Source organism: Xenorhabdus yunnanensis, from assembly GCF_028598805.1.
Classification (GTDB): domain Bacteria; phylum Pseudomonadota; class Gammaproteobacteria; order Enterobacterales; family Enterobacteriaceae; genus Xenorhabdus; species Xenorhabdus yunnanensis.
Genome location: NZ_JAQRFI010000009.1, coordinates 57,672 through 111,342, shown reverse-complemented (window position 1 = coordinate 111,342; position 53,671 = coordinate 57,672). Strand labels below are relative to the sequence as shown.

Genomic DNA, 53,671 nt, shown 5'->3' with positions numbered 1-53,671 from the left:
ACTTTATAAAGACCGTGCGGATTGGGCTGAAAAAGTAAGAATAGAAGCCATCGGCGGCGAAAATATGGATTCGGGGATAAACGATATTATTTCAGAAATAAAAACACTGGCGAATAAAATACCTGAGTCTATGCGATTAGACGAATTCCCAGTTCGTGAATACAGTTTTATAGAAATTAATTTAGCAGGTAGTCGTGTTGTTGCGTATTTCAACGGGGCACGCGAACGGTATTATGACAAACGGGAATACATATATAAAATAACACCCAGAATGACCACATTATTAGCCGATAACCCGCTGGTTAATGAATTCTATGAACTGGAAAAACGTCACGAAGAATTAAATAACCAGCGGGAAGATATCACCAATAATGTAGAATCTGCATTATTAAAAGTCCGCTCGGTGAAACGCCTATTAGCAGAATGGCCGGAAGCCGCTGAGTTATTGCCTAAAGACACGGTGAAAGCTGCTCCGGTTCCTGCCGTTCGCCGTGAAGCCTTAAACGCATTAATAGGGCTACCCACTGAGGCGGACAATGGATAAATTGTGGCTCGACCTCGAAACCTACAGTGACATACTGATTAAAAATGGTACTCACGCCTACGCTGAACACGCGGAAATTATGCTATTTGCATGGGCGGTCAACAATAATCCTGTTCAGGTATGGGATGTCACAAGCGGTGTTCCCATGCCAGTCGAATTACGTAAAACGTTACTCGATCCGACCGTTATTTTATTCGCCCATAACAGCCACTTTGACCGTACCATCCTGCGGCATGACATGCCGCATTTACATCTGGAAATTACCCGCTGGCAAGACACGATGGTGCAGGCATTGGCACACGGTTTACCCGGCGCATTAGGTGCACTGTGTGAGGTGCTGGGTATTCCGTCAGATAAAGCGAAAGACAAAAAGGGTAAAGCGTTAATCCAATTATTCTGCAAGCCTCGCCCGAAAAACGTCGCCATTCGCCGTGCGACCCGCAAGACCCACCCCGAAGAATGGCGACGGTTTGTGTCTTACGCGGGGCTGGATATTGAAGCCATGCGCGAGGTACATAAGCGCCTGCCCAAGTGGAACTATCAGGGTGTTGAGTTAGCCCTCTGGCACCGTGACCAACAAATTAATGATCGTGGTGTGCGCATGGACATTGAGTTAGCCAGATCCGCGATTGATGCGGTAGATCAAGAACAAAAGCGGCTGGCAAAACGCACACAGGAAATGACCGAGGGTGACGTACAGGCAGCGACTCAACGTGATGCCATGTTAAGACATATCACAACGGCGTTCGGGGTTGAATTGCCCGATATGCAAAAAAGCACATTGGAACGTCGGGTTGCCGATCCCGATATCCCATTAGCCTTGCGTGAACTGTTATCTATTCGTTTGCAAGCCAGTACCACCAGCACCAGTAAGTACAAGGCATTGATGAACGGGATTAGCGCCGATAACCGATTACGTGGCACTTTGCAATTTTGCGGTGCATCACGCACCGGACGTTGGGCAGGTCGCCTATTCCAGCCGCAAAATTTACCAAGACCTACACTGAAGCAGAACATTATTGATATTGGCATCGAGGCACTAAAATCTGACTGCGCCGATCTGCTGTTCGATAACGTCATGGAACTGACCAGCTCAGCAATACGTGGCGTTATCATTGCACCGAACGGTAAAAAACTAGTTATTAGCGACCTGTCCAATATCGAGGGGCGCATGCTCGCATGGCTGGCGGGTGAGGAATGGAAGTTACAGGCATTTCGGGATAATGACAATGGCACAGGCGCAGACCTCTACAAACTGGCTTATGCCCGTGCATTCAACATTGAACCGGATGATGTCACAAAAGACCAGCGCCAGATAGGTAAAGTGATGGAGTTGGGACTAGGGTATGCCGGCGGGACCGCGGCGTTTGTCACATTCGCCCTCACGTATGCTTTAGACCTAGAAGAACTGGCCACTGCCGCACTGCCGAATATCCCGGTAAAAATTCAGCGGGATGCAATGAGTTGGTACAAGAAATCAGTCGAACAGAACCAGACCTACGGCCTGAGCGAACGTGTCTTTATTACCTGCGACTCACTCAAGCGCATGTGGCGCAATGCCCACATCGCAACGGTGCCGTTCTGGTATGAACTGGAAGAAGCAGTAAAACGGGCGATCAGTTCACCCAGTGTCACTATCCCCTGCCGTAAGTTACGTGTCCGCCGTGATGGGGCGTGGCTTCGTGTGGTCTTACCGTCCGGCCGTGCGGTGTGCTATCCCTCACCCCGTCTCGACAACGGGCAAATCAGTTACATGGGCACCAACCCGTACAGCCGCAAATGGCAACGGCTCAAAACCTACGGTGGAAAGCTGGTCGAAAACGTCACTCAGGCCGCCGCGCGTGATGTGCTGGCGGGCAACATGCCACGCATAGAGGCCGCAGGCTATGACATTGTACTGACCGTGCACGACGAGGTTTTGACTGAGGCACCCGATACTCCCGATTACTCTCACGAACATCTTAGTTCATTGTTAGCGACAAATCCCGATTGGGCACCGGATTTACCTCTGAGTGCTGGCGGGTTTGAAGCATACCGATATAGAAAGGATTAAATAAGGCTCGCCCTATGGCATATAAATACCGAGACAGCCCGTTATATTTTCGGTCTGCGCGAGAGGCTGCGCAAATCGAACGCGAAGGCGATTATTTACGGGCATCGAAAGTGTGGAATAAAGCCGCCCGCCATTCCCGAAATACCTTAAATATTGCGTGGGCGGAAATTCGTTCTGATTTTTGTTTGAAACAATACCACAGGGATAAATTAAATGAAAACAAGAGAGGATGTAATAGAAAGACATTTAGTTAATGAAGTGAAAAAAGCCGGAGGTATTGCCTATAAATTCGTTTCGCCCGGTCGCCGTTCTATCCCTGACCGAATTTGTATTTTACCCGGTGGGCGAGTAATTTTTGTCGAATGCAAAGCACCCGGCGAAAAACCCCGCCCTGAGCAATTACGGGAACACGAACGGCTTAGGGCATTAGGCTGTTCAGTTGTGGTTTTGGATAGTAAAGATGTGGAGGGAATATTATGACTAGTGTTAAGCTCGACGGTAATAAGCCCCGATTCAGTTTACTACCACTAGACCCGTTGTTAGAAATAATTAATGTTCTCGAATTTGGTGCACAAAAATATGCACCCGATAATTGGAAAAATGTTCCTGACGCTGAAACACGATATTTTGATGCAGCCATGAGGCATTTATTGGCGTATCGATCAGGCGAGAAAGTAGATTCCGAGAGCGGATTATCACATTTGTCTCACGCAACGTGTTGTCTGTTATTTTTAACGTGGTTTGATAAAGAACCAAAATATAAATTAATTAATAAACGTGTATTTAAAATCCGTAGTTAAAATGTTAATTAGAGGAAATCAAAATGAACGAATTTAATGAAGAATCATCATTCGCTGCATACATTAATAAAATCTCACCACGACATATCGCTTATACCGCAGAAATAGAATTAACCGATTTCGCGCAGAGTGCGGATGGTAAAGCGGTCGCATTTGGAAAAATATTTAACGATAGTAAAAAACGTTTTAACGATGGCGATGAAATAATTACATCGCTAGTGATAAATACCGAAACCTATAAAGCCGATGGGTATATAAAAACCCAAAACTCCATTTATAAAATACGAGAACCGAAATGAAAATTCAAATTGAAGCGTCTAATGATGCCAATATTAGTGTTATTTTGGATGTAGTAAAAGGTTTTATAGAAAAGACTGATAAAACCAAAAACGATCTCTATTTCGTTCAGACAGACGGAATGGTAATAACACTCAAAGAAACGAGCGCCGGTAATATTAATGCACGTGCAAGTTAAGGGCAAAGTATGAAGCCATTCACACCCCGCCCCTATCAAAACCTCATTATCAACCACCAGCTCGATATCCCCCGCTCAAATATTTGGGCGGGTATGGGCATGGGTAAAACGGTAGCAACATTAACCACAATGGAAGATTTATACCTGGTGGGGATGGAAACCCAACCGACACTGGTATTAGCGCCATTACGCGTTGCTCGGTCAACGTGGCCGGATGAGGCGGAGAAGTGGAGTCACTTAAATAATATCGAAGTACAACCGATTGTCGGTTCAGCCAAAGAGCGCATGGAAGCGCTTAAAAATACTAACGCCAGTGTCTTTACCACCAACTACGATAACCTCGTCTGGCTGGTGGAAACGTTAGGGGATAAATGGCCGTTCGCCACCGTCATTGCCGATGAGAGCACACGGCTCAAATCGTTCAGGTTACGCAAGGGCGGTAAGCGCGCAGCGGCATTAGCCAAGGTTGCTCACAAGCACATACACCGCTGGGTCAACTTAACCGGCACGCCTGCCCCTAACGGATTACTGGATTTATGGGGGCAAGCGTGGTTCGTCGATCAGGGTGAACGTCTAGGCCGGACATACAGTGCCTTTACTTCGCGCTGGTTTAACAATTTCCAACGACCGGGGCAACACTGGCCCGATTTGAAACCGAAGGACTTCGCCCAAGAGCAAATACAAGCCGCACTTAACGATGTGACTATCTCACTCGATGCGGCGGACTGGTTCGATATTGAAGAACCCATTCACAACGTTATTCGTATCGATCTGCCGTCCAAAGTCCATCAGCAGTATAAGGCGATGGAAAAAGAAATGTTCTTGGAGCTGGAAGGCGTCGGCATTGAAGCCCCGAACGCAGCGGCCAAGACCGTTAAATGTCTGCAAATCGCCAGCGGTGCTATCTATACCGACGAGAACGGCACGTGGCAGGAACTGCACGACAGTAAGTTACAGGCATTGGACAGCATCATCTATGAATCTGCCGGAATGCCGGTACTCGTTGCCTATCATTGGAAACACGATTTAGCGCGGCTGTTAAAAGCATTTCCGAAAGGGAAGCACTTAGACGATAACCCACAAACTCTGCGCGACTGGAACAGCGGAAAGATCCCCGTCATGTTCGCCCATCCTGCCAGCGCCGGACACGGGTTAAACCTGCAAGACGGCGGCAACATTCTGGTATTTTTCTCTCACTGGTGGGACTTAGAGCAGTACCAGCAAATCATTGAACGTATCGGCCCTACCCGACAGATACAAGCCGGACACAACCGCCCTGTGTTTGTTCATCACATTATTGCTCACGGCACGATGGATGAATTGGTAATGGAACGGCGTAATTCTAAGCGGGAAGTACAGGATATTTTATTAGAGGCTATGAAGAAACAGTAATTATAGTAACATTCCGCAACAAAATTTCTGCAACACCGTTTATATAACGGTGATGTTCAATCCGAACGGTTAATAGATAATCGAGGTCAATATGGATGTGAAAACAGGCATCATTAGCGATGCAGATATGGCCGAAATCACTGGCTACCAAATCCCGTCTAAGCAGTGTGCAGCACTAAAAGAAGCCGGCATATTTTTTATTGTCCGCCGGGACGGGAAACCCCGAACCACATGGGAGCATTTTAATAACCCGATGTCACAACGGATTAGAAACTATGCTCCTGCCCCTCAAGAACCTAACTTCGGAGCGCTAGATGGGTAGAAAACGTAAAAATCCCGCAGATAACTGGATGCCGCCGCGCGTTCGACGGGGACGATCAGCGTTTGAGTTTCAGACCTATGACAGCCGGACAATCCGGCTATGTGATTTTTCCGCAACACAGGCAGAGGTGTGGGTAGCGTATGAAAAAATGCTCGCTGAACAGAAAAATGAAGAGACGCTGAACGGTCTGGTGAATGCGTTTCTGTTCTCTGCCGATTTTTCAGCCCTGGCGAAAGAAACCCAAAAAGATTACCGGAAGTATGCGGGCAAATTATTGCCTGTATTTGGGAATATGCTACCGGATAACATTCAACCGAAACATATTCGTAAATACATGGATAAGCGCGGATTGAAAGCCAAGACACAGGCCAACAGAGAGAAAAATTTCTTGTCCCGTGTATTTAGTTGGGGGTATGAACGCGGCATTGTGAGCAGCAACCCGTGCAAAGGGGTACGCCAGTTTAAAGAAATACCGCGGGATAGATATATCACCGATGAAGAGTACAATGCGCTCTACTCCATAGCACCGCCTATAGTTAAAGTGGCGATGGAGCTGGCGTATCTGTGTTGCACCCGACAGGCTGACGTACTGTCGCTGACCTATGCGCAGGTACAAGAAGAAGGCATCTTCATTCGCCAGGGTAAAACGGGTGTTGCCCAAATCAAAGCATGGACAGAACGGTTAGACAATGTCGTCGCGATGAGCAAAATGTTACCATTAGATAATGGGGTTAGCAGCATCTATGTACTCCACCAGCGCAAAGGCTCAAAATATACGCGTGATGGTTTTAACAGCCGCTGGAAGAAAGCAAGAAACATCGCGAAAGAAACGTTTTCAGAATTGGACTTTAACTTCACATTCCATGATCTGAAGGCAAAAGGGGTATCTGACCTCGAAGGCTCGTTGTCGGAAAAACAACAAATCACTGGACATAAAAACATCACTCAAACGGCAAGGTACGATCGAAAAGTGAATGTTGTGCCTGTCGTTGGGGGTCAAAAAAAGTAAATTGGAGGCCAAGAAATATAGTGAAAAGATATAGTGAACAAATAGTGAAAGGTGATTTGAGTCATAAAAAAGCCACCTTAAAGGTGGCTTTTTCTTAACGCTAACTCGCTGATACTTAAGCAAGTTTTTATATGGTGCCCAGGGCGGGACTTGAACCCGCACAGCCTTACAGCCGAGGGATTTTAAATCCCTTGTGTCTACCGATTTCACCACCTGGGCTGAATTTGGAGGCGCGTCCCGGAGTCGAACCGAGGTTAACGGATTTGCAATCCGCTGCATGGCCACTCTGCCAACGCGCCTTTTTTGGAGCGGGAAACGAGACTCGAACTCGCGACCCCGACCTTGGCAAGGTCGTGCTCTACCAACTGAGCTATTCCCGCTTTTCTTCGAACTGCTTGATTTACTTAATTAGTTTCGTAAACCTCATGTGCCATTCGATGCGTTGCATTCTACTTATTTCACGAAATGAGTCAACACAATTATTTATAAAACTCGTTCGTTAGATGATTTTTGCGCCACTTCGATCAACCTTCACGCAAATCATCCCATGCAGCGCTCAAATATTGAAACATTGACCAGAACGTCAGGACCGCAGCAGCATATAATAAGATGAATCCCCCCACTTCAAACTCAGTACAAGGACGCCATAATAAGGCAACCAATGCCGCCATTTGTGCTGTGGTTTTTATTTTCCCCATCCAAGAAACAGCTACATTACTGCGTTTTCCTAATTCTGCCATCCACTCACGCAGGGAGGATATGATGATCTCACGTGCAATCATCGTTGCCGCAGGCAATGTAATCCACCATGTGTGGTAATGTTCTGCAATTAGTACCAACGCAGTAGCAACCATAACTTTATCCGCCACCGGATCAAGAAATGCACCAAAACGCGTTGTCTGTTTCCACAAACGGGCAAGAAAACCATCAAACCAATCTGTTGCAGCGGCAATAATAAAGATAATGGCACACAACTCCGGTGCCCATTGAAATGGCAGGTAAAATGCCAAGACAAAGAATGGAATTAAGGCAATACGGAACAGAGTAAGCCATGTTGGAATATTTAATTGCATAATGCTTCGTAATTATCTGGCCATGTAAAGTTTGTTAATATGGTGCATCAATACTCTTACTGTTTCAACGCATTATAGATTTTTTCTGCCAACGCATAAGAAATAGAAGGCACTTTTGCGATCTCTTCTACACTTGCGTTGCGTAAAGGCTGCAATCCACCCATATATTTTAATAACATTTGTCTGCGTTTTGGCCCAATACCGTCTATCGACTCCAGTGTACTGGTCTTTTTCACTTTTTCTCGACGCTGACGATGTCCTGTAATGGCATGGTTGTGAGATTCGTCACGAATATGTTGAATAACATGTAACGCAGGTGAATCAGGAGGAAGTGCCATCCCCTCACCTTCCGCTTCAAAAAACAAAGTTTCCAATCCAGCCTTACGATCACTGCCCTTCGCAACTCCAACCAGCTTAGGATGCTTTTTATTCCATTCAACCTCCAGAGAATCGAAAACTTCAATCGCTTGTGCAAGCTGCCCTTTTCCACCATCAATAAAGATAATGTCCGGGATTTTTGTCTGATCAATAACTTTACTATATCGACGATGCAAGACTTGATTCATCGCAGCATAATCATCTCCCGGAGTGATACCTGTGATGTTATAGCGTCGGTATTCTGCACGAACCGGGCCATTACCATCAAAAACAACGCAAGATGCAACGGTTTGTTCACCCATCGTATGACTAATGTCAAAACACTCCATACGTTGGATTTTTTCCAGTCCTACAAACATGGTCAGTGATTCTAATCGCTGATGAATTGTCGATTGTTGAGAAAGTTTAGTAATCAAGGCTGTTGCAGCATTGGTACGAGCCAATTTTAGGTAACGCGCCCTAGCACCTCTTGGCCGGGCTTGGATATAGATTTTTCTGCCCGATAATTCAGAAAGTGAGGCTTCCAACAGTTCTTTTTCTGGTAATGCAAAATCCAATAAAATTTCTGTCGGCAACGTCCTATTTTGACTTCCCTGAAGATAGAATTGACCAAGGAAAGTTTGTACTACTTCATCTAACATCGTATCTACCGGAATTTTGGGATAGTAACTTCGGCTACCCAATATTTTTCCCTGACGAATAAATAAGACATGCACGCAAGCCATCCCCGCCTCAAAAGCGACACTGATAACATCAAGATCATCACCTTCTCCAAAAACAAATTGACGTTCAGTGACTTGCCGTACTGCTTGGATCTGATCGCGATAACGGGCAGCTTCTTCAAATTTTAGCTGTTGACTCGCTTTTTCCATTTTTCCAACCAGCTTACTTAATACTTGCTGATCTTTTCCCGCCAAAAACAAACGGACGTATTCAACTTGCTGCTGATATTCTTTATCCGTTACGAATCCTTTAACGCAAGGGGCAAGACAGCGCCCAATCTGATATTGCAAACAAGGCCTTGAACGATTGCGATACACACTGTCTTCACATTGTCGAATAGGAAATAGTTTCTGCAATAAAACCAAAGTATCACGTACTGCATGAGAGTTAGGGAATGGGCCGAAGTATTCGCCCTTCGCATGCTTGGCTCCACGGTATAAGGTTAGGCGGGGATGAATATCACTACTCAAGAAAATATAAGGATAAGATTTATCATCTCTCAATAATACATTGTAACGAGGCTGGTACAGCTTGATATAGTTGTGTTCGAGCAGGAGTGCTTCTGTCTCTGTGTGGGTAACAGTGACGTCTATCTGAACGATATTTTTTACCAATGATTCTGTCTTACGACTGCTGACTTGTACCCGAAAATAGCTAGATAGCCGTTTTTTTAGATCTTTGGCCTTACCAATATAGATCACTGCGCCAGTAGCATCATACATACGGTAGACACCCGGCTGACTGGTGACTGTTTTTAAAAATACCTTTGAATTAAATAGATCCGCCACGACTTATCACCCATCAAATCTTATTACTCACCGCGAGTGACCATATTTTGTGCATCAAGCAATCCACAACGTATCGCCATATGGGTTAATTCTACATCACCTTTGATGTTTAGCTTACCAAACATTCTATAACGGTAGCTATTCACTGTTTTTGGACTCAGGTTAAGTAACGTGGAAATTTCATTAACTTTGCGCCCTTGAGTTATCATTGTCATGATCTGTAATTCCCGCTCTGAAAGTTCATCCAGTGGGTTTTCTTTTTGGGGAGATAACTGATTAAGCGCCATCTGCTGGGCAATATCCGGGGAAATGTAGCGCTGTCCTGCATAAACAACCCGAATTGCATTGATCATATCCTGAGGAGTTGCAGCTTTGCTCAAATATCCCCTGATCCCTGCCTGCATCACTTTCGTAGGCAGAGAACTTTCAGTGTGGATAGTTAGCATAATCACCCGTGTGTTAGGTGAATAACGGATGATTTTCTTAGCTGCTTCCAGCCCCCCTATGCCGGGCATTCCCATATCCATAATGACAACATCTGGGCTGTTTGATCTACACCATCTGACCGCATCTTCCCCACTGCTGGCTTCTCCTACGACTTTAATACCCCTTACATCATCAAGGATACCTTTCACACCAATACGAACCAGCTCATGGTCATCAACTAATAAAACATTAATCAAACAACATCTCCACTAACGTAATACCCACTCAAATAATGATAAATTAATAATTCCAAAACCAAGCGGACACGCTGAATTTATCTTTATGATTTTAATAAAATAAACTGAAAGAAGACAACATCTTCTCTCGAGTGATATCAAAACCTTTTGGATGAGGTAACAGATTATACTAACATTAATGCAAAACAGAAAGAAAATTGTTACATATCAACAAAGTAAACACCCTTAATAATTTATTATTATTAAATAGATAACCAGAAAATTTTGTTTAATTTTTTTTAAAAAAAACATAGTTCTATGTTAGTCATAACAATATATTTTATATCCAGAACAATATGAGGGTGATATTTCCCTCATATTGCAGCAATTATTTAAATAAGTTAAGAATATCTTCTTTAGTCAGCATAGGCGTCTTTTCAACAAAGTTATAATATGCGGGTTTACTGTCCACATAAATTTGACGAGATAATTTACTTGAATGATTATTTCCAAACAAAGCAATCGGAACATAATAAGCACTTGGATGATGTAAATGGTAGAAAAGATGTGTGCCGCATTTTTTACAGAAAGCGCGCTCCGCCCATTCGGACGATGAAAATGTTGATATATTTTCAGCTCCTTCTATTTTTAAGCCACCTTTACAGTCTACGGATAAAAATGGACCACCATTCCATTTTTGGCACATCTCACAATGGCACACATTAATATCTTCAATACTTTGATTAGTTTTTACTTCCACAGCACCACATAAACAACGACCTTGATTCATCATCTCACTCTCTAGCTGTAATAAATTTATAGGGAAAATGTTATATCTGAGATTGAACAAATCGATCACCATGCTTCACCAAAAACGCCATATGAACCACAATGATTATCTTATTTCTAGTAGATCCATACAAATATGTCCTGTAGTTTTCAAGCTGCTGCTTGATAGGAAAAAATAAATTATTTATCTTTCACATCCTCATTACTCTCTTCTTCTTCATCATCAATATGCCAACTGTGTAGTATTCGGTGAACAAAAGGTGTTACTACCATCCCAATTGCGATAAAAAAGATAGCCTGAAGGAATAATCCATAAATCGCAGCAAAATATTTCCCCAGAGTACTGACTGGCTCAATATGCAAGTTTTGTGTTCCAATCATTGAGACAGAATTCAATATTGCATCAGAAATAGCGTGGCTTTCAATCAAGAAAAAACCCAATACACCAGGAATAATACCGATCAGGAAGATAATGAATGCATGTAAAAGAAAGCGCAGCATCCGTAAGAGAAATCGGTCAAGGCTAATTAATTTATCAGTAAATTTTTCCATACCAGTTCTCCACTAATAAATTAGTTACCATGATGATTGTATGTCAGTTTTTATTTTTATCAATAATCATTAACTGGATATCGCCAATAAATTTAGCAATAACACATTTTTCTCTTTAAATAGGAAAAAAGACAACCGGAAAGTGGTCAGAATAAAATGACTATTTTTCTTGGTGAATTTGCATTATAAGTTAATTTTATATAAACCTGACATTACAGGGAAGTCAACATCTCCCTGTAATGTCATTAACTAATTACACAGTTATCTATTGCAGCTATTAATTTCTTAAAATACCTTTAAATAGCTTGCCCACTGTAATACTCCCCAGCCCTAAGAGTACTCCCACAATAGTCATAACAATACCAATCAATTGTGACCAAATAGGTACGTCTCCCATCATTATCTGTATAATAAGTGCAAAAATAGGAACAAAGTTAAAAAATATCGCCGTCTTTCCAGCTCCACGAATAGCAACACCCATATTCCAAAAAAGATAGGCAATAGTTGAACCACCAATACCTATATAGATACAAGCCAGATGGCTTTCAAATGTTCCGGAAGATAATGCAATGATCGGTGATTCAACAAAAAGCGCAATAAACACCAATATAATCGCACCGAAAAGCATTGTCCAACTAGTAACCTCCAGAGGCGTCGCATCTTTGACAAATACCCGTATTCCTACTGTATAAATTGACCAACCAAGACTTCCCATAAAAATCATTATGTCTCCAGTTGCCACCTGAACTTCACCACCCAAAACCAATTGACCATTGGTAATGACTAAAGCAACACCCAGCAAGCTAATAACCATACCTGTTATACGCATAAATTCAGGCAACCGACGATATATAATAGCTTCCATAATATTGGCAGAAATAGGAGTCGTTGCCACAATCAGAGCAGCCGTGACTGGATTTGAACTTTGCAGGCCGACAAAAAACGCACCATTAAACCCCGCTACACCAATCGCACCAAGAACAATAAATGCACACCAGTTTTTTTTCAAAACCTTGCTGTGAATCCCCTCTTTCCATGCCAAAAAAATAAAAATACAGATAACCGCATAGAAAAAACGTTCAACAGAAGCCGTCCATGGTGGCAAGCTCGCAAGCGCAAATTTTGTTACCTGAAAATTTGATCCCCAAAAGAATGTTGCAATTAACGTAAGCACAATTGCTAACTGTGGTGTTGTCTTCATACTCATTACCTTAATTTTTTGATTTATTTCAAGCAGAGTGATCTTTGGCAAAATCATTGTGGCATCTTTCAAAATTGAAATATTTAGGCAATATTGGTAATCAATTTTTCATAAATGGAAACTATACTATGCAATCACTTATTTGGGATGACATCCGAATATTCTTAGTTGTTGCGCGGACGGGTACTATAAGTAAAGCAGCCGAGCTTCTTGGCATTGGTGTGGCAACAGTCTCAAGAAAAATCGAACGCTTGGAAAATACCTTCGGAATGCCGTTATTTCTGCGGCATCAGGCAGGTTATCGGCTAACGGAAGATGGCGCAGAACTATTGGAAAAAGCCAAGAACATGGAGATAGCAGCAAGTTCATTTCTGTTTGAAGCCGATATACGAGCAACTATTGCAGGAAGTGTACGTTTTGCAACACTCGAAACATTAGCCAATCATTTAATCATGCCAAACTTGCCAGCCTTACAGAAAAATTATCCAAATCTGACGCTAGAAATCACAACTGATATCTACTCTGTAAATCTTCATCGCCGTGACGCTGATTTAGCACTTCGAATCATTAGGCCAGAGCAAGGTCATGTTAATGTCCGACAAGTAGGAATCTTGGGGTTTGGCCTTTATGGAAGTGAAACCTATCTGGCTACTTGCCCCGCCAGTATATTTAGAGGTGAATACAATAACGCTCATTTTATTGGCTGGACAAATGAGTATTCACAACTGCCTTCGGTTAATTGGCTTAAGCAAACCCTACAAGGGCGTCCACTTTCAGTTGCAACAACATCCATATGTACTCAAATTGCAGCAGCAAATGCAGGTCTGGGGTTGGCTGTGCTACCTCATATTGCAGCCAATGACTCCGGGCTTATTTGTATTTCATCTGACCTAGGCATAGATAAACCTATCTGGCTTGTGATTCAATCTGATTTGGCCCATTCCCCCAGAATCCGCAAAGTGGCTGATTTTTTGGCAGAGGTGGTTTTTCAAAATCAGGATAAACTTTCTGGGTAGGCTGGTGTTAATTTTATTATTATAATTCTAGAATAAATAATTCAATAACAGATTTAATTTAATTACTATTTTATAAGAAATTATTTCAAGTGAAACGTTATGGTTATTTGACCCCATTAAGAAAAATTACTTATTGAAAGTTAGAACTAGTTAATATACATTATAAAAAACGACACAAATGTCGCTTTTCGGATAAAAAATGAAATCACTTAAAACACAACGCGATATAATAAAATCATCACTAAATGTTTTTATTAGAAAAGGTTATAGTCAGGTTACAATGACCGATATTATTAATGAGTGTGGTATCAGCCGAGGTGGAGTGTATCGCTATTTCCAATCAACTAAAGAAATTTTCATTGCCTTGATACGTCAAATTAACTCACAACAGCTAGATAATAAATTTAAAACTTTTTCAGAATATTTAGAAAAAGAAAAAAACGAATTATTGAATATTCGCGATACCATCCGAGTCGCTGGATATGAGTTTATGATCCAAGAATCACAAAAAGATGATAGTCATTTAGCATGTGAAATATATCAGTCTCACATCCAAATGATTACACAATTGACCGGTTTTGACCAAAAACAAGCAGAACAAGTTTTTCTGGTTCTAGAAGGGCTCACTGTAATGGCTCTAACTGGTATTTTAACCAATGAATTAATAGAAAATCATTTTAATTATCTTATCGAATTGGCTAACAAAAGAGATAATCATGGATAATACTCTGCATTATATAAAAAACAACATGATATTAACTCATCCTATTGAAGCATTAGAGAAATTATTAATACACCTATATTTAGGTGATCATATATCAAGCAAAGCATTATCATTAAAAAGTGGATTACCTATTCCTATTATATCCGCCTTTAAAAAAGAATTAATAAAGTTCAACTTTGCTGATAACAAAGGAATTTTTAAACTAAACCCGATAGGAATAAAATACATAAAAAATCATCTTGGATATGAAACTGTTAATACACATCAATATATATCATTATCAGAAAGTGAGAACCAGAAGAAATTTGAAGTTGAACTAACAACATTATTGAAACCCATATACGAATGTCGCCCACAAGTGAATGTCATGTTAGATCAAGCTCACGCAACACTAGAAACATCGATACGTCGGGTAATGTTATTGCTTAATAACCCCTGCATATTTAAGCAAAAGATTTTATTTCTAGGTGATGATGATTTAACCTCCTTAGCTCTAATGATGGCATTCAAAAAACTTGGTCACTATAATCCACAAAATATTTTTGTGAAGGATATAGATAAAGAACTATTGAATTTTATAAAATCAGCATCAGAACAAAATGATTTTATTATTAATACTGAATACATAGATTTAAAACACTCTCACGAATATACAAAAAAATTTGACATCATTTTGACCGACCCTCCCTATACTTTAAGTGGACTCAAACTATTTTTATCACGGGCAATCAGTTTTTCTAAAAATGAAAATAGTGAAATATTGCTATCATTTGGACAAAAAAGACCAGAACAGCACCGGGAAATACAAAGATTATTCTATGAACAAAACCTACTCATCAAAAATATTCATCCACAATTCAACCAATATCATGGTGGAAGTATTATCGGTAATGTAAGCGATCTCTATGTACTTTCTGTAACAGAAAATACATACTCAACAATTCCAAAAAACAGTTTTTATTCCAACAAAATATATACTGGCGAACTTAATCCTCGCGTTAAGTTTTATCAATATAAATCATGCCATAATATGATAACAATTGGATATGAAAGAAGTATATTAACAATAGAAAAATTGATAGAAATGAGTTGTAATCAATGCGGTGGAATAAAATTTCAATATCGTGGTCAAGAAAAAATTAATTTACCTACTAATAAAAAATTTGAGACCAAACAACTCGGCACTCATATTTTAATAGAAATGAAAAATTGTGATAGCAATAAATTAAAGTCTATCTCTACAATTGAATCAATCATTCTTGATGTTGCTAAAGAATGTAACCTTAATATTGTTACTTATCATTTTCATGAATTTGAACCGTGGGGAGTCAGTGGTGTGATAATATTAGCAGAATCACATTTTACGATACATACATGGCCTGAATACCACTATGCTGCGATCGACTTATTTATCTGCAATGAATTTAATCAGAAAACTACCCTTATAACACAACTACAAACTCAACTAAGCTCAAAAGAATATGAGTATAAGGTGCTGCAACGAGGTTTCTAATTTTTAAATTAAAAAATATATCCTTTACCTGAATCTAAAATAAAAAGGAAGCAATCAAAGCGATGCTTCCCTTATCCAATTTGTTTCTATAATATTTAGAAATATCATGCAAAACGACTATTGATTAAGGCCATTCCCATCACATCACAATATTGATCATTTCTTAATGACTGCATACACCGAATACCTTCAACTTCAAATCCAAATTTTTTATACAGAGCAATCGCTTTTTCATTATCAGCAAACACTTCCAGTTCAATTCTGATACAACCTAACCAATTGAATGCATAATCAATTACAAAAGCCATCAATTTTGAACCAACACCCTTGCCAGAATAATCGGCATCAACACCAATACCAATCCCCACCGCGTGTCTGCGTCTCGGATTAGCATGGGTAAATAATTCTATTGTACCTACGACTTTGCCATTCACTTCAGCTACAAAAGCAATATGCCCTTGTTCTCTATTTAGTTTCAAACGCTCCCGCCACATTTCGCGCGAAGGACATGGGCGTTGCAAAGTATTAGAGTAAACCTCAGGATGGCTAAAAATGTGCTGATAATGCTCAGCATCTTCTGGCTCAGTTGCCCTAATTATAATTTCCATACATACCTCTTTTTCAGCTTGACTCTGTTATAATTACCTGATAAAAAATAAATGTAAATAATAGTGTATTAAATATTAATCGAAAATAAAAAATCAACCTATTGATAATGTTTTTTTATTTCTTTAGAGTTCATATGGTTCAGGAAAATACAGCTATTTTTGAATCACTCAAAAATCTTGAAATGAGTCTTCACGGTGAAAAAAGAAATAATTCCGAGTGGTTAAACACGGTATTACATGATGATTTTCTGGAAATCAGTAAATCAGGTTATGTTTATACTAAAAAAATTGTGTTCGATGAATTAACTACAGAAATAAAAACTACTTCTCAGATTTTCTCAAAAGATTTTTCTATGAACTGTCTTGGTGAAAATATTGTATTACTCACTTATCAATCTCATGAGATAGATCGGACTGGAAAGCTATTCAATCAAGCGCTTCGCTCATCAATTTGGCAATTATCTTCAATCGATAAATGGCAACTGAGATTCCATCAAGGTACGATCATGCTTATTTAAGATAAAAAATGGCTCAGTATTTGAGCCATTGAAAGTTAATTTACGGAGTTTTCCACTTAGTGAGTCAGATGTTTTTTGCGCTTTTTCACAATCTGAAATCCGATCATGAGAATAATAAACCAAATTGGTGTGGCTATTAATGCTTGGCGAGTATCCGGCTGTAAAGAAAGTAGTACCAAGACAAAAGCAAAGAAAGCCAAGCATACCCAGGACATCACAATACCAAATGGCATTTTATATACTGAGGCCTGATGCAACTCTGGGCGACATTTTCTGTAAGCCAGATAGGAGCACAGAATCATGCTCCAAATAAACATAAACAGAATCGCAGAAACGGTTGTCACTAGAGTAAAAACACGCATCACATCTGGAATAAAGTAGATCAAAACAATCCCAAAAGAGAGACATGAACAAGTAAAGATCAACCCTGATGCAGGAACAGAACGACTAGAAAGGCGGCTAAACTGCTTTGGCGCATCCCCCTCTTTCGACAGACCAAACAACATCCGACTAGTAGAAAAAACGCCACTGTTTGCCGAAGATGCCGCAGAAGTCAGAACTACAAAGTTCACAATGCTGGCAGCGGCAGGCAATCCGATCAAGACAAATAGCTCTACAAAAGGGCTTTTATCCGCAATGATAGTCTGCCACGGAGTGACCGACATAATTACAATCAGAGCCAAAACATAAAATGTGATAATACGAATTGGAATGGCATTAATCGCTTTTGGCAAAGATTTCATCGGATTTTTGGTTTCCGCCGCAGCGGTTCCCACCAATTCAATACCGACAAAAGCAAATATCGCTATCTGGAACCCAGCAAAAAAGCCGCTTAACCCCATAGGGAACATCCCACCATCACTCCAAACATTAGAAAGTGCGGCAACATGCCCTGCTGGCGATTGAAAGTTCATATTAATCAAAATCCCCCCTGTCACAATCAAGGCGACAATAGCAATAATTTTGATCATGGCAAACCAGAATTCCAGCTCCCCAAACAGTTTTACTGTCGCGAGATTTAGAGTTAACAATACCAGAACGCACAAAAGTGAAGTTCCCCATTCTGGAAAGTTAGGTGCCCAATATCCAACATAAGCAGTGATGGCAACAATATCTGCTATACCAGTAATTACCCAGCAGAACCAGTAAGTCCAGCCCACAAAAAAACCGGCCCACGGCCCCAGTAAATCCGCAGAGAAATCACTAAACGACTTATAGTGCAAATTAGAAAGTAATAACTCTCCCATTGCTCGCATAACGAAAAACAGCATAAATCCAATGATCATATAAACAAAAATGATCGAAGGCCCCGCAAGAGAAATCGTTTTGCCTGATCCCATAAACAGGCCAGTACCAATGGCACCGCCAATTGCGATTAACTGTATATGTCGATTGGTGAGGCTTCGCTGCAGGTGCGAACCTCCAGTTTCAGGAGTATGAGTGGGTTGTATTTTTTCTTCCATAGTCGTATCCAGTTTATTCTCACAGCATGGTTTTAAAACCCTCAAACTGTGTTTAAGAGAACATTGTGACATAGACAAGCGCGGTATTAACAGAAGGATTTCATATGAAAAATAGAATGATTATATTTAAACCAATCAGTTAAGAATTTATTGCACACATTTCATTCACTTAATAAAAGGATGGGTATAGATCATTGACGTCTCGTTGACACTGAAAAATAATTAATTTTGTTGGGTCGTTATCAAAATACTTTTTGTGTTAATCAAACTGAAAAAAGTTGAAATTTTTTCCAACTATTATAATTTACTTCTGTTCCCTGAAAACTAGTGCCAATACTCTCTACCGTTATGGTTTGGAATATATTCAACAACCAACTCAAGGTGATTTTTAATCATTTAATACATGACCAACTTTAGATAGCATCTCCCTCACAATACTAGCGTGAGTGAGAGATACTGGCATCATATACATTTTTCCAAAAAAATTATGAGTTATAACAGATGCCGTCACAGTTACTATACAACCGCCCCCATGATTATCATTAGAGAAAACATTCAGAGATATCAAAACTGCCAAGTGTATATCTTTCGATAATAGGCACATTTCATCATCACTGATACATACAATCTTAAAAAAATCAATATAGTTTCCATCTCGAAGGATTTCTTTTAAATTCTCACCAGAGAACCCATGAATTTTTTTTACACCAGCAAGACTTGAAATTTTATCTCTTATATTAAAAGAAATACGTAACCATAATGGTATTTCCTTTGTCATTTCATTATAAATATTAAGAGCGGTCATTTTATTTACAATAAAATCCTTCTGTTGACTATAATAATCTAGTTTATCTTTTTCATCTAATAGCAAACAATCAAATTCATCACGATATTACATATTTCACCACAATATTATTTTCTGAAAAATAAACCAGCTCAATATTAGTTAAGAATGTAGGAAATCATTCGACTTGCCCATGCTATGATTAATAAATAATTAACGGCTAAACTAATAAGCCCCTGAATCATCAGGGGCTTTTCATTTTATTAGATTATTTGGTTTTATAATGCGCTTCTGCTTCAATAAAACGCTGTTGTGTTGCCTGACTTGGGGCTTTTCCTACCAGGCTCACCACGATGATAGCAATCGTCGCGAAAATAAAGCCCGGAATAATTTCATACAGGGCAAACCAACGGAATTCCATCCAAACCAGAACGGTACTAGCTCCCACCAACATACCTGCTAACGCACCATTACGAGTCATGCGTTTCCAGAGTACCGAGATCAGAACGACAGGGCCAAATGCCGCACCAAATCCGGCCCAAGCATTACTGACCAATGCCAGTACCTTATTGTTCGGGTTAGTTGCAATCACAATGGCAATGACTGCTACCAACAAGACCATCATACGACCAACCCATACCAGTTCTTTCTGGCTGGCTTTGGGGCGTATAAATGCCTTATAGAAATCTTCAGTCAACGCACTAGAACAAACCAGCAACTGACAGCTCAACGTACTCATAACCGCAGCCAGTACCGCAGACAACAATATCCCCGTGAGCCATGGATTAAACAAGAGCCTACCCAGTTCAATAAAGATACGCTCATGGTTTTGCAATACTGGCCCTGCCTGCCCCGGATATATTTCAAAATATGAAATGCCAAAGAAACCCACAGCCACCGTACCCATAAGACACAGTAGCATCCACGTCATACTAATGCGGCGGGCTTTATGAATAGTCTGATGAGAATCAGCCGCCATGAAGCGAGCCAGAATGTGTGGTTGACCGAAATAACCCAACCCCCAACCCAATAGAGAAACAATGGCAATAATATTCAGATTTTTAAACATATCTAAATATGCGGGACTTTTTGCCTCAATAATAGTAATGGCGGTGCCAACTCCCCCCACTTTGAACAAAACCAAAACTGGAACTAAAATCAAAGCGAAAATCATCAAAGTTGCCTGAACAGTATCCGTCCAGCTGACAGCAAGAAAACCACCGAGGAAAGTATAAGCAATCGTAGCCAGTGCACCCAACCAAATCGCTTTTTCATAGCTAATACCAAAAGTGTTTTCAAATAATAGACCACCAGCCACAACACCCGATGCACAGTAAATGGTAAAGAAAACCAAGATAACCAATGCAGAAATAATACGCAGAATCTTGCTTTTATCTTCAAAGCGATGAGTAAAATAATCGGGTAACGTCAGGGCGTTATTACTAACTTCGGTATGTACACGTAATCTACCCGCAACCCATCGCCAATTAAGGTATGCACCTAGCAGTAGACCTAATGCGATCCAACTTTCTGAGATACCGAAGAGAAAAATAGCCCCCGGCAATCCCATCAATAACCAGCCACTCATATCAGAAGCGCCAGCAGATAATGCTGTTACTACACTACCTAATCTCCGTCCACCTAATATATAGTCATCAAAGTTTTTGGTGGAGTGATACGCCATGAATCCTATCAGCAACATCGCAGCGATGTAGATAATGAAGGTAATGAGCATTGGTGAATTTACTGTCATGCAGGTTCTTCTCCATAGTGTTTTTATAAATCATGTATCTGCAAATGTGTTATTTGCGTAAATCATGCCATCTGTGCTTGAAGCAAGTTTAAGTAATACCTCACTTTTTTATCAGGTTATAATTAAGTTGCACCTGAAAATGACATTAGTTTCCATTAGAACTATTTACACCTGTAATTATTTTAAAATTACATTCTATCCTAGTTTAGCCAAAACATTTTTAACAACTAATTAACTGGATTTTTATAAAAAACGCTTACTAAATCACATTTATCACTCCAGAAGTTGCACCTTAAATTAAGTAACTCGTTATACCTTAAACTTATGCGATTAAAATAAAATTCATAAATATCAGTCAAATAAATAATAAGTTTCACTGAGAAAATAATAAAAACAAGATTAATTTCACAAAATTAGAATGACCGCTTTTAACACAGTTGCACAAAGTTGCAACATAGAAGATATTGTTATGTAACTTGGTTTAGTCTTACCTATTAAGGAGTGAGAATGGGTAGTACCACTATGGGCGTGAAGCTCGATGAAGCAACGCGTAATCGCATTAAAGCCGCCGCACAACGAATTGAACGCACACCACACTGGCTAATTAAGCAAGCTATTTTTAATTATCTTGAACGTCTGGAAAATGAGAGAAATATTCCAGAAATATCAGTGGGTCAGAATAACAAAGAAGAAAAGATTTCCGAAGTAGAATCACCGATTGAGGCGCCTTATCAACCATTTCTGAATTTTGCCGAGCATATTTTACCCCAATCGGTGAAACGTTCTGCAATTACTGCGGCCTATCGCCTCCCAGAAACCCAAGCGGTTCCAATGCTACTGCAATGTGCACAGCTAGCTGAAGAACAAGCCAAGGCAACTTATAAACTCGCTTATTCTATCACTGAAAAACTACGCCAACAAAAGCAAGGTATTGGCCGCTCAGGTTTGGTTCAGGGATTATTGCAAGAATTTTCACTTTCTTCACAGGAAGGGGTGGCACTGATGTGTCTTGCCGAAGCTCTGCTGCGCATCCCCGACAAAGCAACCCGCGATGCTCTGATCCGCGATAAAATCAGTAACGGCAACTGGCATTCCCATTTGGGCCAAAGCCCCTCCATGTTTGTTAATGCTGCAACATGGGGATTGCTGTTCACTGGTAAGCTAGTGTCTACCCATAACGAAGCCAAGTTATCCAAATCACTAAACCGCATTATCAGCAAAAGCGGCGAGCCATTGGTGCGCAAAGGTGTAGATATGGCAATGCGCTTGATGGGTGAGCAATTTGTTACGGGAGAAACCATCGCGCAAGCTCTTGCCAACGCCCGCAAACTGGAGGAGAAAGGCTTCCGCTATTCCTACGATATGCTGGGCGAAGCCGCATTGACCGAAGAAGATGCGCAAGCCTACATGGTTTCCTATCAGCAAGCGATCCACGCCATTGGTAAGGCATCAAATGGTCGTGGCATTTATGAAGGGCCGGGAATTTCCATCAAACTTTCAGCCCTGCACCCACGTTATAGTCGTGCCCAATATGAACGTGTTATTGATGAGCTCTATCCTCGCCTACTTGCTCTGACTTTACAGGCACGTCAGTATGATATCGGTATTAATATTGATGCAGAAGAAGCTGATCGTCTGGAAATCTCTCTCGACTTACTGGAGAAATTGTGTTTCGAGCCGAAATTAGAGGGCTGGAACGGCATTGGTTTTGTCATTCAGGCTTACCAGAAACGTTGTCCTTTCGTCATTGACAGCATTATTGATTTGGCACAGCGCAGTCGCCACAGATTGATGATCCGTCTGGTAAAAGGTGCTTACTGGGACAGTGAAATCAAACGTGCTCAAATCGACGGACTGGAAGGTTATCCGGTGTATACCCGCAAGGTCTATACTGATGTTTCTTACCTCGCCTGTACCCGCAAACTACTTTCTGTCCCTAATTTGATCTACCCGCAATTTGCTACCCATAACGCCCATACTTTGTCTGCCATTTATCATCTGGCCGGACAAAATTACTATCCGGGGCAATATGAGTTCCAATGCCTGCATGGCATGGGTGAGCCGCTTTATGAACAAGTCGTCGGTAAGATCGCAGAAGGTAAACTCAATCGTCCATGTCGTATTTATGCACCAGTGGGAACACACGAAACACTACTGGCTTATCTGGTACGTCGCTTGCTGGAAAATGGTGCCAATACTTCGTTTGTCAACCGTATTGCGGATACTTCCCTGCCAATTGATGAACTGATCGCTGATCCGGTAAAAACCGTACAAAAATTGGCTCAAACCGAAGGGCAAATCGGCCTGCCACATCCCAAGATTCCTCTCCCGCGTGATTTATATGGCAAAAACCGTGTTAACTCATCGGGGCTGGATCTCTCGAATGAACATCGTCTGGCTTCCCTTTCCAGTGCCCTGCTCAATTCTTCAATGGAAATGTGGAGCGGAGAACCGCTACTGGGCGGTGATTATCAATATACAGGAGAACGACCTGCAACTAAGCCTGTGAGCAATCCTGCCAGACCTTCCGATATAGTAGGTTATATTCGCGAAGCTACTGAACAGGAAGTCAGTCATGCTCTGGGTACAGCGACTGATGCTGGCGCAATTTGGTTTGCTACTCCACCATCCGAGCGTGCCGCGATTTTAGTGCGTGCAGCGGAGTTGATGGAAAATAATCTGCAATCCTTGCTCGGCATTCTGGTTCGTGAAGCGGGTAAGACATTCAATAATGCGATTGCCGAAGTACGTGAAGCGGTGGATTTTCTCCATTATTACGCAGACCAAGTTCGTCAGGATTTCGCCAATGATACCCATCGCCCACTGGGACCTGTCGTATGTATCAGCCCGTGGAACTTCCCTCTGGCAATTTTTACCGGCCAAATCGCCGCTGCATTGGCAGCAGGCAATAGTGTACTGGCAAAACCTGCGGAACAAACGCCACTCATTGCTGCGGTTGCGGTAAAAATGTTGCATCAAGCGGGAATCCCACGCGATGTACTGCAATTACTGCCCGGACAAGGGGAAACAGTAGGTGCGTTACTGGTCGGTGATGATCGTGTGCGCGGCGTGATGTTCACTGGTTCTATCGAAGTTGCCAGCTTGTTGCAACGCAATATTGCCAGTCGCCTTGATGCGCAAGGACGTCCAATTCCGTTGATCGCAGAAACCGGTGGCTTGAACGCCATGATTGTCGATTCCTCCGCGTTGACCGAACAAGTTGTCACCGATGTTGTCGCCTCCGCTTTTGACAGTGCTGGTCAGCGTTGTTCTGCCCTGCGTATCCTGTGTGTTCAGGAAGATGTTGCTGAAAGAACTATCTCCATGCTGAAAGGTGCAATGGCTGAATGCCGGATGGGTAATACTGAGCGCTTATCCACAGATATTGGCCCTGTCATTGATGCAGAAGCAAAAGCAGGTATCGAGCGTCATATTCAAACCATGCGCACCAAAGGCCGGACGATTTATCAGGCGGCACATGAAAATGCAATGGACAGCCAAGAATGGTCACAAGGCACTTTCATCAAACCAACGCTGATTGAGTTGGAAAGTTTTGATGAATTGAAGAAAGAAATTTTCGGGCCAGTTCTGCATGTCGTTCGTTTTAAACGCAATGAATTGGATAAGCTGCTGGATCAAATCAACGCTGCTGGTTATGGCCTAACGTTGGGTGTTCATACTCGTATTGATGAAACCATCGCGCATGTCACGAGTAAAGCAAAAGTCGGTAACTTATATGTTAACCGCAATATCGTCGGGGCAGTCGTCGGCGTACAGCCATTTGGTGGCGAAGGTTTGTCAGGTACGGGGCCAAAAGCCGGCGGGCCACTGTATTTGTATCGCTTACTGTCACAGCGCCCTCTCAATGCTGCCAGTCAAACGCTGGAACGACAAGACGCAGAATATGAGCTTGATACCAAAGCCCGTGTCGCCCTGCATTCATCTCTCTACAAGCTGGCTGATTGGGCAACCGGGCAAAATAATGAAGCTCTGGGTCAGGTCATTCAGGAATACAGTTTACTGGCACAAGGCGGAACAACACGCTTACTGCCCGGGCCAACCGGAGAGCGCAATACTTATACTCTACTACCGCGCGGGCATGTTCTTTGCCTTGCAGATAACAAGCAAGATGTATTGGTGCAATTAGCTGCGGTACTTTCTGTCGGTTGTCAGGCCATTTGGGAAAAAGACGAACTGCATCAAGGATTGCAACGCCAGTTACCAGATGAAATTCATCAGCATATCCATTGGATCAATGATTGGCAGAATGAAGAGGCCGTAATGGAAGCAGTTATTTATCACGGCGATTGCGATCAATTGCGTCAGATTTGTGAGGTGATTGCACAACGTAAAGGGCCGATTATCTCCGTACAGGGGTTTGCCCGTGGTGAAACCAATTTACTACTGGAACGCTTACTGCATGAACGTTCATTAAGTGTTAACACGGCAGCGGCAGGCGGTAATGCCAGCCTGATGACGATTGGCTAACATAGGTACAGGTTAATATAACTTTTTTCGTTAAAGTCACTTTGGATTAAAACAACTTGCTAAAAGCAATCAAAGTAAGCAGGCTAAATAATTCAAAGTAAATTAATTAAGATTAATTTCTTATAAACATATAATTATTTAAATATATAGCAGTAAAAATAACGTAAAAACATAGAGGGGAATGCGTGACAATCGCATTCCCCTCTGAAATCTTTTCAATCCAACAACATTATATATCGGTATAATTAATCAATAACCGCTCTGTTGCCAGCTCAGATATTGCTCATATTTACGCAGTGCAATATTGTAATTGCTGAAAGCAGATTGAGATAATTTCTCGCTGAGTTTTTCCTGAATTTCTTTTGGCTTAAACTCACCTGTCGGGTAATTACTTGAAGTCAGTAATTCATCTAAACGTCTTAAACGAACCACATACTCACGCACAGTACTATGACTCATCTCTGTTTGCTCAAACAGATACTGTTTAAATGACATAATATCGAAATGATCAGTCTGACTATTGCAATAAATTTCACTACAAAAGCGGCACAGCGCTACAAATTTACCCTGTAACTCATTCCAAGTTTTGTCATCCACCAATTCAGTCATCTCAGAAATAGCTTCTTTATTGATGACCTGACCGTTAAAAACAAGTGAAATACGGTCGAGTGTTTTATGACAATGCAGACAATGAGTCTGACTATGTTTATAGTCTTTAATATAACGGCTAAGAGGCCGTTTCTTTTGTGTTGTAACAGACATAAGAGATAAAGCCCTGTGTATAGTCTTAATAAAAAAACAAACAAGCAAAAAGTTACTTCTCTGGATTCAAACGCGCCCTCAGCCTTTTTATCGCCTGACTGTGAAGCTGGCTTACACGGGATTCCCCCACATTAAGCACTGCGCCGATCTCTTTAAGATTCAGTTCTTCCTGATAGTACAGCGTAAGAACCATCTTTTCCCGTTCAGGCAATGATTCAATGACATCAATGACCCGCTGACGAAGATCACCGCCCAGTAATTGTTGGAGAGGATTTGTCTCATGCTCTTCCTCAATCACTGGCTCACAACTTTCACCGTGAATTTCGTGCCATTCGTCATAAGAAAACAGTTGACTGTTATTTGTGTCTAACAGTATTTGCCGATATTCTATCAGATTAATCTTTAATTCTTTAGCAACTTCCTGCTCACTGGCCGGACGGCCTAACTCTTGCTCAAGTTTACGGATGGTCTGCGTGACTTCACGTGCGTTACGCCGCACACTACGCGGAGCCCAATCACGGCTCCTCAACTCATCCAACATTGCACCTCTGATGCGCTGTACCGCATAGGTGGTAAACGCTGTTCCCTGTAGGGAATCAAAACGCTCCACCGCATTCAGTAAGCCTATGCCACCGGCCTGAAGCAAGTCATCGAGTTCTACGCTGGCAGGTAATCTTACCTGTAGCCTCAAAGCTTCATGGCGAACCAAGGGTACATAGCGCTTCCAGAGGCTATTTTTGTCCATCACGCCTTCGGCGGTATACAAATCGCTCACAACAACAGACACCTTTGGATAAGAGACTGGATACCATTATCCAATCACCTAATCGGTACAATCGTTTGAACAATGAAGTAAAAGCACTTCTTTTTCACCTATGCGAAATTTTTGATGTCCGCCCAAATGCATAGCAAGTTTCAGGCTGTCCTTGACGGTCTTTATAAAACTATGACCAAAAAATAAGGACCGGCGAACCGATCCTTATTTTATAAGCGTCGTTTATGCAGGTTGCCCTACACAAATGCTCAACTGGAAAATAAAAATTAACGCAGCAGAGACATAACGGATTGTGGAATTTGGTTCGCCTGAGCCAGAACAGCAGTACCCGCCTGTTGCAGGATCTGACCACGGCTCATATTGGAAACTTCAGTTGCGTAGTCGGCGTCTTCGATACGGCTTCTTGCAGCGCTCAGGTTGTTAACAGTGTTGTTCAGGTTATTAACAGTGGATTCCAGACGGTTTTGAACGGCACCCAGGGAACTGCGCAGGCTGTCAACTTTTGCTATAGCACTGTCCAGCGTATCCAGTGGCTTAATAATTTCCTTTTCAGTGGTTACCACACCAGTAGTAGCTCCTGATGCATTAAATGTTTTAGTTTTACCTGTCGTAGCATCCGTACCTTCTAAGATATATTTGCCTTTATTATCTTTATCTTCATATACTTTTACGGAACCAGCCGTCAAATTATTTGTCTTTTCTGCATCTTTTGTATCAACATCTTTCGCACCGGCACCAGTACCGAGTTTTGTAAGTAAAGTGCCCTTTGACACAGCTGAAGTACCAGTTACATCAAATTTGTCCAGTTCCAGAACCTCACTATCGATTTTTTTCAGATCAATGTTGATAACTTCGCCATCATTAGCACCAACTTGAATCTTCATAGTACTATCTTTGCTCAGTACTTTTACGTTGTTGAACTGAGTCTGTTCAGAAATACGGTCAATTTCTTCCAGACGCTGTTTAACTTCTTTCTGGATAGAATCCAGATCGCTCTTAGAGTTACTACCGTTTTGTGACTGAACAGACAATTCACGGATACGTTGCAGGTTGCTGTTGATTTCGTTCAGAGCACCTTCGGTAGTCTGAGCAATAGAAATACCGTCGTTTGCGTTACGGGAAGCCTGAGTCAGACCTTTAACGTTAGCAGTGAAACGGTTAGCAATCGCTTGACCAGCAGCATCATCCTTCGCGCTGTTAATACGTAAACCAGAGGACAGGCGCTCAATAGCTGTACCTAAAGTGCCTTTAGATCGGGTCAGGTTGTTCTGAGCCAGCAGAGATGAATAGTTGGTATTAATGACTGATGCCATAGTAGAGTTCCTTTTAAAATCAAGTCGATATAATGAGTTTGAGCCTATTTGCCCACGGTGTTCATCACCGCCAACAGTTTTATCGGCTGCTTAAAAAGAACCTTTAATATTTCTTGAAAAAACTTTTTTATTTTTTCCTCTCTTTTCCTCGATAACCCAAATAACGCCTATTCTCATCAACTATTCCATCCATCAAAAAAATTATTTTGTCAGTAAACTTTTCGCAAATTAATCCGATAACACACCCAGCGATGCTTTTTATTAAAAGGAGTCAATATGGCTAGCATTTCCTCAGTAGGAGCCACATCTGGGATAGTGGAGCAACTTGAAGTCAAAGAAAGACAAAGTTTACAACCAGTAAAGCAGAAACAAAGCAGCTATAACGCTAAGCTAACTGGTTTTGGCACATTAAAAGGCAGTTTGGAAAAACTAAAGAGTGCATCCGAAGAACTCAAAAAATTCGATAAACTCAATACCACCAAAACAAGCGAAGATCATAAAACATTTACTCCTAGTACTGATTCCAAAGCCAGTCCGGGTAACTATGTTATTGAAGTTCAACAGCTTGCCAAGGCTCAGTCTTTGCAATCTAAGGCATTTCCTGATGTAAAAGCCCAATTAGGGGAACGAGGTAAAGGCACCCGTACCATTATTATCACTCAGCCAGGTGAAAAAAAAGCAGGTGAAAAAGAAGAGCCAATGCGCATTTCCCTGAAAGATAATGAAACTTCCCTGGTTGAAATCCGTGACGCCATTAATAAACAAGAAGGCAACGTTAATGCCAGCATTATCAAAGCAGAAGATGATAAAAACTATTTAATCCTGACCTCGAAAAAAGCGGGCACAAAATCAGTTATGACGATTGAGGTTCAGGGTGATGATACCCTGAATAATCTGCTGAACTACAAGTCTGACGACAAAGGTGGTGGCTCTGGTGCAATGAACCAAGTAGTAGAACCTGCTAATGCAAAATTAAAAGTCAATGGCATTGATATTGAACGCCAGACCAATGAAATAAAAGATGCACCAGAAGGCATTACCCTGAATCTGAAAAAAGTTTCAGAAAAAGAAGAAGTTGAAATCGGAGGCAAAACTGAAAAAAGAACAATACCAGAAACACTGGTGGTTTCCCGTGATATCGAGCCAATGAAAGAAGCAATCAAAAAGTGGGTTAATGCTTATAATGAAGTACAAACCACTTCTGCTTCACTGACAAAATTCAAGCCTGTTGCAAAAGGTGAAGCGGCGTCGAAAGATAATGGTGTTTTACTTGGTGACAGTACGTTAAGAGATATTCAAAGCCAACTAAGACAACAACTGATTGCAGCACAAAATGTTGCTGATATCGCTACCCTGAATAAATTGGGCATCAAACAAAAATTAGATGGTACGCTGGAAATCAGTAACGAAAAACTGGAAAAAAACCTGAAAGAGAAACCTGCCAACGTTAAGGCTTTCTTTATGGGTGATGGAGAAAAAACCGGCTTTGCAACCCAGACGTATAATTTATTGAAAAAAACGCTAGATAGCCATGTAGGGACTATCGCAACAGCAACCGAAGGTATCAATAAGAAACTGAGCACACTGAAAAGAGAAGAAGAACAGACCAACAGAAACATTGATGCCAGAATGGCGCGCCTTAAAAAACAATTTACAGCACTGGATAAATTTTCCACTTCAATGGATCAAGCTAGTTTATCCCTGGCCCAGCTTTTAAGATAAAAAAGGACACTAATGTATCAGCGTTCGGCAAGCCAATTATATGCTCAGGTAGATCTTGAGAGCGAAATTATGAATGCCTCTCCCTATCAGTTGATTCAGATATTGTTCAATGGGGCGCTCAGCGCCCTACGCCGTGCAATTATTCTGATGCAACAGGGCAATATCCCAGAGAAAGGTTTAGCTATTTCAAAGGCGATCAATATCATTGATAATGGTCTCAAAGAGGGGTTAGATTTCGAGAAAGGCGGCGAGATTGCTCAGAATCTTTTTGATTTATATGATTATATGGGTCGCCGTTTACTCCATGCCAATTTACGCAATGATGAGAAGGCCATTACCGAAGTGATTGATTTACTTACCGAGATTTCAGATTCTTGGCGGCAAATAGGTCCTCATTACAACGCCAGTCAGGATATTGTTTAATGAAAAATGATATGGATCTTTTGTCAGCTTACCAGCGGATCCTTAGTTTAAGTGAGCAAATGATTGATTTAGCCAGAAATGAAAAATGGGATGAACTTGTTGAGATGGAAATCACTTATCTGAAGGCAGTAGAAATGGTGACTTTAATATCGGAAAACTCAGACACACCATTTTCATTCCAGCAGCAATTGACCAAAATTTTGCAAACTGTCTTGGATAATGAAAAAGAGACTAAGAGATTGTTGCAAAAAAGGTTAAATGAACTCAGCGACCTGATTAAACAGGAAAGTTGTAAACAACTCTTACATGATACATACGGGCAGTTCCCTGTCAGCAACTATGAAATGGAGTTGACTACGACAGAATCAAAATAAATATAACAACGGCGACAGTAGTTCTATTTAAGAATAACACTGATTAATGGTGTCATTCATTTGCTTCATTTTAGGTGGTGTCAATTCGTCACCATCGCTTTTTTGATTAATCTAATTCGGCACTTTATTTTATTTATATTTTGCAAACAATCAAGATAACTTACATATAATCTTTTACAAAGAATTAACCAAAAAAATGATAACTGTGGCTTTTTAAAGCAATTAACAGGAGGTATTATCAATTTGAAGAACGGAGAATTAAAACAATTGGACATAAAACCTTTGCTACTGACTCAGCCAAAGATTTTAGGGAAAATAATGCAACGGGCTTTCCAGTACGTTCATTTGCGATAGTTCCATAACCTTTATGTAGTTCAAGCTTCTCCTGATAACTGCTGGTAGGAAATATCAAGCTTGAACTACTATACCTAAACTACTACAGCTATACTCACTGATAATACGACTCTTTGTACCACTCATTGATTATTATTTCTGCTTCTTTACTGTGAATCTGATATGGATGATTTTTATCATAAGATCCAATAAACCATATTGAAAACCCTTTAAAATAGGATTGGGGTTCCATTATTCTTCTATAAGCTCGCCAGCCATTAATTTGTATTTCTGTAGAGAATACATCTGAAGTCAATGGGTTCCATGGCGTTAGTAATCCAAATTCACATGCAGGAATATTAAACCCACCAAAATATACCGGTTTTTTCGTGGAACGATGCAACCGCCCAATTTGGTAAATAACATCCTGATTACGATTATAGACTGTCGTTGAGAACAGACCTTGTATTATTTCTTCATAAGATGGAACTTTCTTATCTGAAACTTCAAACCAGCTATCGATACTAACAATATCCACTCTTTTTAAATAAGGCCGATTTATCTTCTGTATAAATTTAGCTTCGTAGGAAGGATCCCAATCTGCGGTTACCCATGAATTCATCTGATATATAACGTTACCACTATATTGTTTACGGACAAAATCGATGACATCATTCCAATACCCTTCGGCATATTCCATATAAATAAAATTAGAAGCTATTTTTAATCCGTAAATATTATATTTGCTAGTTATTGAATCAAAGATATCTTGTAATACAACTGTTTTCCAATCCCAAAAAAAAGCATTAATATCACTTGGGTTCCATTCGGTTTCGCCAATAGTTCCTTGCTTAATAAATGGAAAAGGTTCAACGATAATTTTTATATCATGCTTTAATAATTCTTCAATCAAAATAATAGATTGTTGTTTTTGAGATTGATTCACTGTCACTTTAGAAGCAGTTACATCTGGGATATCTATTTGCACAGGGACATTTATTGCATTCAAATTAAACCGCTTCACATCTTCTAATATTTTTTCTATATTAATTACATCTCGTACCGTTATATTACCTGATTTTATCTTATTTTCTTTGACAGTATCTCTTTTCGTCAATTTTTGATAAAAGGAATTACTCATAATCACCTCTGATATTTAGCCAGTTTATTTAATCATGAACTTTATACTTTATCTTTTTTAAAGGTGAAATAATGGCATAAATTTACTTAAGGTAATATTTTTTATAAAACCATTTTTATTAATATCAGATATATTATTCATTAATTAAAAATTCAGTCATAAATAAAAAAGCATCTCAAACAATGTATTTTTACTCTTGTAAGATGCTTTCGTCTAAAATTAAAACATGGTCAACTAATTCTCTATACAAAAAAGGGAGATAGTTCTTTTATGAACACTAATTATATTCGCTAATTAAACCTGCATATTCATAACTTCGTGATACGCATTAACCAGCTTATTCCTTACCTGAATGCCCATTTGCAACGAAATACTCGCTTTTTGCATATTAACCATTACATCATTTAGCTCCACCCCCTGAACTCCCAGTGTGAAATCTTGTGTCTTCTTCTCTGCGCTCAAGCGTGTTTCGTTTATTTTTCCTACTGCGGCAGTGAGTTGGCTGGCAAAACCGCCCTGTACTGAAATAGGTTTGGCAATATTTGCTGCTTGTAATGCCTGAGTCTGCATCTGTTGCAGTACACCTTCAATTGCCTGAATTGACATAAAAACCTCTCGTTAAATCACCCTATTGATTACGTGATTAAGTGCCATATTAGCCGTGGGCTGGTTGGCAGTTTTCCACGCAGCCACCGTAACACAGCCCTTCCAAACTAAAGCGGGTAATTAAAGTAAAAATTCGAAGCTTATTGTGCCATTAAAAGAGGTGTGAACAGCGAATAATGATGGAATTAATAATAGGAAGAATCTTTTCGCTTGCGTATGGGGAGTCTGTTTTGTTACGCCACGCTTTTAGTATTCATGTTGACCAGCAAGGCAAGGATCGTCTATGAGTGCAGCAACAACCGACGTTGAAAACCAAAAAGGTTTCAACGCTATTATCAGCAGGATAAAAGCTGATCCAAAAGTTCCGTTATTAGTTGCTGGCTCTGCTGCCATCACTATCGTCGTCGCCCTGTTTCTCTGGTTGCGCAGTCCCGACTATCGGGTGCTTTACAGCAATCTGAGTGATAAGGATGGCGGCGAAATCGTTACGCAATTAACTCAAATGAACGTCCCTTATCGTTTTTCCGAAAATGGATCTGCTCTCATGATACCTACCGAAAAGGTGCATGAGACTCGCCTGAAACTGGCCCAGCAAGGACTGCCTAAAGGAGGAGCTGCGGGTTTCGAACTATTGGATAAAGAGAAATTCGGTATCAGTCAGTTCAGTGAGCAGGTAAATTACCAACGTGCGCTGGAAGGTGAGTTGGCTCGTACCGTGGAATCACTCGGCCCAGTTCAGAGCGCCCGGGTTCATCTGGCCTTGCCTAAGCCTTCTCTGTTTGTTCGTGAACAAAAATCGCCATCAGCTTCAGTAACCGTGGGATTGCTGCAAGGCCGTGTGCTGGACGAAGGACAAATCAACGCCATCGTACATATGGTTTCAAGCAGTGTTGCCGGCCTGCCAGCAGGTAATGTCACGATTGTGGATCAATCAGGACGTCTGCTAACGCAGAGCGATGCCACTGGCCGCGATTTAAATACAAATCAGCTGAAATATACGCAGGAAGTGGAAAATCGTTTCCAGCACCGCATTGAAACCATTCTGGCGCCTGTGGTTGGTCGTGGCAATGTACATGCGCAGGTAACAGCTCAAATTGATTTCTCTCGCCGCGAAGAAACAGCGGAAGAGTATAAACCGAATCAGCCACCAAATAAGGCTTCCATTCGCTCCAAACAGAGCAGTTCCAGCGAGCAAAGCGGCGGACCATTGGTGGGTGGTGTGCCGGGTGCATTGTCGAATCAGCCAAATGCTGCACCAAGAGCCCCGATTGAAAAACCGAATGCAAATGCCAAAGATAACGGTGACGAAAAATCTGGCCAGCAGCGCAATAAAGCTAACAATAACAACAGCTACGAGCGCACGGTAAGTAACAACCGCAATAACCGTTATGACGAACGCATCAACTATGAAGTGGATCGCACCATTCGCCATACCCAATTACAGGCTGGTGCAGTGGAACGTCTTTCAGTTGCTGTCGTAGTTAACTATGCCTCCGTTCAGGGGAAAAGTGGCCCTGAAACACAAGCACTGACACCAGAACAGCTTTCACAGATCGAGGCTCTGACCCGTGAAGCTATGGGCTTCTCTGCTGACCGCGGCGATAGTCTGAATGTGGTTAACACACCATTCAATAACGCAGCCGAAACGTTAGAACCTCTGCCATTCTGGCAGCACCCTGTCCTGCTGGAAAAACTGTTGGAAGCAGGCCGTTGGTTACTGTTGGCTCTGGTTGCATGGTTACTGTGGCGCAAAATGATCGTGCCACAAATCGCCAAAAAACGTGCTGCGGAAAAAGCCGCATTGGAAGCGCAGAAAAAACAGCATAAACCGCAAACAGAAGTCAATGCTGAAATGGACGAAAAAATGCGCCGTCAGCTGTCTCGCCAACGTGTCAATGCTGAGCTTCAAAGCCAGCGTATCCGTGAACTTGCAGAAAAAGATCCTCGCGTCGTCGCGCTGGTGATCCGTCAATGGATGAGTAACGAACAATGAGCCTGACCGGAACAGAAAGAAGTGCCGTCATGTTAATGACCCTGGGAGAAGATCAGGCGGCCGAGGTGTTCAAGCACCTGAATTCCCGGGAAGTACAACAACTGAGTATTGTCATGGCGGGGATGAGACAAGTCTCCAATCAGCAACTGGTTGACGTGCTGGCAGAGTTTGAAGAAGATGCGGGGCAGTATACTGCCCTTAGCATCAACGCCAACGACTATCTGCGCAGCGTACTGATCAAAGCATTAGGTGAAGAACGGGCTTCCAGCTTGCTTGAGGATATTCTTGAGTCCCGTGATACCACAACGGGTATAGAAACCCTCAACTTTATGGAGCCGCAGATGGCGACCGATATGATCCGCGATGAACATCCGCAGATCATTGCCACCATTTTGGTTCATCTGAGCCGTGGTCAGGCAGCCGATATTCTTGCCCTGTTGGATGATCGCCTGCGCAACGATGTAATGCTGCGTATTGCCACTTTTGGCGGTGTACAGCCATCCGCCCTGGCGGAATTGACAGAAGTGCTGAACAACCTATTGGACGGTCAGAACCTGAAACGCAGCAAAATGGGTGGTGTTCGTACTGCGGCAGAAATCATCAACTTGATGAAAAGCCAACAGGAAGAAAGTGTCATTGATGCGGTTCGTACCTACGATGGTGAACTGGCACAGAAAATCATTGATGAAATGTTTCTGTTCGAAAATCTTATCGGCGTGGACGATCGCAGTATCCAACGCCTGTTGCAAGAAATTACAACCGACTCCTTGCTGGTGGCATTGAAAGGCTGCGATCAGGCATTGCGCGATCACTTCCTCAACAATATGTCACAACGTGCTGCTGAAATCATGCGTGATGATTTGGCAACGCGTGGTCCTGTACGTATGTCCCAAGTGGAAGCTGAACAGAAAGCCATTCTGCTTATTGTTCGTCGTCTGGCAGAAAATGGCGAAATGATCCTAAATGGTGGTGACGATACCTATGTCTGATAAGTCGAATAATGGAAACTGGCGGCCGTGGCAACCGGGCGAACTGACTCAGTGGGAAACGCTGCGAGCAAAACTGGAACCCATGGATGAGGAACAGGAGCCAAGCGAACAGGATCGGCTGCTGGAACAAGCAAGAATATTGGACGGGCTGAAAGAACAAGCTCGTCAGGCTGGTCATGCGCAGGGCTTTGCAGAAGGACAGGTGCAGGGTTATGAACAAGGGGTTCAGGAAGGCCGGCAAGCAGGACTGGAACAAGGTTTGCAGGAAGCCCAACAACAACAGCAAGTTGTTATCGAACAGTGGAAAACCTTGCTAACGGATTTTAGCCATTCAATGGATGGATTGGATACCGTTATTGCTTCCCGCCTGATGCAACTTTCATTGACCGCTGCCCACCATATTCTGGGGCAGCCCGCTGTATGTGATGGCACTGCCCTGTTGAATCAGATCCGCGAATTTATCCAGCAAGAACCTATGTTCAGCGGAAAACCACAATTACGTGTTCATCCACAAAACATTCCTCTGGTTGAGCAGCAACTGGGGGAACTTTTGGCACTGCACGGCTGGCGCTTGATTGCCGATAACAAACTGCATCCGGGCGGTTGTAAAATCAGTGCCGATGAAAGCGATATGGACGCCAGTTTAGCAACCCGCTGGTATGAAATGTGCCGTCTGGCAGCACCGGGAGAATTGTGATGACAACAAGACTTGGTCGCTGGCTGGCAACCTTGGATTCATTAGAAAAGCGTCTGGAAAAAACACCGAAAGTACGCCGCTATGGACGCCTGACCCGCGCCACAGGCTTGGTGCTGGAAGCCACTGGCTTGCATATGCCCCTCGGTGCCACCTGTCTGATCGAGCGTCAAAATGGCAGTATCATTGAAGAAGTTGAAAGCGAAGTCGTCGGCTTCAATGGCGAAAAATTGTTGTTAATGCCACTGGAAGAACTGGAAGGCATTGTACCGGGTGCACGCGTCTATGCCCGTTCTTATGGTGAAGATGCTGGTGGCGGACGCCGCTTGCCTCTCGGGCCAGAATTACTTGGCAGGGTTCTGGATGGTGCAGGGCGCCCCCTTGATGGTTTACCTGCCCCTGATACTGGCTATCGCGCTTCCCTGACAACACCCCCACTCAATCCCCTGCAAAGAACGCCCATCAGCAGTGTGTTGGATGTTGGCGTCCGTGCCATTAATGCCCTGCTGACCGTGGGACGTGGACAACGCATGGGATTATTTGCTGGCTCAGGGGTCGGTAAAAGTGTGTTGCTTGGCATGATGGCGCGTTATACCCAAGCAGATGTGATCGTTGTGGGATTGATTGGTGAACGTGGTCGTGAAGTTAAAGACTTCATCGAAAACATCTTGGGTACAGAAGGATTATCACGCTCTGTCGTCGTCGCCGCTCCTGCCGATATTTCACCGTTGCTGAGAATGCAAGGAGCCTCTTATGCGACCCGCATCGCTGAAGATTTTCGTGATCGGGGTAAACATGTTCTGCTGATCATGGATTCCCTGACCCGTTACAGCATGGCTCAGCGTGAAATTGCACTGGCTATCGGTGAACCCCCGGCAACTAAAGGTTATCCCCCTTCTGTGTTTGCCAAGTTGCCGGCATTGGTGGAAAGAGCAGGTAATGGTGTCAGTGATGGCGGTTCCATTACTGCATTTTATACCGTGCTGACAGAAGGTGATGACCAGCAAGATCCGATTGCCGATTCTGCACGTGCCATCCTGGATGGTCATATCGTGTTATCACGTTCATTGGCGGAATCAGGTCATTATCCTGCGATTGATATCGAAGCCTCCATCAGTCGTGCCATGACTGCGCTGATCGACAATACCCATTATCGGCGGGTACAACATTTCAAACAGTTGCTTTCCAGTTATCAGCGCAACCGAGATTTGATCAACGTTGGTGCATATGCTGCGGGCAGTGATCCCCTACTTGACAAGGCGATTCAGCTTTATCCACATATAGCTCAATTTCTGCAACAAGGCATTGACGAACGTAGCGAGTACGGGCCGGCCTGTTCTCAGCTTCAACAGTTATTACCGACATAATAATTGCCGATATAACTTTTTTCGATATAACCTTACTATTGATGTAATTCAGTAACGCTTATGTCTGTTTGGTGATTAAAACGAGGAAATACATGCAACAACACTCCCCTCTCGTGACTTTGCGTGAACTTGCCCAAGATGCGGCAGAAAAAGCCGCATCGCAACTTGCAAAAACTCGGCAAAGTCACCAGCAAATGGAGCAACAACTCACGGCGTTAATGAATTATCAGGATGAATATCGTACCCGTTTGAATGACACACTCAGCAGCGGTATGTCCTGCTCGACTTGGCAAAATTATCAGCAGTTTATGAAAACGCTGGAAATGGCAATTGAACAGCACAAATTACAGCTCAATCAATGGAAAAAACGTCTTGAGCAAGCCATATCACAATGGCAGGAAAAACAACAACGTCTGAATGCCTTCGACACACTGCAACAGCGGGCAGAGCATAATTTGAAGTTACACCAAAATCGCATGGAGCAAAAACAAATGGACGAGTACGCACAACGTGGTGCACAATGGAGAATGAAACAATGAATCTCACTCTTTTGCCTACTGATTTAAAACCCACGGACAAAGGCCCAGACAAAAGTCAGGCAGTTTTGAATAATTCCGTGATCGATAACCATTCTTCTCAATTTGGGCAACTTCTCAATGCAGAAACAGCCTCTATACGGAAAACCACCGTTCAGGCCGGTGTTCAGGCGGATGTTCAGGCAGATAGAAATAGTCAGGCAAATCAAAATAACCTGAAAGAGGGAAAATCTACCTCTGATAAAACAGCAGAAAACAGGTCGCTATTGACATCAGCATCAAATAACACAGTGATTGAAGGTAGATCACAACTGGAAACAGAGCAGCAAGAAAATAGTGCTGAATTTGCTGTATTGAAAGATGAAGATCTCTTATCAGCCGAAGCATTAAGCGCAGCAATACCAATCCAGCTTGTGGGACTACTCGCCCCACATGCAAACTCTATCACTCTTCCGGAAGATACTGATGGATTTATGGGCAATGTATCATTGGAAAATTCGTTGTTGGAAAATGCATTGCAGGAAAACGAATCATTAAAAAATAAGTTGCAGGAAAACGAATCATTAAAAAATAAGTTGCAGGATGGTGAAAGCAGCGCTGTAAATGTAATGCTGGGCAAAAGTGCCAAAAATAGCAAATTAACTGACACTGAACTGCAAGATGAAGGCATTCAGCTTTTGGCTAAACAGGGAACGTCTCTGAGTAATAAAGCCGAGGGTTCAGCTAATCTTCAATCTGGATGGACTCCGAACGCTGGACAAACCAAACTTGCGGTTACTAATGCGACTAATAATAGCAATGGTAAGACTGAGTCTGGTAATGCTCCCCTCAAAGGTGCAGCTCCAAGCAGCAAAGAGTCGAATCTGCTCCAGATGGCAATTCAGGCAGCACCTGCATTGACGGCTCCTCCTATGGCAGAAGCAGTGTCTATTGACTCACCTGCGCTATTGGCAACCTCTCCCCTACTTTCAGCCGGCCAGCATTCAACAGGGCAATTTCAATTGAACAGCACAACTGCACCTCTATTGAATGCCCATCTTGGCAGCGAAGAGTGGCAGCAACAACTCAACCAGCATGTACTGTTCTTTAACCGCAATGGTCTGCAACAGGCAGAACTTAGCTTACATCCTCAGGAATTGGGTGCGCTGCACATTCGTATGAGCGTTGAAGACAATCAAGCACAGTTGCATTTTGTTTCCGCCCATCAGAATGTTCGTGCAGCTCTGGAAGCTGCTTTGCCGGGGTTACGCCATGCACTGGCTGAAAATGGCATTCAATTGGCACAAAGCAGTGTCAACAATGATGCTCAGGGAAATGGGCAATCAGAGCACCACGCGAATAATCACGCCAATAACCCGAACAATAATCCCAATTCCCATGCTGAGAATCAAAATCATGGTTTAGCGGCTGCAACAGGGAGCACGACCTCCCATACATCAGCTATCAGTATAACACCTCAACAACTCGCCTCGACCCGGGGAGGTGTTGATACCTTTGCCTAATTATCCAGCTAATTATTCGCCTAATTTCATGATGCACTGTAATAAAAAGAAAAAGGGCCGATAACAAACGAGTGAGTTAATAGTTTTTTCCTCGTTTGTTCCAGCCATTGCCGGAACAAAGACGCGGGATAATTGATATCGAATTTGATGGATAAGGGTTCCGCCATGGAATGCGCGGAAACTTATTCGCAACGGAAAACAGGAATTTGTCTGTCCATGTCTGATTATAGCTACGAGCATAAACGCACAAATCCAATTTGGATAATAATGTTAATACTGATTGCTGTTCTTGGTGCTGCCATTGGAGGGTACAGCTGGTGGGTAATGAGCCAGTCAGCCAATAACAGTACAGAGAAAGCTAATGTTATTGATACACCAGTATTTATGGCCTTGGAGCCTTTTACTGTCAATTTGATCGACAACGAAGAGCATTTCGATCGTGTTTTATATGTTGGCGTCACATTGCGTTTGTCTGACCAAAAAACCCGTCAGCGCCTCCATGATTATCTGCCAGAAGTTCGTAGCCGCATGCTGCTGCTGTTATCTCGCCAGAAAGCCACTGCTCTGGCAAAAGATGACGGCAAGATGCATTTAATGGCAGATATCAAACAGACACTACACCCGACACTAATACCCGGTGAACCTGATCAGGAAATCGCCGATGTATTTTTTACCACGTTTATTCTGCGATAATCACTATGAGTGACAATATTCTTTCACAAGCAGAGATTGATGCTCTGCTCAATGGTGACAGTGCCTCTGCTGATGACGTAGAACAAACTGCGTCTGGGGAAAATGAGGTTCGCCCTTACGATCCCAATACACAACGTCGTGTTGTGCGCGAACGTTTGCAGTCACTGGAAATCATCAATGAACGTTTTGCCCGCCAATTCAGGATGGGGCTGTTTAACATGCTGCGCCGCAGTCCGGATATCACGGTCGGTGCCATAAAAGTCCAGCCTTACCACGAATTTGCCCGCAATTTGGCTGTGCCAACCAATCTCAATCTGGTTCATCTGAAACCATTGAGGGGAACCGCACTATTTGCTTTCGAGCCAAGCTTAGTCTATATCGCTGTTGATAACCTGTTCGGGGGAGATGGCCGTTTTCCAACCAAAGTGGAAGGCCGTGAATTTACTTATACCGAACAGCGGATTATCAACCGGATGCTGAAACTGGCGCTGGATGCCTATCGTGATTCATGGGATTCCATCTTTAAACTTGACGTGGAATACGTGCGTTCCGAGACGCAAATAAAGTTCACCAATATCACCACTTCGCCGAACGACATCGTGGTTACCACACCGTTCCAAGTGGAGATCGGTGCATTGACCGGGGAATTCAATATTTGTATTCCATTCGCCATGATCGAACCCCTGCGCGAACGTCTGACCAATCCCCCTGTGGAAAATGCGCGTCAGGAAGATAGCCAGTGGCGTGAAACTTTGGTGAAACAAGTTCAACATTCAGAATTAGAACTGGTGGCGAATTTTGTTGATATCCCCCTGCGGCTGTCAAAGATCCTTGAACTGAAAAGTGGCGATGTCCTGCCGATTGAAAAACCTGAACGCCTAATCGTTCACGTTGACGGTGTGCCTGTGCTCACCAGTCAATATGGAACACTGAACGGGCAATATGCCCTGCGTGTTGAACACCTGATTAACCCTGTTTTAACTGCTCTGGATGAGGAAAAGCCCAATGAGTGATGCTAAACAACCCACAGATACCAGATTGACTGAAGATATGTGGGCAGAAGCGCTGGAACAACAGGCCGCACAGCAAACCTCTGACGGCGGCGCGTCAATATTTGAGAATCTGGAAGCGCAGGATGCGTTAGCCCAACTCTCCGACATTGATTTGATCATGGATATTCCCGTTAAGCTCTCTGTGGAGCTAGGACGCACCAAAATGACCATCAAACAACTGTTGAGACTGTCACAAGGCTCAGTGGTTCCCCTTGATGGACTGGCGGGTGAGCCATTGGATATTCTGATTAATGGTTATTTGATCGCACAGGGAGAAGTGGTCGTCGTATCCGATAAATACGGTATCCGTATCACCGATATCATCACTCCTTCTGAGCGTATGCGTCGCTTGAGTCGTTAACCATGATGGCGAACCAGCCTTCCGTTCATACTTCTTTTCAACATGGTGCGGCATCAGATGCCGCACCTGTTAATACAATAGCCGGCAATAGTGCCCCCCTCCCCGCCAGCCAAACACTGATGCAAATCAGCAGTGCACTGGGTGGTATTTTATTGTTGATTTTCTTCATGACATGGCTAATTCGCCGTTTGGGTTTTTCACCGGCCAAAAGCAAAAATCATCGTTTGCTGAACGTTAAGGCAAGTTGCTCCCTCGGACCGAAAGAGCGGGTCGTTGTCGTAGAAATCGAAGATAACTGGCTGGTCTTGGGAGTCACATCTCAACAGATCAACATGCTGCATCAAATGCCTGTACCACCTGATAGTGCGGAAAAGGGAACCGCGATGAAGTCTTTGCCATTTAGTCAAATGCTAAAAAATACACTCCAGCGAAAAAACAAGAATAACAAGGACGATGATGAGAAATAGAGTTTTTTTTATGGCAGTCAACCGAATGACAGGCAAGAAATTTGTCTCATGGCTTTATCAAATACGTTTGACAACTCTGTTTATGGCGCTTTTGCTGCCGCTGTTCCCTATGAACGCGGCTGCTGAGTTGCCTGGCATCATAAGCCAACCCCTGGCCAATGGCGGACAAAGTTGGTCATTGCCTGTTCAAACCTTGATTTTCATCACGGCATTGGGGTTTATCCCTGCCGCTCTGCTAATGATGACCAGCTTTACCCGCATCATCATTGTACTCGGCTTGCTGCGCAATGCATTGGGAACACCTTCAGCTCCGCCTAACCAAGTTATGCTGGGTTTGGCACTGTTTATGACTTTTTTCATCATGGCGCCGGCATTCGATGATGTCTATAAAAACGCCTACCTGCCCTATAGCAAAGATGACATCACTCTGGAAGTCGCGCTGGATAACGGTGCCAAGCCTCTGCGCCAATTCATGCTGCGTCAGACAAGAGAAAATGATCTGGCGCTATTTGCCCGTCTTGCAGATCAGGAAGCATTTGAAACTGCGGATTCTGTTCCAATGCGCGTACTCGTTCCCGCGTTTATTACCAGTGAATTGAAAACTGCGTTCCAGATTGGTTTTACGCTCTTTATTCCGTTCTTGATCATCGATCTGGTTGTTGCCAGTGTTTTGATGGCATTGGGGATGATGATGGTTCCACCAGCTACCATATCACTACCGTTCAAACTCATGCTGTTTGTCTTGGTAGATGGCTGGCAATTATTGCTTGGCTCGCTGGCGCAAAGCTTTTATATCTAAAGCTTTTATATCTAAACAATGGCTTGAGAAAATTATGACTCCAGAATCGATAATGGCCCTTGGTGTTGAGGCAATGAAAGTGGCGTTGGCTCTGGCTGCACCACTCCTTTTGTCTGCCTTGGTTTGTGGCTTGATCATCAGCTTATTACAGGCGGCAACTCAGGTAAACGAAATGACCTTATCGTTTATTCCGAAAATTTTGGCCGTCGTCACTACTATCATCATCGCCGGGCCATGGATGCTAAACTTACTGCTGGATTACATGCGCGCCTTGTTTACTAGCATTCCGCATATTATCGGTTAATTATGATCCCGTTTGATACCGAAACACTTTCCCGCCTCGTCAGTGATTTTTTCTGGCCATTGGTGCGCTTGATGGCGTTATTTAGCACAGCGCCCATTTTCAGTGAAAAACAGGTACCAATAAAAGTCAAAATTGGCTTAGCGCTAGTAATCACAGCCATACTTGTTCCAACTTTCCCTTCTCCCCAAATTCCGATTTTTTCTGTTGTCGGAATTTGGGTTTTAATACAACAAATATTGATTGGCATGGCTTTGGGATTGACCATGCAGATCGCCTTTGCCGTAGTACGCTATGCCGGTGAAGTGCTCGGCTTACAAATGGGACTTTCATTCGCCACCTTTTTTGATCCTACAGGTGGCCCGAATATGCCTATTTTAGCCCGTATTCTGAATATGCTGATGTTATTGCTGTTTTTGGCTTTTGACGGGCATTTATGGCTATTGTCGATTCTGGCAGATACTTTTCATTCTATTCCCATTAAACCAACTCAATTGAATCCAAAGGGTTTTTTATTACTAGCCCAAAGTGCCAGCCTGATCTTTATCAATGGCATGATGCTGGCAATGCCAATGATTACCCTGCTTCTGGTCTTGAACTTTTCCCTGGGAATATTGAATCGCATGACACCCCAACTTTCCGTGTTTGTGGTCGGTTTTCCTCTGACCCTGACAGTAGGGATTTTCACACTCTCTCTGGTGTTCCCGATGCTGGTGCCATTTACTGAACGTTTATTCGGAGAAATGTTCGATCGCCTGGCGGTGATTGTTAGTGAAATGGTGCTGTAATAAACAAACAGAATTTTTCTGGCTAAATCTCCTCCCGCTTTATTTAGCCTGTTATTTATTCCGATAACAGGCTAAAAGTCCCTCTAACATCAGAGCAATCGCTCTTGCTACGTTATAACACTTATCTTACATAGCATTTATCTTACATAGCACTTATTCACTATCGACGAAAATAACATTTATATTCCACCCCCATCCCCGCCATCAATCACCAACCCTTGAGCCGTAATCATGGCTGCATCTAAAGAAATGAAAAACATCACAGCACTGGCAACATCCTGAGGGCTGACCAATCTCTTCAGCGGGATACGTTTTGCAATACGTCTGAGTAAGGTCGATGTTGAACATCCAAGCAGTTTTGCCTGTGGCTCCAGTCCCTTCAACAACATTGGCGTATCCACCCAAGAAGGCAGTACTGCATTTACGGTAATTTGCCTTTCTGCCAAATCCAAAGCCAGCGATTTCGTTAATCCAAGCAAAGCATGTTTGGATACACAGTAAGCGCTATTGTGTTTCTTTCCTGCCTTACCAAGAATAGATGAAATAATGACAATCCTGCCTCCAGAAAGGATATTGGGTACGACATTCGATAATAGGCGTTGGACTGAATATAGATTGGCAGCCAATATCGAATCCCAAATATCACTATCTCCAATTTCATTATCATTATCTTTACCATGACTAATGACTATTCCTTGTAATATTCCTTGTAATTTGCCCTCTTTAAACAGAGGCACCAACTGATTAGCGATGGCGTTTTCATCAGTCAAATCAATTTGAAGTACATCAACCAATCCCGGAAATTGTTCTGCCAGTTCATTCAGCCCTTCGCTGTTAATATCAATGGCAATGATACGATATCCAGTCGTCAGCAATTTCTGGCAGACGGCATAGCCTATTCCACTGGCAACACCAGTTACAATGAACGTCAACATTAAATTTTCCTTCATTAACTCAGGGTAATACCACCGTTGACATTAATTACCTCTCCCGTCATATAGTGATTTTCCATAAGAAAATGAACTGCCGAGGTAATTTCGCTGACAACACCGACGCGTTTGAGCAATACTTTGCTATTAATTAATTCTTTGTGTGTTTTTAATAAGTTCTCTGACATCTCTGTTTGAATAATCCCGGGAGCAATTGCATTGACCCGAATATTCTTGGGTGCTACCTCAACGGCAAGTGCCCGTGTTAATGATTCTATACCGCCTTTGGTTGCGGCATAGATTGATTGCCCCTTATTGGGCCTTTGGGCTGAAATAGATGAAATATTGATAATGTGCCCGCTACGCTGCGGTATCATCATTTTCAACACTTCGCGGCTACATAAGATATAACTTAATAAATTATTGTTTATCAATAACTCAATATCTTTGGTTTCCATCGTTGCCAATAACCCATCCCTTATGATCCCGACGTTATTAACCAAAAGATCAATACGCCCAAATGCCTCACTCACGGTATTAATAAAGGTACTGACATCCTCTGCCTTGGCAAGATCAGCCCTGACAGGCAGGATATCGGGGAAGTCATGCGTGACTTGGGTAATAAAATCGGCAGTTTGAGGAGTGTCCTTGCGATAACAAAAAGCAACCCGGTATCCCCTATCCAATAAACTTAAAACTATCGCACGACCAATACCTTTACTGCCGCCAGTCACAACGGCATATTTCTCACTCATAAGCTAGAATTTCCTTTGATTTCCGATAGGGTGAAGTGGTGTTTTTTGGCCATCGCCATAATGTCGAGAACTTGTTTGGCGGAAATATTCCCGTATGAGAAATTTCCTTTGTACTGTTCCAGAGCCAGTAAAATGGTTTCCGTCATACAGGCATAAAGCTGTCCTTCTCCCAAATATGCTCTGACTCTGGGATCAAGGCTGTCATGACAAGGTGTCTGGACGATACCGCCGCGCAGGATCTGGATGTCAGGTCGGTTAATTAAATCGTTATCAGACAAGTTGTGCGGCACAGAAATGTCACAAACAATTCCCCCTCTTTTTATCTTGTCTACAGGAATAAATGCTTCTGAAGCGTTAGCTGCACAAACAATGACATCACTATGTTCAATATCAGAAATATTCTGGGGAATACGGATAAATACTTGATCTGAATGATGCTGGTTCAAGTAGTGATCTATCACTTCACCCACGGGTTTCCCTGCAAAGGCATCAGATGGCATTGATGAAAGGCAATCCATCACACGTTTTGCCAGCCCTCCCATAACTGACTGAGAATTAGTCACAAATTGTTCATAGATGTTTTGATAAATCTGGTATTTCACTTCGTTCAATTTTCTCACCGAGCCATGATTATTACTACCAATCAATGTCATCTCCAGAAATTGCGGCCCCAGAATCTCGGCATAAACACGACCGATATTTCCCGCGCCCCCAATCACCGCAATGCGAATGTGGCTCATATCTCGATTTGGCATGCTATTTTTTAAGGCTTCAATTCCCATACCCACAGTCAAAGTATTACCTGTCGTCACATTTATCTGGTTATTTTTCACAGACTTACCATTATTAGTAATTATCGAGGTAAACATGCCCAAACCCACCACGGTGTTACCGGCTTGCGCCGCCTGAGCAACACGGAGATCAATTTCATGCCGCAATCTCTCTAAATCATTTTGTGCCAGCGCTGACTTGATCATTTTTGAAGTCACGGGGATCGGATACAGTGTAAAACTCACAGACTGACCATTAGCCGAGCGAATACGTGCGGGTTTAAACGGCTTTGTCGCAAGATTAAAGCTGGTATTTTCGACAAACAACGTCATTTCTTCGTCGCTGAGTAGGCTAAAAGAAGGGTCAACTTCTTTCAGCCATTCCGCTGAAATCAAATGATTCACGAAAGCGGCCTTATAATCTGCCGTACAGTCATCTTCTTGCTCTGTATCGCTGCAACGATAATCCGCAACAACAGACGGAAGTTGTTTCCCAAGCACGGGAGCAACAATAAAGCCAGCATTGGCATAACGAATAGCCAGACAAACGCGGGAAAGCGCTTCGATAAAACGGATAACCTGTGAAAGTTCCAGAAATACAGATGGCTCCACACGAATCACGTTGGCTGCACTGCCTGAAGGCGCCACTCGAATATGGCTGCCACACAGTAAATGACCACTGATCACATAGCCCAAACTGCCTTGTGCTGCGATATTTTGCAGAATGTAGGAATCTGAATTAATCACATCATAGAATTCGACTCCCCAGATCAACCCCTTGCCACGAACTTCTTGGATGACGTCAGGATATTGCTCTTTTAAATCCTCCAGCCGCGTTTTGAATTCATTTCCCAGTTGGATAACTTGCGTCAGCAGCTTACGCTGATCAATATGCAGCAGGTTTATATAATCAAGCGCAACCCGGCAGGAGAAATCATCTTCACCGAACGTTGAGCTTTGGATTAAATCGAACCCCGGCGTAAAACTTTTCTGGCGAATTGCAACGACACCAATTTTGACATATCCACCGCCCAACGCCTTGGAAAGCACATAGTAATCTGCATCAATACCCGCATCACTCGATGCCACCAAAAATCCACATCGCCCTGATCCGGTCTGTACTTCATCAGCAATAATGGGGCATCCAAGGATCTGTTTTAGCCGATTGATACCAGTGACTTGTTCTGCACTGAGTGGATAAACCCCACCTTCTCCCTGAATGGGTTCTACCAGCAGTGCTGCCACGGTTCTAAATGTCTTTTTGGTCAAAACAATTTGACCATTCTCTTCCTGCGGCAACCATAACCAGCTGTTTAAAATGTCATTGGCTTTTTCCCCCATTTCGACAAATTCAGCTAATTGGGCAGGAGAGAGAAAAAGCGTGTTAATTTTCAGCCGCTTCAAATAGTCACGATACATGGCACCATGTGTGCAGTTCGCCGTCACCATCATCTTTCCATGAAAAGCATGTTCAAGAGCAAGGAATGTCGGCTTTGAGTCTAACTGAAATTGATTAAACACAGACAAAGCCAGTTTAATCTCCTGGATAGTAGGATCTTTTTCCAATTTCAGTTGCTGTCTCTGCTCTTGCGTCAGTACAACCTCAGCTTCGTTGTCCAGTATGTTGGCAGCCTGTGCCACTTCTTGCCCTAATGCGAGAAGTTGCGCATTACGTGTAAACTCGACACTCTTCAGTGCAACTTCCATTGATTCTGCCCCCGTACTGGCAAAACAGAATACAAAATCTCCATTGGTTGCAGTTTCTTCTTTCAACAACTCATTCAATCTTTCTGCCAACATCGCTGCGGGCTTTCTAATGGAAAATTGGTTATGAACCGGAATTTCTTCATCAAGATAACGTTTGATTTTTTCTCTGATCAAAGGGGAATTGTGCCCAAGTAATGTCGCACCATACCCTCCCAGCAGATCCAATATTGGTATTTCCTGTCCATTTTCATCTTTGCAATACAGAAAATTTCCAGAAGCCCGGTGGTAGGTCTTGTTTAACCCAATAGAAGCCAAAGCACGGGTAAGCAGAGGCTTACAAAATGCAGCATAACTTTCCATAGTGAATCCTATTGTTAATTAAATAGTGTTAATTAAATAGTGTTAATTAAAATTTTCGATCAATGCTGAGGAGGACATGGCTTCTGCTATGTCATTGATAAAACCCAGTGTTTCAGCTGAGTAATTTCCTTCATGATACATGCGGCTCAGAGAAGCAATATCAACAATCGGGCAATCCTTCTGCGTCGGTTTGTCATCACGGGTTAAAATGAAAGTAACGCCAAATTCAACAAACGTTTCGGAAATATCAGATTGCGCGATACGATCAATCTTTCCCATGCCAGAAGCAACAACTAATGCATAGTCAATGACCCCGTTATTCAGCAATAACTCCGCTTCATTAAACGCGGATAACAACCCAATATTTCCACGTAGAAAAGAAGCACAGTCCCCTTGAAGGGCAAGCTCCTGAGAAAGTACGCCAAGTAGGTTATTACTGAGCGACAATGTGATTAGGAAAGGATTTACCTGTTCTGATGCCCAAATGGCCTGATAAATACTCTGTTTATTTCTTATCCCATTTTGTTCCCATTCTGGCAGTAGTTCGCCAGGCATTGGGTGAAGATAGCCATACTGGGTGGCATACAGTCCAAATTTTATTGCGGGATCGTCAATGTTCAGGCCCGATGATAGTAATAGCCTTCTGGTTGAAATCAGACATTTTTCCGTACCTTTGGAATAAAAACGCCTGAGTTTGCTATTTGTAGTCAATGCACTTTCATCATTGTCAGAAACCGGGCAATTGAATTGCGGATGATCACAGTTCAGGTGATAACCAATGAGTTTGATTTTCTTACCTTTCATCATATTCCCCAATGACTAAGCACGAATTAATACCACCGAAACCAAATGAATTTGTTATCGCGTTATGCACAGGCGCTGACCGCCCTTGTTGTGGAACGTAATCCAAATCACAACGCGGATCAGGGGTTTCAAGATTGATTGTAGGTGGAATGAACTGTTCTTTTACGGTCAAAACCGTTGCTACAGCTTCTATAGCTCCTGCAGCTGCTATCCAATGCCCCAACATGGATTTGATTGATGACACCAATGGCGGCTGAGTGCCAAAAATACGTTTGATAACAGCCGTTTCCAGTTCATCATTCAGGGGGGTGGATGTGCCGTGAGCATTGATATAATCAATCTGGTTCAGCTGCAATCCACTACTGCTGATAGCCTGCCTGATAGCACTTTCAGCGCCCATACCATCGGGATGAGGGGCCGTCAGTTTATAGGCATCCAAGGAAGCACCGTAACCTTTAATCTCCGCATAAATTTTGGCTCCCCTGCGCAACGCGCTTTCTTCACTCTCAAGTACCAAAAAAGCCCCGCCTTCGCCCGCAATCAACCCACTGCGATGTTTATCAAAGGGACGACAAAGTTTGCTACCCCATTTTTCGGTTACGGCAGTTGCCCCCAATAAATTCAACCCGACCAAAGTACGCAGGCTAATGACGGAATCCGCCCCACCTGCCAGCATGATGGAAGCCTCTTGCCTTTTGATGGCTTGGCACGCCAACCCGATAGCATGAGTCGCACCCGCACACGCTGCATTTACATTGACAACAGGACCAGATAACCCGAACCGGCGAGCAATCTCCACCACCATGCCATCATTACTGCATCTTACGCCGGAATAAGAACCCAAATTATTGCGTTGCTGAAACATAGCCTGCATAACCGAACCATGATGATGGCGAGCAAAATGTCTGTCATTTTCAGTGATGTCAGAAACTCCGCTGCATCCATAAATCCCCATGCGTTCCTCAGACAACAACCGTTTCTCAGATAAATATAAGGAAGCCAGCCCTGCATCTTCCAATGCCTTAGCCGCAGCAACTATGCCCATTACACCACGTCGGTCTGTAATGCCTGATTCCGGTAAATAAACGGGGTTCTGAGCAATTAATGAATCAAAATCAATTTGAGCCGCATATTTGATTGGCAACGCCCCATTATCTGCACACACTAACGGCTTGACGGCCGATTCCCCATCACAAAGTTTTTTCCAGAAAATCTCAATATCAGTCCCGAAGGCACTGACGATCCCCATCCCTGTAACCACCACACGATGTCCAGAAATCATCACAGCTCTCCCCCGTTAAACATCCCCATGCGAAGTAAAATGGCAATACATTGATTTTCCAGTCCATGAACCAGTATCCATGCCAAATCAGAAGAGTGCTGGCAGCTGGCGTTTCGATTGACATTATCGATAGTCAGGCCTTTTTTATGCATATCAATGAGCAAGTTAATCGCCACAAAGGGAGCCGCTGCACCGCAATATCCCATCGCTTTATCTAAATGAAATTGCAACGCGGACGGGATCACGTCATCAACCTGTGCCACGAATTCAGCTGTGATTTTCCCAACATGGATAATTTGAGCAGGTAATCTATTTTCTCCCGACATCCAAGTCAGAAGTTGCCCCACATGATCGCGGTTGTGAAGAGTGGTGCGAAACACTTGGGAAATCTCACTGTCCGCATGATGGCTATCTTCGTGTAACGTAATAAATGAAGCGGCTTCTGCGGGTATCCACGGAACATCTTTGATAAGGCGTTCATAGGAAAGGTAGTACCATGTGGAGATTTTCTGGCTACCGCCCCCACACAGAACAAACTGGCTGTGCTCTTCCTTAATGCTGTAATAACCTTCCAAAAATGCGTTTCCCCCAGCATCGACATGAGGGGAAAAGAATCCATTATCACCGGTAATATCAAGATGTTGGGACAAATGACTGACCGTTGAAGTGTTTAACAGTGTCAATCCCATCAATGGAGGGGTTTCAATTAATGCCCTTGAAACATAGTCCTCATCATTTTCTGCATCAAAAGCGATGGGAATTGAACTGTCATCAGCATCACTGGTTCCCAATCCAATAAATAACCCCCGTTGTTCAGGAGGAAACTTATCGCCAAAACTGTTTTCCCAAGTTTTAATCCCGGTATAGAGCACCCATCTGCTCTGTGCATTTGCTACTCGCCGAACTACCTTATCCATACGTGGCATGACAAAAGACGTTTCATCAATACACCGTTCTCCTAAAATATTGGACAAATTCAGGGAACTGTTTGACAAATGGACCTCTTGTATTTTGCCATGAATAATGTCATCCATACTCAGGCCATCGGGAAGCAAACTCACTCCACTGGTAATATAAATTCCCATGATTTACCCCTCAGCCCGTTTTAATATCAGGCTGCTGTTTTCACCGCCAAACCCAAAAGAATTGCTCATGATGTAATTGACGGACATGGCTTTTGCTGAGTTGTTGACATTAATAATGTCATCCATTTTTCCCGATTCAGAAAAATTCAAGCTGGGAAGAATAAGCCCATTTTTCAGTGTCTCAATAGAAAGTATGGCCTCCAATAGCCCACTAACGGCAAGTGAATGCCCTGTCGCTGATTTCGTGGATATAACCGGAGGATTATGGGAGAAAAGCGCATGAATCGCTTTGCTTTCTGCAAGATCATTATTCACCGTGGAAGTACCATGGGAATTAATATGATCTATCTCTTCCGGTAGTAATCCGGCCTCCTGCAAAGCCACAGACATAGAATTAAGATAATATCGACCGGATAAGTCGGTTGATGTCATCCTATATCCTTCAGACTGTCGGGATATTCCGGCAATTTCAGCCAATATTGGTGCTTTTCTGGCAACTGCATGGGAATAGCGTTCTACGACTAAAAATGCAGCGGCATCGGCAAGAACACAGCCTGCCCTGTCTTTATCGAAAGCCCGTGAACATTGATGTAAGTCTGCGAACCTACCATCATAAAGCGCCCTGACTTTCTTAAATAATATCTGCATGATCGGATGGGTGGCTTCTTCTGAAGCACCAACCAATGCGATATCAAGTTTGCCACTTTTGAGATTCTGACATGCAGAATAAAGTGCGCTCATACCTGCAATACAGGCATCACTGTAAACCTTTGGCAAGGCCGGAACATGCAAACGCTTTGCCAATTCCTTAACAAGTTCATAGGGGGGAATTAACTCCCCGAAATGTTCAATATCAATATATTTTGACGGATAGGACGTTTCTTCATCATTGAAGTAATGAGATAAAGATTTACTGTCAAGAAACATCTTATTATTAGCAAAAAATAATTCACAGTTAGCTTGATTCAGCTCTTTATCTGCTAATCCCGCCATATGCAGACTCTTTGATGCTGCACCATAGGCCATCAAAAAAACACGATTATTGGATAATTGTCCTGTAAAATTAAATTGATTACGTAACCTATCTATATCTTTCGACGATAACTTGGCACTGGGAACATTTTCTATCCCATACTCCTTTAATAGCTCATCTTCACAGATAAGTGATTTCCCTTCTGCCAATGAATTAAATAAATCACTTGGGCAATCATGATTACGAACAATCAAACCATAACCGGTTACAGCAATTCTATCTGTAGGTATACCAGCCATAGTGATTTCTACCTTAACAATATTTAATTAAAGTTATGCACTCTTTATTTACATTAAAACAACAATTTATTAATCTTTATTTCTTCAG

At 42.6% G+C, this 53,671-nt stretch carries 54 protein-coding genes and 3 tRNA genes (1 of these 57 running past the window's edge); 31 read left to right on the top strand and 26 right to left on the bottom strand.

Going from position 1 to position 53,671, the window contains the following annotated elements:
* From PSI23_RS05940 to PSI23_RS05895, 10 genes are all read left to right on the top strand, one after another.
* A partial coding sequence (locus PSI23_RS05940) for an Nmad5 family putative nucleotide modification protein (RefSeq protein ID WP_273554219.1) occupies positions 1–544 on the top strand: 544 nt, incomplete at its 5' end.
* A complete protein-coding gene (locus PSI23_RS05935; RefSeq protein WP_273554218.1) occupies positions 537–2,597 on the top strand; it encodes a DNA polymerase in 2,061 nt (686 codons plus the stop codon). The genes PSI23_RS05940 and PSI23_RS05935, both read left to right, overlap by 8 nt.
* 14 nt (positions 2,598–2,611) lie before the next feature.
* A complete protein-coding gene (locus tag PSI23_RS05930) occupies positions 2,612–2,851 on the top strand; it encodes an ANR family transcriptional regulator (RefSeq protein WP_273554217.1) in 240 nt (79 codons plus the stop codon).
* Positions 2,811–3,077, top strand: coding sequence for a PDDEXK family nuclease (locus PSI23_RS05925; RefSeq protein WP_273554216.1), 267 nt, complete (start codon positions 2,811–2,813; stop codon positions 3,075–3,077). Before PSI23_RS05930 ends, PSI23_RS05925 begins: the two co-directional genes overlap by 41 nt.
* Positions 3,074–3,397 carry a dATP/dGTP diphosphohydrolase domain-containing protein gene (locus PSI23_RS05920; RefSeq protein WP_273554215.1) on the top strand — a complete coding sequence of 108 codons (324 nt, stop codon included), beginning with the start codon at positions 3,074–3,076 and terminating at the stop codon, positions 3,395–3,397. Before PSI23_RS05925 ends, PSI23_RS05920 begins: the two co-directional genes overlap by 4 nt.
* 23 nt (positions 3,398–3,420) lie before the next feature.
* Positions 3,421–3,696, top strand: coding sequence for a hypothetical protein (locus PSI23_RS05915; protein ID WP_273554214.1), 276 nt, complete (start codon positions 3,421–3,423; stop codon positions 3,694–3,696).
* Positions 3,693–3,872 (top strand): hypothetical protein, encoded by a 180-nt coding sequence (locus PSI23_RS05910; RefSeq protein ID WP_273554213.1) that lies wholly within the window; start codon positions 3,693–3,695, stop codon positions 3,870–3,872. The genes PSI23_RS05915 and PSI23_RS05910 overlap by 4 nt, the downstream gene beginning before the upstream one ends.
* Positions 3,873–3,881: 9 nt before the next feature.
* Positions 3,882–5,264 carry an SNF2-related protein gene (locus tag PSI23_RS05905; RefSeq protein WP_273554212.1) on the top strand — a complete coding sequence of 461 codons (1,383 nt, stop codon included), beginning with the start codon at positions 3,882–3,884 and terminating at the stop codon, positions 5,262–5,264.
* A gap of 91 nt (positions 5,265–5,355) precedes the next feature.
* Complete coding sequence (locus PSI23_RS05900; RefSeq protein ID WP_273554211.1) at positions 5,356–5,586, top strand: DUF4224 domain-containing protein; 231 nt, start codon at positions 5,356–5,358, stop codon at positions 5,584–5,586.
* Positions 5,579–6,595 (top strand): tyrosine-type recombinase/integrase, encoded by a 1,017-nt coding sequence (locus PSI23_RS05895; protein WP_273554210.1) that lies wholly within the window; start codon positions 5,579–5,581, stop codon positions 6,593–6,595. The genes PSI23_RS05900 and PSI23_RS05895 overlap by 8 nt, the downstream gene beginning before the upstream one ends.
* A 132-nt stretch (positions 6,596–6,727) precedes the next feature.
* Here PSI23_RS05895 and PSI23_RS05890 read toward each other — a convergent pair.
* The 9 genes from PSI23_RS05890 to PSI23_RS05850 all read right to left on the bottom strand — a co-directional run bounded on the left by PSI23_RS05890 (position 6,728) and on the right by PSI23_RS05850 (position 12,818).
* A tRNA-Leu gene (locus PSI23_RS05890) sits at positions 6,728–6,814 on the bottom strand.
* A gap of 6 nt (positions 6,815–6,820) precedes the next feature.
* A tRNA-Cys gene (locus tag PSI23_RS05885) sits at positions 6,821–6,894 on the bottom strand.
* 5 nt (positions 6,895–6,899) lie between these two features.
* A tRNA-Gly gene (locus PSI23_RS05880) sits at positions 6,900–6,975 on the bottom strand.
* Positions 6,976–7,119: 144 nt separating this feature from the next.
* Positions 7,120–7,668 (bottom strand): CDP-diacylglycerol--glycerol-3-phosphate 3-phosphatidyltransferase, encoded by a 549-nt coding sequence (gene pgsA / locus PSI23_RS05875; protein WP_273554209.1) that lies wholly within the window; start codon positions 7,666–7,668, stop codon positions 7,120–7,122.
* Between the two features lie 56 nt (positions 7,669–7,724).
* On the bottom strand, positions 7,725–9,557 hold the full coding sequence (uvrC, locus tag PSI23_RS05870; protein WP_273554208.1) for an excinuclease ABC subunit UvrC: 1,833 nt from the start codon (positions 9,555–9,557) through the stop codon (positions 7,725–7,727).
* A gap of 23 nt (positions 9,558–9,580) precedes the next feature.
* Entirely contained in the window at positions 9,581–10,240 is a 660-nt protein-coding gene (uvrY, locus tag PSI23_RS05865; RefSeq protein WP_273554207.1) for a UvrY/SirA/GacA family response regulator transcription factor, read from the bottom strand.
* A 367-nt stretch (positions 10,241–10,607) separates the two neighbouring features.
* Positions 10,608–11,012, bottom strand: a complete 405-nt coding sequence (locus PSI23_RS05860; protein WP_306309520.1) for a GFA family protein — start codon at positions 11,010–11,012, stop codon at positions 10,608–10,610.
* A gap of 176 nt (positions 11,013–11,188) precedes the next feature.
* Positions 11,189–11,560 (bottom strand): hypothetical protein, encoded by a 372-nt coding sequence (locus tag PSI23_RS05855; protein WP_273554206.1) that lies wholly within the window; start codon positions 11,558–11,560, stop codon positions 11,189–11,191.
* A gap of 277 nt (positions 11,561–11,837) precedes the next feature.
* A complete protein-coding gene (locus tag PSI23_RS05850; RefSeq protein ID WP_273554205.1) occupies positions 11,838–12,818 on the bottom strand; it encodes a DMT family transporter in 981 nt (326 codons plus the stop codon).
* Here PSI23_RS05850 and PSI23_RS05845 point away from each other — a divergent pair.
* The 3 genes from PSI23_RS05845 (at position 12,806) to speD (ending at position 16,014) form a co-directional block, all read left to right on the top strand.
* Positions 12,806–13,777 (top strand): LysR family transcriptional regulator, encoded by a 972-nt coding sequence (locus PSI23_RS05845; protein WP_273554204.1) that lies wholly within the window; start codon positions 12,806–12,808, stop codon positions 13,775–13,777. The genes PSI23_RS05850 and PSI23_RS05845 overlap by 13 nt on opposite strands.
* A gap of 199 nt (positions 13,778–13,976) precedes the next feature.
* Positions 13,977–14,501: a TetR/AcrR family transcriptional regulator gene (locus tag PSI23_RS05840; protein ID WP_273554203.1), complete on the top strand. Its 525-nt coding sequence runs from the start codon at positions 13,977–13,979 to the stop codon at positions 14,499–14,501.
* A complete protein-coding gene (gene speD / locus PSI23_RS05835; protein WP_273554202.1) occupies positions 14,494–16,014 on the top strand; it encodes an adenosylmethionine decarboxylase in 1,521 nt (506 codons plus the stop codon). The genes PSI23_RS05840 and speD overlap by 8 nt, the downstream gene beginning before the upstream one ends.
* A 104-nt stretch (positions 16,015–16,118) precedes the next feature.
* On the opposite strand, the gene PSI23_RS05830 is transcribed toward speD, so the two are convergent.
* Positions 16,119–16,622 (bottom strand): GNAT family N-acetyltransferase, encoded by a 504-nt coding sequence (locus PSI23_RS05830; RefSeq protein ID WP_273554201.1) that lies wholly within the window; start codon positions 16,620–16,622, stop codon positions 16,119–16,121.
* Between the two features lie 134 nt (positions 16,623–16,756).
* On the opposite strand from PSI23_RS05830, the gene PSI23_RS05825 reads away from it, so the two are divergent.
* Positions 16,757–17,140, top strand: coding sequence for a nuclear transport factor 2 family protein (locus PSI23_RS05825; RefSeq protein ID WP_273554200.1), 384 nt, complete (start codon positions 16,757–16,759; stop codon positions 17,138–17,140).
* Between the two features lie 56 nt (positions 17,141–17,196).
* On the opposite strand, the gene cycA is transcribed toward PSI23_RS05825, so the two are convergent.
* The 3 genes from cycA to putP form a co-directional block, all read right to left on the bottom strand.
* Positions 17,197–18,603 (bottom strand): D-serine/D-alanine/glycine transporter, encoded by a 1,407-nt coding sequence (cycA, locus tag PSI23_RS05820; protein WP_273554199.1) that lies wholly within the window; start codon positions 18,601–18,603, stop codon positions 17,197–17,199.
* Between the two features lie 388 nt (positions 18,604–18,991).
* The gene (locus PSI23_RS05815) at positions 18,992–19,474 is read right to left on the bottom strand and encodes a DUF2867 domain-containing protein (protein WP_273554198.1); all 483 of its coding nucleotides are present in this window, start codon (positions 19,472–19,474) and stop codon (positions 18,992–18,994) included.
* A 181-nt stretch (positions 19,475–19,655) separates the two neighbouring features.
* Positions 19,656–21,140 carry a sodium/proline symporter PutP gene (putP, locus tag PSI23_RS05810; RefSeq protein WP_273554197.1) on the bottom strand — a complete coding sequence of 495 codons (1,485 nt, stop codon included), beginning with the start codon at positions 21,138–21,140 and terminating at the stop codon, positions 19,656–19,658.
* 507 nt (positions 21,141–21,647) lie between these two features.
* Here putP and putA point away from each other — a divergent pair.
* Positions 21,648–25,628, top strand: coding sequence for a trifunctional transcriptional regulator/proline dehydrogenase/L-glutamate gamma-semialdehyde dehydrogenase (gene putA, locus PSI23_RS05805; RefSeq protein ID WP_273554196.1), 3,981 nt, complete (start codon positions 21,648–21,650; stop codon positions 25,626–25,628).
* Positions 25,629–25,877: 249 nt separating this feature from the next.
* On the opposite strand, the gene fliZ is transcribed toward putA, so the two are convergent.
* The 3 genes from fliZ to PSI23_RS05790 all read right to left on the bottom strand — a co-directional run bounded on the left by fliZ (position 25,878) and on the right by PSI23_RS05790 (position 28,478).
* On the bottom strand, positions 25,878–26,390 hold the full coding sequence (fliZ, locus tag PSI23_RS05800) for a flagella biosynthesis regulatory protein FliZ (RefSeq protein ID WP_092519038.1): 513 nt from the start codon (positions 26,388–26,390) through the stop codon (positions 25,878–25,880).
* Positions 26,391–26,442: 52 nt separating this feature from the next.
* Complete coding sequence (locus tag PSI23_RS05795; RefSeq protein WP_273554195.1) at positions 26,443–27,165, bottom strand: RNA polymerase sigma factor FliA; 723 nt, start codon at positions 27,163–27,165, stop codon at positions 26,443–26,445.
* Between the two features lie 266 nt (positions 27,166–27,431).
* Complete coding sequence (locus tag PSI23_RS05790) at positions 27,432–28,478, bottom strand: flagellin N-terminal helical domain-containing protein (protein ID WP_273554194.1); 1,047 nt, start codon at positions 28,476–28,478, stop codon at positions 27,432–27,434.
* Positions 28,479–28,754: 276 nt separating this feature from the next.
* Here PSI23_RS05790 and fliD point away from each other — a divergent pair, with 276 nt between their 5' ends.
* Genes fliD through fliT form a run of 3 tightly spaced genes read left to right on the top strand, consistent with a single transcriptional unit; the run spans position 28,755 to position 30,997 of the window.
* On the top strand, positions 28,755–30,200 hold the full coding sequence (fliD, locus tag PSI23_RS05785; protein WP_273554193.1) for a flagellar filament capping protein FliD: 1,446 nt from the start codon (positions 28,755–28,757) through the stop codon (positions 30,198–30,200).
* Between the two features lie 12 nt (positions 30,201–30,212).
* Positions 30,213–30,623 (top strand): flagellar export chaperone FliS, encoded by a 411-nt coding sequence (gene fliS, locus PSI23_RS05780; protein ID WP_086108269.1) that lies wholly within the window; start codon positions 30,213–30,215, stop codon positions 30,621–30,623.
* Complete coding sequence (fliT, locus tag PSI23_RS05775) at positions 30,623–30,997, top strand: flagella biosynthesis regulatory protein FliT (RefSeq protein WP_273554192.1); 375 nt, start codon at positions 30,623–30,625, stop codon at positions 30,995–30,997. Before fliS ends, fliT begins: the two co-directional genes overlap by 1 nt.
* A gap of 448 nt (positions 30,998–31,445) precedes the next feature.
* Here fliT and PSI23_RS05765 read toward each other — a convergent pair whose 3' ends face one another.
* Entirely contained in the window at positions 31,446–32,471 is a 1,026-nt protein-coding gene (locus tag PSI23_RS05765; RefSeq protein ID WP_273554191.1) for a glycoside hydrolase family 113, read from the bottom strand.
* Positions 32,472–32,765: 294 nt separating this feature from the next.
* Positions 32,766–33,077: a flagellar hook-basal body complex protein FliE gene (gene fliE, locus PSI23_RS05760; RefSeq protein WP_273554190.1), complete on the bottom strand. Its 312-nt coding sequence runs from the start codon at positions 33,075–33,077 to the stop codon at positions 32,766–32,768.
* A 283-nt stretch (positions 33,078–33,360) separates the two neighbouring features.
* Here fliE and fliF point away from each other — a divergent pair, with 283 nt between their 5' ends.
* From fliF to fliR, 13 genes are all read left to right on the top strand, one after another.
* On the top strand, positions 33,361–35,070 hold the full coding sequence (gene fliF, locus PSI23_RS05755) for a flagellar basal-body MS-ring/collar protein FliF (RefSeq protein ID WP_273554189.1): 1,710 nt from the start codon (positions 33,361–33,363) through the stop codon (positions 35,068–35,070).
* Entirely contained in the window at positions 35,067–36,059 is a 993-nt protein-coding gene (gene fliG / locus PSI23_RS05750; RefSeq protein WP_273554188.1) for a flagellar motor switch protein FliG, read from the top strand. Before fliF ends, fliG begins: the two co-directional genes overlap by 4 nt.
* Positions 36,052–36,756: a flagellar assembly protein FliH gene (gene fliH / locus PSI23_RS05745; RefSeq protein ID WP_273554187.1), complete on the top strand. Its 705-nt coding sequence runs from the start codon at positions 36,052–36,054 to the stop codon at positions 36,754–36,756. Before fliG ends, fliH begins: the two co-directional genes overlap by 8 nt.
* On the top strand, positions 36,756–38,120 hold the full coding sequence (fliI, locus tag PSI23_RS05740; protein WP_273554186.1) for a flagellar protein export ATPase FliI: 1,365 nt from the start codon (positions 36,756–36,758) through the stop codon (positions 38,118–38,120). Before fliH ends, fliI begins: the two co-directional genes overlap by 1 nt.
* A gap of 92 nt (positions 38,121–38,212) precedes the next feature.
* On the top strand, positions 38,213–38,659 hold the full coding sequence (fliJ, locus tag PSI23_RS05735; protein WP_273554185.1) for a flagellar export protein FliJ: 447 nt from the start codon (positions 38,213–38,215) through the stop codon (positions 38,657–38,659).
* On the top strand, positions 38,656–40,158 hold the full coding sequence (locus PSI23_RS05730) for a flagellar hook-length control protein FliK (protein ID WP_273554184.1): 1,503 nt from the start codon (positions 38,656–38,658) through the stop codon (positions 40,156–40,158). The genes fliJ and PSI23_RS05730 overlap by 4 nt, the downstream gene beginning before the upstream one ends.
* A 216-nt stretch (positions 40,159–40,374) precedes the next feature.
* Positions 40,375–40,851, top strand: coding sequence for a flagellar basal body-associated protein FliL (gene fliL / locus PSI23_RS05725; protein ID WP_273554183.1), 477 nt, complete (start codon positions 40,375–40,377; stop codon positions 40,849–40,851).
* Positions 40,852–40,856: 5 nt separating this feature from the next.
* Positions 40,857–41,864, top strand: a complete 1,008-nt coding sequence (gene fliM / locus PSI23_RS05720) for a flagellar motor switch protein FliM (RefSeq protein WP_092519025.1) — start codon at positions 40,857–40,859, stop codon at positions 41,862–41,864.
* Positions 41,857–42,264 carry a flagellar motor switch protein FliN gene (gene fliN / locus PSI23_RS05715; RefSeq protein WP_273554182.1) on the top strand — a complete coding sequence of 136 codons (408 nt, stop codon included), beginning with the start codon at positions 41,857–41,859 and terminating at the stop codon, positions 42,262–42,264. The genes fliM and fliN overlap by 8 nt, the downstream gene beginning before the upstream one ends.
* A gap of 2 nt (positions 42,265–42,266) precedes the next feature.
* Positions 42,267–42,731, top strand: a complete 465-nt coding sequence (gene fliO, locus PSI23_RS05710; protein WP_273554181.1) for a flagellar biosynthetic protein FliO — start codon at positions 42,267–42,269, stop codon at positions 42,729–42,731.
* A gap of 82 nt (positions 42,732–42,813) precedes the next feature.
* A complete protein-coding gene (gene fliP / locus PSI23_RS05705) occupies positions 42,814–43,530 on the top strand; it encodes a flagellar type III secretion system pore protein FliP (RefSeq protein ID WP_370688845.1) in 717 nt (238 codons plus the stop codon).
* A gap of 34 nt (positions 43,531–43,564) precedes the next feature.
* Positions 43,565–43,834, top strand: a complete 270-nt coding sequence (fliQ, locus tag PSI23_RS05700; RefSeq protein ID WP_086108283.1) for a flagellar biosynthesis protein FliQ — start codon at positions 43,565–43,567, stop codon at positions 43,832–43,834.
* Positions 43,835–43,836: 2 nt separating this feature from the next.
* On the top strand, positions 43,837–44,619 hold the full coding sequence (fliR, locus tag PSI23_RS05695; protein WP_273554180.1) for a flagellar biosynthetic protein FliR: 783 nt from the start codon (positions 43,837–43,839) through the stop codon (positions 44,617–44,619).
* Between the two features lie 179 nt (positions 44,620–44,798).
* Here fliR and PSI23_RS05690 read toward each other — a convergent pair whose 3' ends face one another.
* The 8 genes from PSI23_RS05690 to PSI23_RS05655 form a co-directional block, all read right to left on the bottom strand.
* The gene (locus PSI23_RS05690; RefSeq protein ID WP_273554179.1) at positions 44,799–45,554 is read right to left on the bottom strand and encodes an SDR family NAD(P)-dependent oxidoreductase; all 756 of its coding nucleotides are present in this window, start codon (positions 45,552–45,554) and stop codon (positions 44,799–44,801) included.
* Positions 45,555–45,568: 14 nt separating this feature from the next.
* Positions 45,569–46,303 carry an SDR family NAD(P)-dependent oxidoreductase gene (locus PSI23_RS05685; RefSeq protein WP_273554178.1) on the bottom strand — a complete coding sequence of 245 codons (735 nt, stop codon included), beginning with the start codon at positions 46,301–46,303 and terminating at the stop codon, positions 45,569–45,571.
* Positions 46,300–49,140 (bottom strand): aminotransferase class III-fold pyridoxal phosphate-dependent enzyme, encoded by a 2,841-nt coding sequence (locus tag PSI23_RS05680; RefSeq protein ID WP_273554177.1) that lies wholly within the window; start codon positions 49,138–49,140, stop codon positions 46,300–46,302. The genes PSI23_RS05685 and PSI23_RS05680 overlap by 4 nt, the downstream gene beginning before the upstream one ends.
* A gap of 42 nt (positions 49,141–49,182) precedes the next feature.
* Positions 49,183–49,947 carry a hypothetical protein gene (locus PSI23_RS05675; protein WP_273554176.1) on the bottom strand — a complete coding sequence of 255 codons (765 nt, stop codon included), beginning with the start codon at positions 49,945–49,947 and terminating at the stop codon, positions 49,183–49,185.
* The gene (locus tag PSI23_RS05670; RefSeq protein ID WP_273554175.1) at positions 49,934–51,226 is read right to left on the bottom strand and encodes a beta-ketoacyl-[acyl-carrier-protein] synthase family protein; all 1,293 of its coding nucleotides are present in this window, start codon (positions 51,224–51,226) and stop codon (positions 49,934–49,936) included. The genes PSI23_RS05675 and PSI23_RS05670 overlap by 14 nt, the downstream gene beginning before the upstream one ends.
* Positions 51,226–52,311, bottom strand: a complete 1,086-nt coding sequence (locus PSI23_RS05665; protein ID WP_273554174.1) for a hypothetical protein — start codon at positions 52,309–52,311, stop codon at positions 51,226–51,228. Before PSI23_RS05665 ends, PSI23_RS05670 begins: the two co-directional genes overlap by 1 nt.
* 3 nt (positions 52,312–52,314) lie before the next feature.
* The gene (locus PSI23_RS05660) at positions 52,315–53,583 is read right to left on the bottom strand and encodes a beta-ketoacyl-[acyl-carrier-protein] synthase family protein (RefSeq protein WP_273554173.1); all 1,269 of its coding nucleotides are present in this window, start codon (positions 53,581–53,583) and stop codon (positions 52,315–52,317) included.
* Between the two features lie 84 nt (positions 53,584–53,667).
* Positions 53,668–53,671 carry the 3' end of an acyl carrier protein gene (locus PSI23_RS05655; protein ID WP_273554172.1) on the bottom strand. It continues 473 nt past the right edge of the window, so only the last 4 of its 477 coding nucleotides appear in the window; its start codon lies off the right edge, out of view — the gene reads right to left on this strand; its stop codon occupies positions 53,668–53,670.

Excerpts from the sequence above, each read along its gene's own strand:
- fliD (WP_273554193.1), top strand. The coding sequence starts at position 28,755 with ATGGCTAGCATTTCCTCAGTAGGAGCCACATCTGGGATAGTGGAGCAA.
- PSI23_RS05840 (WP_273554203.1), top strand. The coding sequence starts at position 13,977 with ATGAAATCACTTAAAACACAACGCGATATAATAAAATCATCACTAAAT.
- fliP (WP_370688845.1), top strand. The coding sequence starts at position 42,814 with ATGGCGCTTTTGCTGCCGCTGTTCCCTATGAACGCGGCTGCTGAGTTG.
- fliE (WP_273554190.1), bottom strand. The coding sequence starts at position 33,077 with ATGTCAATTCAGGCAATTGAAGGTGTACTGCAACAGATGCAGACTCAG.
- PSI23_RS05830 (WP_273554201.1), bottom strand. The coding sequence starts at position 16,622 with ATGGAAATTATAATTAGGGCAACTGAGCCAGAAGATGCTGAGCATTAT.
- PSI23_RS05680 (WP_273554177.1), bottom strand. The coding sequence starts at position 49,140 with ATGGAAAGTTATGCTGCATTTTGTAAGCCTCTGCTTACCCGTGCTTTG.
- fliO (WP_273554181.1), top strand. The coding sequence starts at position 42,267 with ATGATGGCGAACCAGCCTTCCGTTCATACTTCTTTTCAACATGGTGCG.
- fliQ (WP_086108283.1), top strand. The coding sequence starts at position 43,565 with ATGACTCCAGAATCGATAATGGCCCTTGGTGTTGAGGCAATGAAAGTG.
- fliH (WP_273554187.1), top strand. The coding sequence starts at position 36,052 with ATGTCTGATAAGTCGAATAATGGAAACTGGCGGCCGTGGCAACCGGGC.
- putA (WP_273554196.1), top strand. The coding sequence starts at position 21,648 with ATGGGTAGTACCACTATGGGCGTGAAGCTCGATGAAGCAACGCGTAAT.
- PSI23_RS05910 (WP_273554213.1), top strand. The coding sequence starts at position 3,693 with ATGAAAATTCAAATTGAAGCGTCTAATGATGCCAATATTAGTGTTATT.
- PSI23_RS05670 (WP_273554175.1), bottom strand. The coding sequence starts at position 51,226 with ATGATTTCTGGACATCGTGTGGTGGTTACAGGGATGGGGATCGTCAGT.
- putP (WP_273554197.1), bottom strand. The coding sequence starts at position 21,140 with ATGACAGTAAATTCACCAATGCTCATTACCTTCATTATCTACATCGCT.
- PSI23_RS05690 (WP_273554179.1), bottom strand. The coding sequence starts at position 45,554 with ATGTTGACGTTCATTGTAACTGGTGTTGCCAGTGGAATAGGCTATGCC.
- fliT (WP_273554192.1), top strand. The coding sequence starts at position 30,623 with ATGAAAAATGATATGGATCTTTTGTCAGCTTACCAGCGGATCCTTAGT.
- PSI23_RS05915 (WP_273554214.1), top strand. The coding sequence starts at position 3,421 with ATGAACGAATTTAATGAAGAATCATCATTCGCTGCATACATTAATAAA.
- PSI23_RS05850 (WP_273554205.1), bottom strand. The coding sequence starts at position 12,818 with ATGATTTTGCCAAAGATCACTCTGCTTGAAATAAATCAAAAAATTAAG.
- PSI23_RS05895 (WP_273554210.1), top strand. The coding sequence starts at position 5,579 with ATGGGTAGAAAACGTAAAAATCCCGCAGATAACTGGATGCCGCCGCGC.
- fliI (WP_273554186.1), top strand. The coding sequence starts at position 36,756 with ATGACAACAAGACTTGGTCGCTGGCTGGCAACCTTGGATTCATTAGAA.
- fliZ (WP_092519038.1), bottom strand. The coding sequence starts at position 26,390 with ATGTCTGTTACAACACAAAAGAAACGGCCTCTTAGCCGTTATATTAAA.
- PSI23_RS05685 (WP_273554178.1), bottom strand. The coding sequence starts at position 46,303 with ATGAGTGAGAAATATGCCGTTGTGACTGGCGGCAGTAAAGGTATTGGT.
- PSI23_RS05900 (WP_273554211.1), top strand. The coding sequence starts at position 5,356 with ATGGATGTGAAAACAGGCATCATTAGCGATGCAGATATGGCCGAAATC.
- fliL (WP_273554183.1), top strand. The coding sequence starts at position 40,375 with ATGTCTGATTATAGCTACGAGCATAAACGCACAAATCCAATTTGGATA.
- speD (WP_273554202.1), top strand. The coding sequence starts at position 14,494 with ATGGATAATACTCTGCATTATATAAAAAACAACATGATATTAACTCAT.
- fliM (WP_092519025.1), top strand. The coding sequence starts at position 40,857 with ATGAGTGACAATATTCTTTCACAAGCAGAGATTGATGCTCTGCTCAAT.
- PSI23_RS05855 (WP_273554206.1), bottom strand. The coding sequence starts at position 11,560 with ATGGAAAAATTTACTGATAAATTAATTAGCCTTGACCGATTTCTCTTA.
- fliN (WP_273554182.1), top strand. The coding sequence starts at position 41,857 with ATGAGTGATGCTAAACAACCCACAGATACCAGATTGACTGAAGATATG.
- PSI23_RS05825 (WP_273554200.1), top strand. The coding sequence starts at position 16,757 with ATGGTTCAGGAAAATACAGCTATTTTTGAATCACTCAAAAATCTTGAA.
- PSI23_RS05860 (WP_306309520.1), bottom strand. The coding sequence starts at position 11,012 with ATGATGAATCAAGGTCGTTGTTTATGTGGTGCTGTGGAAGTAAAAACT.
- PSI23_RS05920 (WP_273554215.1), top strand. The coding sequence starts at position 3,074 with ATGACTAGTGTTAAGCTCGACGGTAATAAGCCCCGATTCAGTTTACTA.
- PSI23_RS05665 (WP_273554174.1), bottom strand. The coding sequence starts at position 52,311 with ATGGGAATTTATATTACCAGTGGAGTGAGTTTGCTTCCCGATGGCCTG.
- pgsA (WP_273554209.1), bottom strand. The coding sequence starts at position 7,668 with ATGCAATTAAATATTCCAACATGGCTTACTCTGTTCCGTATTGCCTTA.
- cycA (WP_273554199.1), bottom strand. The coding sequence starts at position 18,603 with ATGGAAGAAAAAATACAACCCACTCATACTCCTGAAACTGGAGGTTCG.
- PSI23_RS05730 (WP_273554184.1), top strand. The coding sequence starts at position 38,656 with ATGAATCTCACTCTTTTGCCTACTGATTTAAAACCCACGGACAAAGGC.
- PSI23_RS05660 (WP_273554173.1), bottom strand. The coding sequence starts at position 53,583 with ATGGCTGGTATACCTACAGATAGAATTGCTGTAACCGGTTATGGTTTG.
- PSI23_RS05790 (WP_273554194.1), bottom strand. The coding sequence starts at position 28,478 with ATGGCATCAGTCATTAATACCAACTATTCATCTCTGCTGGCTCAGAAC.
- fliG (WP_273554188.1), top strand. The coding sequence starts at position 35,067 with ATGAGCCTGACCGGAACAGAAAGAAGTGCCGTCATGTTAATGACCCTG.
- PSI23_RS05930 (WP_273554217.1), top strand. The coding sequence starts at position 2,612 with ATGGCATATAAATACCGAGACAGCCCGTTATATTTTCGGTCTGCGCGA.
- fliR (WP_273554180.1), top strand. The coding sequence starts at position 43,837 with ATGATCCCGTTTGATACCGAAACACTTTCCCGCCTCGTCAGTGATTTT.
- PSI23_RS05675 (WP_273554176.1), bottom strand. The coding sequence starts at position 49,947 with ATGATGAAAGGTAAGAAAATCAAACTCATTGGTTATCACCTGAACTGT.
- PSI23_RS05765 (WP_273554191.1), bottom strand. The coding sequence starts at position 32,471 with ATGAGTAATTCCTTTTATCAAAAATTGACGAAAAGAGATACTGTCAAA.
- PSI23_RS05905 (WP_273554212.1), top strand. The coding sequence starts at position 3,882 with ATGAAGCCATTCACACCCCGCCCCTATCAAAACCTCATTATCAACCAC.
- fliF (WP_273554189.1), top strand. The coding sequence starts at position 33,361 with ATGAGTGCAGCAACAACCGACGTTGAAAACCAAAAAGGTTTCAACGCT.
- PSI23_RS05935 (WP_273554218.1), top strand. The coding sequence starts at position 537 with ATGGATAAATTGTGGCTCGACCTCGAAACCTACAGTGACATACTGATT.
- fliJ (WP_273554185.1), top strand. The coding sequence starts at position 38,213 with ATGCAACAACACTCCCCTCTCGTGACTTTGCGTGAACTTGCCCAAGAT.
- fliS (WP_086108269.1), top strand. The coding sequence starts at position 30,213 with ATGTATCAGCGTTCGGCAAGCCAATTATATGCTCAGGTAGATCTTGAG.
- PSI23_RS05925 (WP_273554216.1), top strand. The coding sequence starts at position 2,811 with ATGAAAACAAGAGAGGATGTAATAGAAAGACATTTAGTTAATGAAGTG.